Origin of the sequence: Streptomyces sp. NPDC052023 (genome assembly GCF_044548465.1) — a bacterium.
Taxonomy (GTDB): domain Bacteria; phylum Actinomycetota; class Actinomycetes; order Streptomycetales; family Streptomycetaceae; genus Streptomyces.
On sequence record NZ_JBIUBW010000009.1, the window covers coordinates 238,547 to 285,052 of the forward strand.

At 72.3% G+C, this 46,506-nt stretch carries 43 protein-coding genes, 2 rRNA genes and 1 pseudogene (1 of these 46 running past the window's edge); 11 read left to right on the forward strand and 35 right to left on the reverse strand.

The features are described from left to right. Nucleotides 1-453: pseudogene (gene ctaD / locus ACIHCM_RS20505) on the forward strand (cytochrome c oxidase subunit I); its annotated part reaches 1,236 nt to the left of the window's first position; the annotation flags it as partial. On the opposite strand, the gene ACIHCM_RS20510 reads toward ctaD, so the two are convergent. From ACIHCM_RS20510 to ACIHCM_RS20525, 4 genes are all read right to left on the reverse strand, one after another. Continuing rightward, on the reverse strand, nt 335-1,384 hold the full coding sequence (locus tag ACIHCM_RS20510) for a helix-turn-helix transcriptional regulator (protein ID WP_399897773.1): 1,050 nt from the start codon (nt 1,382-1,384) through the stop codon (nt 335-337). The pseudogene ctaD and the gene ACIHCM_RS20510 overlap by 119 nt on opposite strands. Nucleotides 1,385-1,395: 11 nt before the next feature. Next, complete coding sequence (locus tag ACIHCM_RS20515; RefSeq protein ID WP_399897776.1) at nt 1,396-3,570, reverse strand: acyltransferase family protein; 2,175 nt, start codon at nt 3,568-3,570, stop codon at nt 1,396-1,398. A gap of 243 nt (nt 3,571-3,813) precedes the next feature. Next, on the reverse strand, nt 3,814-4,416 hold the full coding sequence (locus tag ACIHCM_RS20520; RefSeq protein WP_399897779.1) for a transglycosylase family protein: 603 nt from the start codon (nt 4,414-4,416) through the stop codon (nt 3,814-3,816). Between the two features lie 117 nt (nt 4,417-4,533). Beyond that, on the reverse strand, nt 4,534-5,187 hold the full coding sequence (locus ACIHCM_RS20525; protein ID WP_399897782.1) for a transglycosylase family protein: 654 nt from the start codon (nt 5,185-5,187) through the stop codon (nt 4,534-4,536). A gap of 547 nt (nt 5,188-5,734) precedes the next feature. Here ACIHCM_RS20525 and ACIHCM_RS20530 point away from each other — a divergent pair. Then, entirely contained in the window at nt 5,735-6,517 is a 783-nt protein-coding gene (locus ACIHCM_RS20530) for a hypothetical protein (RefSeq protein ID WP_399897784.1), read from the forward strand. 132 nt (nt 6,518-6,649) lie between these two features. Then, a complete protein-coding gene (locus ACIHCM_RS20535) occupies nt 6,650-7,027 on the forward strand; it encodes a hypothetical protein (RefSeq protein ID WP_399897787.1) in 378 nt (125 codons plus the stop codon). A gap of 37 nt (nt 7,028-7,064) precedes the next feature. Here the strand turns inward: ACIHCM_RS20535 and der are convergent, their stop codons facing one another. The 16 genes from der to ACIHCM_RS20615 all read right to left on the reverse strand — a co-directional run bounded on the left by der (nt 7,065) and on the right by ACIHCM_RS20615 (nt 24,473). Then, a complete protein-coding gene (gene der / locus ACIHCM_RS20540) occupies nt 7,065-8,549 on the reverse strand; it encodes a ribosome biogenesis GTPase Der (protein WP_399897790.1) in 1,485 nt (494 codons plus the stop codon). 123 nt (nt 8,550-8,672) lie between these two features. Further along, nucleotides 8,673-9,383, reverse strand: a complete 711-nt coding sequence (locus tag ACIHCM_RS20545; RefSeq protein ID WP_399897793.1) for a lysophospholipid acyltransferase family protein — start codon at nt 9,381-9,383, stop codon at nt 8,673-8,675. Then, nucleotides 9,341-10,021, reverse strand: a complete 681-nt coding sequence (cmk, locus tag ACIHCM_RS20550) for a (d)CMP kinase (RefSeq protein ID WP_399897796.1) — start codon at nt 10,019-10,021, stop codon at nt 9,341-9,343. Before cmk ends, ACIHCM_RS20545 begins: the two co-directional genes overlap by 43 nt. A 113-nt stretch (nt 10,022-10,134) precedes the next feature. Next, the gene (locus ACIHCM_RS20555) at nt 10,135-11,220 is read right to left on the reverse strand and encodes a prephenate dehydrogenase (protein ID WP_399897799.1); all 1,086 of its coding nucleotides are present in this window, start codon (nt 11,218-11,220) and stop codon (nt 10,135-10,137) included. Further along, nucleotides 11,217-11,579, reverse strand: coding sequence for a chorismate mutase (aroH, locus tag ACIHCM_RS20560; RefSeq protein ID WP_399897801.1), 363 nt, complete (start codon nt 11,577-11,579; stop codon nt 11,217-11,219). Before aroH ends, ACIHCM_RS20555 begins: the two co-directional genes overlap by 4 nt. Nucleotides 11,580-11,687: 108 nt before the next feature. Continuing rightward, complete coding sequence (locus ACIHCM_RS20565) at nt 11,688-12,710, reverse strand: ADP-ribosylglycohydrolase family protein (protein ID WP_399897803.1); 1,023 nt, start codon at nt 12,708-12,710, stop codon at nt 11,688-11,690. Then, nucleotides 12,707-13,426 carry an NUDIX hydrolase gene (locus tag ACIHCM_RS20570; RefSeq protein WP_399897805.1) on the reverse strand — a complete coding sequence of 240 codons (720 nt, stop codon included), beginning with the start codon at nt 13,424-13,426 and terminating at the stop codon, nt 12,707-12,709. Before ACIHCM_RS20570 ends, ACIHCM_RS20565 begins: the two co-directional genes overlap by 4 nt. Before the next feature lie 78 nt (nt 13,427-13,504). Beyond that, on the reverse strand, nt 13,505-14,572 hold the full coding sequence (locus ACIHCM_RS20575; RefSeq protein ID WP_393114376.1) for a pseudouridine synthase: 1,068 nt from the start codon (nt 14,570-14,572) through the stop codon (nt 13,505-13,507). After that, nucleotides 14,572-15,228: an SMC-Scp complex subunit ScpB gene (gene scpB / locus ACIHCM_RS20580; RefSeq protein ID WP_399897807.1), complete on the reverse strand. Its 657-nt coding sequence runs from the start codon at nt 15,226-15,228 to the stop codon at nt 14,572-14,574. The genes ACIHCM_RS20575 and scpB overlap by 1 nt, the downstream gene beginning before the upstream one ends. Beyond that, complete coding sequence (locus tag ACIHCM_RS20585) at nt 15,225-16,493, reverse strand: segregation/condensation protein A (protein WP_399897809.1); 1,269 nt, start codon at nt 16,491-16,493, stop codon at nt 15,225-15,227. Before ACIHCM_RS20585 ends, scpB begins: the two co-directional genes overlap by 4 nt. Nucleotides 16,494-16,511: 18 nt before the next feature. Then, complete coding sequence (locus ACIHCM_RS20590; RefSeq protein WP_399897811.1) at nt 16,512-17,081, reverse strand: hypothetical protein; 570 nt, start codon at nt 17,079-17,081, stop codon at nt 16,512-16,514. Continuing rightward, a complete protein-coding gene (locus ACIHCM_RS20595) occupies nt 17,066-18,244 on the reverse strand; it encodes a ParA family protein (protein WP_399897813.1) in 1,179 nt (392 codons plus the stop codon). Before ACIHCM_RS20595 ends, ACIHCM_RS20590 begins: the two co-directional genes overlap by 16 nt. 360 nt (nt 18,245-18,604) lie before the next feature. Then, entirely contained in the window at nt 18,605-19,729 is a 1,125-nt protein-coding gene (ald, locus tag ACIHCM_RS20600; RefSeq protein WP_399897815.1) for an alanine dehydrogenase, read from the reverse strand. Between the two features lie 131 nt (nt 19,730-19,860). Further along, complete coding sequence (locus ACIHCM_RS20605; protein WP_399897817.1) at nt 19,861-21,930, reverse strand: tetratricopeptide repeat protein; 2,070 nt, start codon at nt 21,928-21,930, stop codon at nt 19,861-19,863. A gap of 172 nt (nt 21,931-22,102) precedes the next feature. After that, complete coding sequence (locus ACIHCM_RS20610) at nt 22,103-22,729, reverse strand: NUDIX domain-containing protein (protein WP_399897819.1); 627 nt, start codon at nt 22,727-22,729, stop codon at nt 22,103-22,105. A 94-nt stretch (nt 22,730-22,823) separates the two neighbouring features. Continuing rightward, a complete protein-coding gene (locus ACIHCM_RS20615; protein WP_399897821.1) occupies nt 22,824-24,473 on the reverse strand; it encodes a CTP synthase in 1,650 nt (549 codons plus the stop codon). A gap of 506 nt (nt 24,474-24,979) precedes the next feature. On the opposite strand from ACIHCM_RS20615, the gene ACIHCM_RS20620 reads away from it, so the two are divergent. Next, entirely contained in the window at nt 24,980-26,782 is a 1,803-nt protein-coding gene (locus tag ACIHCM_RS20620; protein WP_399897873.1) for a glycoside hydrolase family 15 protein, read from the forward strand. A gap of 236 nt (nt 26,783-27,018) precedes the next feature. On the opposite strand, the gene ACIHCM_RS20625 is transcribed toward ACIHCM_RS20620, so the two are convergent. Continuing rightward, on the reverse strand, nt 27,019-27,330 hold the full coding sequence (locus ACIHCM_RS20625; protein WP_399897875.1) for a tautomerase family protein: 312 nt from the start codon (nt 27,328-27,330) through the stop codon (nt 27,019-27,021). On the opposite strand from ACIHCM_RS20625, the gene ACIHCM_RS20630 reads away from it, so the two are divergent. The 5 genes from ACIHCM_RS20630 to ACIHCM_RS20650 all read left to right on the forward strand — a co-directional run bounded on the left by ACIHCM_RS20630 (nt 27,318) and on the right by ACIHCM_RS20650 (nt 32,231). Beyond that, nucleotides 27,318-27,653, forward strand: coding sequence for a winged helix-turn-helix transcriptional regulator (locus tag ACIHCM_RS20630; protein WP_399897824.1), 336 nt, complete (start codon nt 27,318-27,320; stop codon nt 27,651-27,653). The two genes, ACIHCM_RS20625 and ACIHCM_RS20630, sit on opposite strands and share 13 nt — an antisense overlap. Continuing rightward, complete coding sequence (locus ACIHCM_RS20635) at nt 27,650-28,195, forward strand: alpha/beta hydrolase (RefSeq protein WP_399897826.1); 546 nt, start codon at nt 27,650-27,652, stop codon at nt 28,193-28,195. Before ACIHCM_RS20630 ends, ACIHCM_RS20635 begins: the two co-directional genes overlap by 4 nt. A 70-nt stretch (nt 28,196-28,265) precedes the next feature. Next, nucleotides 28,266-28,985: a hypothetical protein gene (locus ACIHCM_RS20640; protein ID WP_399897828.1), complete on the forward strand. Its 720-nt coding sequence runs from the start codon at nt 28,266-28,268 to the stop codon at nt 28,983-28,985. An 85-nt stretch (nt 28,986-29,070) separates the two neighbouring features. Continuing rightward, a complete protein-coding gene (locus ACIHCM_RS20645) occupies nt 29,071-30,447 on the forward strand; it encodes an FAD-binding oxidoreductase (RefSeq protein WP_399897830.1) in 1,377 nt (458 codons plus the stop codon). A 125-nt stretch (nt 30,448-30,572) separates the two neighbouring features. Beyond that, nucleotides 30,573-32,231 carry a PucR family transcriptional regulator gene (locus ACIHCM_RS20650; protein WP_399897832.1) on the forward strand — a complete coding sequence of 553 codons (1,659 nt, stop codon included), beginning with the start codon at nt 30,573-30,575 and terminating at the stop codon, nt 32,229-32,231. Nucleotides 32,232-32,255: 24 nt separating this feature from the next. On the opposite strand, the gene ACIHCM_RS20655 is transcribed toward ACIHCM_RS20650, so the two are convergent. From ACIHCM_RS20655 to ACIHCM_RS20680, 6 genes are all read right to left on the reverse strand, one after another. Further along, complete coding sequence (locus tag ACIHCM_RS20655) at nt 32,256-33,392, reverse strand: glycosyltransferase family 4 protein (protein ID WP_399897834.1); 1,137 nt, start codon at nt 33,390-33,392, stop codon at nt 32,256-32,258. A 203-nt stretch (nt 33,393-33,595) separates the two neighbouring features. Next, nucleotides 33,596-34,360: a hypothetical protein gene (locus tag ACIHCM_RS20660; RefSeq protein ID WP_399897836.1), complete on the reverse strand. Its 765-nt coding sequence runs from the start codon at nt 34,358-34,360 to the stop codon at nt 33,596-33,598. 19 nt (nt 34,361-34,379) lie between these two features. Continuing rightward, complete coding sequence (recN, locus tag ACIHCM_RS20665; protein WP_399897838.1) at nt 34,380-36,122, reverse strand: DNA repair protein RecN; 1,743 nt, start codon at nt 36,120-36,122, stop codon at nt 34,380-34,382. A gap of 141 nt (nt 36,123-36,263) precedes the next feature. Further along, nucleotides 36,264-37,169: an NAD kinase gene (locus ACIHCM_RS20670; RefSeq protein WP_399897840.1), complete on the reverse strand. Its 906-nt coding sequence runs from the start codon at nt 37,167-37,169 to the stop codon at nt 36,264-36,266. After that, the gene (locus tag ACIHCM_RS20675; RefSeq protein WP_399897842.1) at nt 37,166-37,981 is read right to left on the reverse strand and encodes a TlyA family RNA methyltransferase; all 816 of its coding nucleotides are present in this window, start codon (nt 37,979-37,981) and stop codon (nt 37,166-37,168) included. The genes ACIHCM_RS20670 and ACIHCM_RS20675 overlap by 4 nt, the downstream gene beginning before the upstream one ends. Nucleotides 37,982-37,988: 7 nt before the next feature. Then, nucleotides 37,989-38,327 carry a hypothetical protein gene (locus ACIHCM_RS20680; RefSeq protein WP_399897844.1) on the reverse strand — a complete coding sequence of 113 codons (339 nt, stop codon included), beginning with the start codon at nt 38,325-38,327 and terminating at the stop codon, nt 37,989-37,991. Between the two features lie 42 nt (nt 38,328-38,369). On the opposite strand from ACIHCM_RS20680, the gene ACIHCM_RS20685 reads away from it, so the two are divergent. Further along, entirely contained in the window at nt 38,370-38,717 is a 348-nt protein-coding gene (locus tag ACIHCM_RS20685) for an SCP2 sterol-binding domain-containing protein (protein WP_399897847.1), read from the forward strand. Here the strand turns inward: ACIHCM_RS20685 and ACIHCM_RS20690 are convergent. From ACIHCM_RS20690 to ACIHCM_RS20705, 4 genes are all read right to left on the reverse strand, one after another. Continuing rightward, nucleotides 38,701-39,564: an ABC transporter ATP-binding protein gene (locus tag ACIHCM_RS20690; protein ID WP_399897849.1), complete on the reverse strand. Its 864-nt coding sequence runs from the start codon at nt 39,562-39,564 to the stop codon at nt 38,701-38,703. The genes ACIHCM_RS20685 and ACIHCM_RS20690 overlap by 17 nt on opposite strands. Continuing rightward, nucleotides 39,561-40,607 carry a FecCD family ABC transporter permease gene (locus ACIHCM_RS20695; RefSeq protein WP_399897851.1) on the reverse strand — a complete coding sequence of 349 codons (1,047 nt, stop codon included), beginning with the start codon at nt 40,605-40,607 and terminating at the stop codon, nt 39,561-39,563. Before ACIHCM_RS20695 ends, ACIHCM_RS20690 begins: the two co-directional genes overlap by 4 nt. Next, nucleotides 40,604-41,647: a FecCD family ABC transporter permease gene (locus ACIHCM_RS20700; RefSeq protein WP_399897853.1), complete on the reverse strand. Its 1,044-nt coding sequence runs from the start codon at nt 41,645-41,647 to the stop codon at nt 40,604-40,606. The genes ACIHCM_RS20695 and ACIHCM_RS20700 overlap by 4 nt, the downstream gene beginning before the upstream one ends. 83 nt (nt 41,648-41,730) lie before the next feature. Further along, the gene (locus tag ACIHCM_RS20705) at nt 41,731-42,759 is read right to left on the reverse strand and encodes an HAD hydrolase-like protein (protein WP_399897855.1); all 1,029 of its coding nucleotides are present in this window, start codon (nt 42,757-42,759) and stop codon (nt 41,731-41,733) included. Nucleotides 42,760-42,842: 83 nt separating this feature from the next. Here ACIHCM_RS20705 and ACIHCM_RS20710 point away from each other — a divergent pair, with 83 nt between their 5' ends. After that, on the forward strand, nt 42,843-44,129 hold the full coding sequence (locus ACIHCM_RS20710; RefSeq protein WP_399897857.1) for a DUF1015 family protein: 1,287 nt from the start codon (nt 42,843-42,845) through the stop codon (nt 44,127-44,129). A gap of 61 nt (nt 44,130-44,190) precedes the next feature. On the opposite strand, the gene ACIHCM_RS20715 is transcribed toward ACIHCM_RS20710, so the two are convergent. The 4 genes from ACIHCM_RS20715 to ACIHCM_RS20730 all read right to left on the reverse strand — a co-directional run. Beyond that, complete coding sequence (locus ACIHCM_RS20715) at nt 44,191-44,895, reverse strand: hypothetical protein (RefSeq protein WP_399897859.1); 705 nt, start codon at nt 44,893-44,895, stop codon at nt 44,191-44,193. Beyond that, nucleotides 44,817-45,947 carry a hypothetical protein gene (locus tag ACIHCM_RS20720; protein ID WP_399897861.1) on the reverse strand — a complete coding sequence of 377 codons (1,131 nt, stop codon included), beginning with the start codon at nt 45,945-45,947 and terminating at the stop codon, nt 44,817-44,819. Before ACIHCM_RS20720 ends, ACIHCM_RS20715 begins: the two co-directional genes overlap by 79 nt. Before the next feature lie 265 nt (nt 45,948-46,212). Next, nucleotides 46,213-46,329 (reverse strand): 5S ribosomal RNA (rrf, locus tag ACIHCM_RS20725). Nucleotides 46,330-46,433: 104 nt separating this feature from the next. After that, a 23S ribosomal RNA gene (locus ACIHCM_RS20730) occupies nt 46,434-46,506 on the reverse strand; the annotation flags it as partial.

Genomic DNA, 46,506 nt, shown 5'->3' on the forward strand with positions numbered 1-46,506 from the left:
CCCAAGTTCACCGGGAAGATGCTCGACGAGCGGCTCGGCAAGATCCAGTTCTGGACCCTGTTCGCCGGCTTCCACACCACCTTCCTGGTGCAGCACTGGCTGGGCGCCGAGGGCATGCCCCGCCGCTACTCCGACTACCTGGCCGCGGACGGCTTCACCGCCCTGAACACCGTCTCGACCATCGGGTCGTTCCTGCTCGGCCTGTCGACGCTGCCGTTCTTGTACAACGTCTGGAAGACCGCCAGGTACGGCAGGAAGGTCGGGGTCGACGACCCCTGGGGCTACGGCCGCTCCCTGGAGTGGGCGACCTCCTGCCCACCGCCCCGGCACAACTTCACGGCGCTGCCGAGGATCCGCTCCGACTCCCCGGCGTTCGACCTGCACCATCCGGAGTACGCGGAGCGCCATGTCCTTCAGGAGCCCGGCGTTCCAGAGCCCGGCTCAGGCGGTCCCGGGCGGCCGTGAGGGCGCCGGTCAGCTCCGCCGGCCGGAGCACCTCGAACTCGAGGCCCGTCAGCATCACGTGAACGACCATCACGTCAAGGCTCGCCGCCCCGGTGCGCAGGATGCACGCGTCCTCGCCGTCGGGCTCCAGTGTCCCGTCGGACGGCGAGATGCGCTCGGCGGCCTCCGCGAGGGGCACCAGCAGCCGGACGACGGCCTGGCTGGCGTACGCGTGCGTCGAGACGCCCTGCGAGACGTACGCGGCCAGATCCTCGGCGGGCGGCGTACGCGGCGAGAAGCGGGGGCCGTGCGGGGGCTTCGGCGTGACACGGTCGGCACGGAACGTCCGCCAGCCCTCCCGGTCGAGGTCCCAGGCGACCAGATACCAGCGGCGCTCGGTGCACACCAGGCGATGGGGTTCGACGGTCCGCCGGGTGACGGTGCCGTCGTGCGAGCGGTACGCGAAGCGCAGCCGTTCGGCGTCCCGGCACAGCCCCGCCAGTTCGGTCAGCACCGCTGGGTCGACGGCGGCCCGGGTGGCGCCGCCGAACATCGGCACGGTGAAGGCGTTGAGCGCGCCCACCCTGCGGCGCAGCCGGTTCGGCAGTACCTGCTCCAGCTTGGCGAGGGCCCGTACGGACGTCTCGCCGATGCCCTCGATGCCCTGCCCGGCGGCCGTGCGCAGGCCGACGGCGACCGCCACCGCCTCGTCGTCGTCCAGCAGCAGCGGCGGCAGCTCGGCGCCCGCGCCCAGCCGGTAGCCGCCACCCGTGCCCGGACTGGCGTCGACCGGGTAGCCGAGCTCGCGCAGCCGGTCGACGTCCCGGCGCACCGTGCGCGGGGTGACACCGAGGCGGTCGGCGAGCTCGGCTCCGGACCAGTCACGGTGGGCCTGGAGGAGGGAGAGCAGGCGCAGCAGACGGGCGGAGGTTTCCAGCATGGGGGCGAGTATCACGCACCCGGGCGCCGGCTCAGGTCCTCTCCGTAGAGCTCCAGCAGGTAGTCCTCCACCACGGGGGTGAGCGCCTCGACATAGCCGTCCGCCAGGTGCCCGAAGTCGCGGTAGACCATGGTGTTGCCGACCACGGTCGGGCAGGTGCCGGACGGGGCGCAGACCCAGTCGTAGGGGTCGAGGATCGTCACGTCCTCGGCTGCGGCCGCCTCCCGGATGGCCTGGGTGACCTCGGGCTTGCGGTCGGCCTGCGAACGGTGCCGGGCGCAGTCGCTCAGGCTGTCCGGGTGCGCCACCGCGCAGTCCACCGCGTTGTTCTTCGGCCAGGGGTTGTCCAGCACGGTGAGCACCCGGGTGCCGCCCTCCTGGAGCATCCGGTACGTCTCGGCCTGGCCCTTGCCCCAGACCTCGGCCATGTCGCCCTCGCCGTACAGCTTCGCCGAGTTGGAGCTCGACGTGATGACGAGTTCGGGCTTCATCTTGCGGATCTTCTCGATGGTGACCGTCCGCCAGTCGTCACAGGTCGAGTACGGGCCGCCGTTCCACTCGATGGTGATCTGGGAGATCTTGCAGGCGTTCTTGGTGAACGAGTACAGCTTCCAGTGGTGCTTGCGGGCGATCGCGTCGAGCGCCGGGAACCACTGCGCGACGTGCGAGTCGCCGAACAGGACCACGGTGCGTTCGGCGTCCTTGTCGCCGTACAGGCAGGGCTGCGTCTGCACCGTGCCGGTCATGGTCAGCGCGCAGTCGTCGGTGTAGACGGCGGACCGCTTGTAGGCCGTGTCCCGCATGCTCGGCGTGAGGTTGGACGGGAGCTTCTCCACCGGCTGCCGCAGCAGTTCGGTCAGTGCGGCGCGGGGGTCGGACGCGGTGGCGAGGGTCTCCTTGGTGTCCGGCCGGGCCGCCCCCTCGCTCAGGGCCGGCGGGAACTGCGCGGCGAGCACCGCGGCCGCGGCCGCCACGGCCGACAGGCCGAGACCCATCGACAGGCCCCTGCGGGCCCGGGCCTTGAACGCGCGGTGGAAGCGCATCGGGTTCTCCACCAGGTGGAGGGTGGCCCAGGCGAGGACGATGCCGCCGAGCGCCGCGATCAGCCTCAGCGGTCCGTCCTTCTCGCCGAATCCGGCCGCGGCCGGGACGATGATGATGAGCGGCCAGTGCCACAGGTACCAGGCGTAGGAGATCCCGCCGATCCAGACGGCGGGGCGCAGGGAGAGGACCGCTCCGGCGCCCCAGCGCCCGGCCGCGGCACCTCCGGCGAGGACGGCGGCGGCACCGGCGACGGGGATCACGGCGTTGTAGCCGGGGAAGGGGGTGCTCTCGTCGAAGGAGACGGCCGCGTAGGCGATGGCGGCCAGACCGGCCCAGCTGACGACGGCCGCGACGGGGCGGGGGATGTCGTCCAGGCGGTGTGCCGCGAGGGCCAGCAGGGCGCCCACCGCGAGCTCCCAGATCCGCGCCTGCGAACCGAAGTAGGCCCAGGAGGGGGAGGTTTCGGTGAGGTGCAGGCTCAGCACGAAGGAGGCGACGGCCAGCGTGAGCAACGGGATGGCGAGCAGCACCCGGCGCCGGAACAGCTTGAGCCCGACGATCAGGACGATGGGCCAGATCAGATAGAACTGCTCCTCCACCGCCAGCGACCAGAAGTGCTGGAACGGCGAGGGCGGCACGTCCGTGTTGAAGTAGTCCGTCCCGGCCTCGGCCAGCCGGAAGTTGACGACGTACCAGGCGGAGGCTATGGCGTCCTTGGCGTAGTCCGCGAAGCGCAGCGGCCCCAGGAAGAGCCAGGAGCCCGCCAGCGTCGCCACGACGACGAGGGTGGACGCCGGCAGCAGGCGCAGCGCCCGGCGGGCGTAGAAGCGGCCCAGCGAGATCCGGCCGTCACGGCGCCATTCGCGCAGCATCAGCGAGGTGATCAGGAACCCGGATATCACGAAGAAGACGTCCACGCCGACGAATCCGCCGGCGACCGAGGACACTCCTGAGTGGCCGAGCACCACGAGTGTGACCGCCACCGCGCGCAGGCCCTGGATGTCGAGCCTGAGTCCCGCGCCGCCCGCCGCCGGAGCTGACGGCTTGCCGCGGTCCCCGGGAGCACCGTTCCGTGGTTCCGGAACGGACGGGACATCGTCGGAACTGGGCCGCGGGGGATGTACGAGGCGGCGGACGGGCACCGTTGTGATCTCCTTGCTCGTGGGGCGTCACCCGGCCGGCGCTGGTGGTCGCCCCGGAGCCGGACGATCGAACTTACCCTCGACCGGGTCCGCGAGTCATGACGTTGCCATCACATCAGCGTAACGAGCAGGTGAACCGGGTTTGAATCGAAACCGACGGCGTGAACACCTTAGGCCGTCCGGGCCAGGTGAAGCACCTCCGCGGTGCGCCGCACGGCGGCCACGGCTTCGAACCGGTCCACCTCACCGCACGGGAAGCGGCGGGCCGAACACCGCGGGGGCGTGCTGGGTACGGGCCGCGCTGCCGGGGATGACCAGTGTGATGCCGGTCCCGATCCGCCCGGGACTGGGCCCGATCGTCTGCCTGTTGGCCTCGTAGAGGGCTTTCCAGCCGCCCCCGATCCGGTACTCGCGGGCGATCGAGGCCAGCGTGTCCCCACGCTTGACGGTGTACCAGCGCCCCTTGAGACCGTACCGCTGCGCGCAGACCGGCCAGGCCCCCCACCCCTGCTCGGCGACCACTTCCCGCGCGACGGCGATCTGCTCCGCCCGGGTGGCCAGGTCCGCGCGCGGGGCGTACTTCAGGCCGCCGTACGCCTTCCAGGTGGGCTGCGAGAACTGCAGGCCGCCGTAGTAGCCGTTGCCGGTGTTGAGGCTCCAGCGGCCGCCGCTCTCGCACTTGGCCACACAACCCCAGGGCCACTGGTCGTCCGCGCACGCGAGGGCCGAGCGCACGCTGGACGGGCCGGTCGCGGGGGACTCCGGGGGTGCCGCCTGGGCGGCGACGGGGGCGAGGACGGTGAGCAGGGTCGCGGCAAGGCCGAGTGTGAGTGATTTTCTGTTCATCAGATCACGCTAGGCAGCGTGTCCCCCGCGCCGGCCGAGCCGCGCCCGGTGGGTGCCTGCGCCCCACCCGGTCGGCGGACCGGGCGGGGTACCGCGCCGCGTCCAGGAGGGCGCGGCTCAGAGTGCCAGGCGCTGCCCGGGCACGATCACGTCGGGATCACCGCCGATGACGGCTTTGTTGGCGGCGAAGAGGTGCTGCCAGGTGGTGCCGTTGCGGGCCGCGATGCCGCTCAGCGTGTCGCCCTGGCGGACGGTGTAGTCGCCGCGGGACGCGTCCCGGTCGGTGTGCCCCGACTCGCGCGCCTGCGCGGGCTGCGACGACCGCTGCTGCGTCGGGGCCGCCTGCCGCGCCGGCGCCGAGTTCCCCGCGGACGCCCCGGGTGCGGCCGGCGCGCCGCCGTACGCCCCGGCGCGCGTCGAGCAGACGGGCCAGGCGCCCCAGCCCTGGGCCCGCTGCACCTGGGTGGCGACGGCGATCTGCTGCTCCCTGGACGCCTGGTCGGCGGTCGGGGCGTAGGCGGTGCCGCCGTACGCGCGCCAGGTGCCGGCGGAGAACTGGAGTCCGCCGTAGTAGCCGTTGCCGGTGTTGATGTGCCAGTTGCCGCCGCTCTCGCACTGGGCGATGCGGTCCCACACTCCGCCGTCCGCCGCGGTGGCGGTACCGCCGGCCGCCAGCAGGCCGAGCGGGGCGAGCAGGGCCGCCCCGGTGAGGACCGCCGTCGTACGCGCCTTACGGACGTTGTCGCGGGTGGTATCGGCACATTCGGACATGTGATTCCCTCTCCACTTACCCGGGGTCCCCCAGGCCTGGCGCGGTCTCCACGCGAGGGCGTGGTCGTCGCGCCGGCCCCGTCCGCCGGAGGTGGTGCGGTGGACCGGCCTGCTGCGGCCGGCCCGGGCCGGTGGACGAAACCCGAGCGGTGCTCGTTGCACACGGCGCAGGAATGTACGGAGCATCACGAGCCCGGATCAACCAACTGCCCTTCCCTCCAGGCCAGTTCCTGGTTACCCGAGGTAGCAGGTGTTTTCGGCCACCCATTTCATTCGCCGATTTCGGGATTTGTCGACCACTCACTCCTTTATGCTGTGACTCACCTCACCGACTCAAATCCCTTACGGTGACGACCACTTGACGCAGAGTGTTCGATTTCATGCCAGTCGTGACCGTGTGCGGTGGATGGTTCGATTCCGTTCGCCGGGCAGCGTGACTACCGCCACAGCTCGGCCGTTGTCTTCTTCATGAGCCGGGGACGCACCCCGGCCCACAGGCCGGGAGCCACCCGGCCTCGCCACGCATCGCATCCCGAGGGAGCCACCCGTGCCGCGCATGCTCGACGTCAGCGACGAGGTACGCGCCGAGATCGGCGACGAAGAAGCCGACCGGCTGCTCGCCGGAGACAACGCCCCGGGCAGTTATGACTGCACGTCCTGCCGCACCCCGGGCGACTCCGAGCGCGAGCGGACCAGCACCGTCCTGTTCATCGGCGACGAGACCGCCGTGCTCGCCTTCGCGCACGCCGGCTGTCTGCCCTCGCAGGTCGTCCAGGTCACCGAGGAACAGCTCCAGGGCGCCGTCAGGTCCATCAGCGGCAACTCCGTCGACCTGGAGCCCGCGAAGGTGGCGCCCGAGCAGGCCGTGCTCGGTGTGACCAGCGGACTCGTCCTGATCGCCGGGGAGTTGCACCCGGCCCTGGTCGTCGAGCCCACCGGCCCGATCGTGCGTCCCGGTTCCACCGGCGCCGGGGACGACTTCCTGCCGCTGCTGATCGAGCAGGGCTTCATGCCGGTGACCGAGCTGAACTCCGTCCCGCCGGTGCTGCACGGCTGGTCCGTGCTGCTCGCCATGGGCCAGCTGCACGCGGTGCTCCAGCCGGGGATGAACGGCGGGCAGCCGGTCGCCTGGTGGCAGGCGCACCAGCCGTTGCAAGTGACGGACGGCTGGCGGGCCGCCGCGAACAAGCACCAGCAGGTGCTCATGTTCGCCGCACCGGTCGGGTCCATCGGCCGGCAGCCCCGGGAGGACCTGCTGCGGGACGCCCTGGACAAGGCCGCGGCGGGCGGCAAGCTGGTCGCGAGCGTGCTGCCGCTCGCGGGGACGTGACGCACGCCCTCGTCCGGGTGGGCAGGAGCGCCGGCGGGTACGGGTCGTCCCTGGCCGGCCGCGCCGTGCCTCGCACCCCTTGAGGCGCTCCCGCGACCGCATCCCTTCCCGCTCGGGGTCGTTTGGACATACGTGCACGCATACGACGTTCCCCGCCGCCAGTCCTTGCAGCCGATTCCGTCCGCTCGGTCCGGTCAGGATCATTCCGGCGGGCCATCGGCCACGCCGATCTACGACGCGCTCTACGCCGAGTACGTCAAGTCCTTCCGTGCGCTGCCGGGCGACCGGCGCGGCGAGGAGAACCTGGGCTTCACGGCGTTCGGCAACCTGGGGCACGGCTCGGGTTCGCACACCGGCTCGTACAGCGCCTACAGCGCGGGCGCCCAGAGCACCCGGCACGGTGGCGGGCAGCAGCCGACCTGGCAGCGGGTCGGGACCATCGGGCAGCAGCACTCCACCGGGATGCACCACATCCCCGCACTGCCACCCGGCCCACGCCGGGGAATCTGAGAGGGCGGCCCCACCGGGGCCGCCCTCTTTGCTGTCGCTACTTCTTCTTGGCGCCGCGCTTCTCGCGCACCCGCACCGAGATGTGGATCGGCGTCCCCTCGAAGCCGAACTCCTCACGCAGCCGGCGCTCGATGAAGCGCCGGTAGCCCGCCTCGATGAAGCCGGAGGCGAAGAGCACGAACCGCGGCGGCTTCGTGCCCGCCTGGGTGCCGAACAGGATGCGTGGCTGCTTGCCGCCCCGGACCGGGTGCGGATGGGCGGAGACCAGCTCGCCCAGGAACGCGTTCAGCCGGCCCGTCGGGACGCGCGTCTCCCAGCCCGCGAGCGCCGTCTCGATCGCCGGGACCAGCTTCTCCATGTGCCGCCCGGTGCGCGCCGAGACATTGACGCGAGGCGCCCAGGAGACCTGGCCCATCTCGGTCTCGATCTCCCGCTCCAGGTAGTAGCGGCGCTCCTCGTCGAGGGTGTCCCACTTGTTGTACGCGAGGACGAGCGCGCGGCCCGCCTCCACGGCCATGGTGACGATCCGCTGGTCCTGCACCGAGATGGAGTCGGCACCGTCGATGAGGACGACGGCCACCTCGGCCTTCTCGACGGCGGCCGCGGTGCGCAGCGAGGCGTAGTAGTCGGCGCCCTGCTGGAGGTGGACGCGCTTGCGGATGCCCGCCGTGTCGACGAACTTCCAGGTCTTGCCGCCGAGTTCGATCAGCTCATCGACCGGATCGCGGGTGGTGCCGGCGAGTTCGTTGACGACGACGCGCTCCTCGCCCGCCACCTTGTTCAGCAGCGAGGACTTGCCGACGTTCGGGCGGCCGATCAGGGCGACGCGGCGCGGTCCGCCGACGCCGGCCCCGCCGAAGCCCTCGCGCGGTGCCTCGGGCAGCGCCTCCAGGACCGCGTCCAGCATGTCGCCGGTGCCCCGGCCGTGCAGTGCCGACACGGGGTGCGGCTCGCCGAGGCCCAGGGACCACAGGTAGGAGGCGTCGGCCTCGCCGCTCGGGCCGTCCACCTTGTTGGCGCACAGCACGACGGGCTTGCCGGCCTTGCGCAGCAGGCGTACGACCGCCTCGTCGGTGTCGGTGGCGCCCACCTTGGCGTCGACCACGAAGACGACCGCGTCGGCCGCCTCGATGGCGAACTCGGCCTGCGCGGCCACGGAGGCGTCGATACCGAAGACGTCCTGCTCCCAGCCTCCGGTGTCGACGACCTTGAAGCGGCGGCCCGCCCACTCGGCCTCGTAGGTGACCCGGTCGCGGGTGACGCCCGGCTTGTCCTCGACGACGGCCTCGCGGCGGCCGATGATGCGGTTCACCAGAGTCGACTTGCCCACATTCGGGCGGCCGACGACGGCGAGGACGGGCAGCGGTCCGTGACCGGCCTCCTCGATCGCGCCCTCGACCTCCTCCAGGTCGAAGCCCTCTTCGGCGGCGAGCTCCATGAACTCCGCGTACTCGACGTCGCCGAGCGCCCCGTGATCGTGCTCGAACGCGTCCGAGCCGTCGGGCTGGGTCTGGTCGTTCATGAAGTCCGTACCTCGTCGTTCATCGTGGTGATCGGTGGATTGCCCCGGTTCGGGGTGATCCACTACTCAGTGTCGCCCAGCGCCCGTCCGGGCGCCTGGCGTTTTCCGGTCCGGCCGCGGGCCTCAGGCCCGGCCGCCGGGGCCGGACAGCCTGCCGGTGAGCCGTCTGGCCTGCGCCAGGTGCTCGGTGAGGTGCTTCTGGATGCGCTCGGTCGCCTCGTCCAGCGCCGTGCGGGTACGCCGTCCGCTGCCGTCGCCCGCCTCGAACGGTTCGCCGAAGACGATGTCGATCCGCTGCCGCAGCGGGGGCAGCGCCTTGACCAGCCGTCCGCGCCGCTCGGAACTCCCCAGTACGGCGACCGGGACGACCGGGGCGCCGCTGCGGACGGCGAAGTAGGCGAGCCCGGCGCGCAGCGAGGCGAAGTCGCCCTCGCCCCGGGTGCCCTCCGGGAATATCCCCAGCACGCCGCCGGCCGACAGCACGTCCAGCGCCCGGGTGACCGCCGTGCGGTCGGTGCTCTGCCGGTCCACCTTGACCTGGCCGATGCCGGTCAGGAAGGGGTCGAGCGGGCCGACGAACACCTCCTTCTTGATCAGGAAGTGCACCGGCCGGGGTGCGACGCCCATCACCATCGGGCCGTCGACGTTGTGGGAGTGGTTGACGGCGAGGATCGCCGGGCCGCTCGCCGGAACCTTCCAGGCGCCGAGCACCCGGGGCCGCCACAGCGCGTGCATCAGCGGGAGGCCGATGCGCCGGCCGACCTCCGCGCCCCGCAGGGACGGTGCCTGGGTCACTTCGCCGCCCGCTTCTCCTCGACGAGGGTGACGACGCACTCGATGACCTGCGGCAGCGTGAGGTCGGTGGTGTCCACCTCGACCGCGTCGCCCGCCTTCGCGAGCGGCGAGGCCTTCCGGCTGGAGTCGGCGGCGTCCCGCTTGATCAGGGCCTCGCGGGTGGCGTGGACGTCCGCGTCCTTCAGCTCGCCGCTGCGCCGGGCGGCGCGGGCCTCCGGGGAGGCGGTGAGGAAGATCTTCAGGTCGGCGTCCGGCAGCACCGTCGTGCCGATGTCACGGCCTTCGACGACGATGCCCTGCTCGGCGTCGGTGGCGATGGAGCGCTGCAGCTCGGTGATCCGGGCGCGCACCTCGGGTACGGCGCTGACCGCGCTGACCTTGGAGGTGACCTCCTGGGTGCGGATCGGCCCGGCGACGTCCACGCCGTCGACCGTGATCGTCGGGTTGGCCGGGTCGGTGCCGGAGACGATGTCCGGCTTGCCCGCCACGGCGGCGATCTCCGACGGGTCGGCGACATCGATCCCGTTGGTCACCATCCACCAGGTGATCGCCCGGTACTGGGCACCGGTGTCCAGGTAGCTCAGGCCGAGCTGCGCGGCCACCGCCTTCGACGTGCTGGACTTGCCCGTGCCGGAGGGGCCGTCGATGGCGACAATCACTGCCGGGACGCTTTCCACTGTGGGGACCTTCCTGGGCCGGGGTGGCGATCTGGGGCGGGGCGGTGCCCCGCACAAGGTTACTGGGTGCGGGTCACTCGTCCGGCCCACCCGCCCGGCGGCGGGCACGCGTCCTACTGACGGATCGCCCAGCCCCGCTCCCGCAGCGCCGCCGACAGCACGGGCACCGCCTTCGGTTCGACCATCAGCTGCACGAGACCGGCCTGCTGTCCCGTCGCGTGCTCGATCCGCACGTCCTCGATGTTGACCCCGGCCTGCCCGGCGTCCGCGAAGATTCGGGCCAGCTGGCCCGGCTGGTCGTCGATGAGCACCGCGACGACCTCGTACACGCGCGGCGCGGAGCCGTGCTTGCCGGGCACCCGGACCTGCCCGGCGTTGCCCCGCCGCAGCACGTCCTCGATGCCGCCGGTCCCCTCACGGCGCTTGGCCTCGTCGGAGGACTGCAGGGCGCGCAGCGCCCGGACGGTCTCGTCGAGGTCGGCGGAGAGGTCGCCGAGCAGGTCGGCGACCGGCCCGGGGTTGGCGGAGAGGATGTCGATCCACATCCGCGGGTCGGAGGCGGCGATCCGGGTCACGTCCCGGATGCCTTGCCCGCACAGCCGTACGGCCGCCTCCTCGGCGTGCTCCAGGCGGGCGGCGACCATGCTGGAGACCAGGTGGGGCATGTGGGAGACCAGCGCCACGGCCCGGTCGTGGGCGTCGGCGTCCATGACGACCGGCACGGCACGGCAGTGCGAGACCAGCTCCAGGGCGAGGTTCAGCACCTCGGTGTCGGTGTCCCTCGTGGGGGTGAGCACCCAGGGGCGGCCCTCGAAGAGGTCGCCGGTCGCCGCCAGCGGGCCGGACTTCTCCCGGCCCGACATGGGGTGCGTGCCCAGGTACCGGGTCAGGTCGAGCCCGAGCGCCTCCAGCTCGCGGCGCGGGCCGCCCTTGACGCTTGCCACATCGAGGTAGCCGCGCGCCAGGCCGCGCCGCATGGCGTCGGCGAGGACCGCGGCGACGTGCGCGGGCGGGGCGGCGACGATCGCCAGGTCGACGGGCCCGTCGGGCGCCTCGTCCGTACCGGCTCCGAGCGCGGTCGCCGTGCGGGCCTGCTCGGGGTCGTGGTCGGCGAGGTGGACGGCGACGCCGCGCTGGGCGAGGGCCAGGGCGGCGGAGGTCCCGATGAGTCCGGTGCCGATGACGAGTGCGGTTCTCACTGGGCGATGTCCTTGCGCAGTGCGGCGGCGGCGCCCAGGTAGACGTGGTTGATCTCGGCCCGCGGCCGGTCGGACTCGATGTGCGCGAGCACCCGGACGACGCGGGGCATGGCGCCCTCGATGTCCAGTTCCTGGGCGCAGATCAGCGGCACGTCCAGGATGCCCAGCTTCCGGGCGGCCGCGGCCGGGAAGTCGCTGTGCAGATCGGGCGTGGCCGTGAACCAGATGCTGATCAGGTCGTCGGTGGTCAGCCCGTTCCGCTCCAGGACGGCGGTGAGCAGGGCCCCGACCTGCTCGTCCATGTGGCCGGCTTCGTCCCGCTCGAGTTGGACGGCGCCCCGGACCGCTCGTACCGCCACGGCTGCTCCTTGCTGGTGTGCGACATCGGCTCTACGTCCGTCAAGCCTAGTCAGCCGGGTGCGGACGGGTGCGGGGCGCTCGCCCGCTGAGACGGGCGGGCCGGCGTCTCAGAGATCCCAGAGGGCGCCGAGCGTCACGAGTTCACTCCGGTACTCGATCCGGTCCGCCCACTCGGCGGGCCAGGCCTCGGCGCCGAGGTACGCGCCCGCGAAGGCCCCGGCCAGGCACGCGATGGAGTCGGAGTCGCCGGAGGTGCACGCGGCCCGGCGCAGGGCGGTCAGGGGCTCGTCCACGAACTGCAGGAAACACAGCAGCCCGGTGGCAAGCGCCTCCTCGGCGATCCAGCCCTCCCCCGTGGCGAGGCAGGGGTCGTTCTCCGGGGAGAAGGTCCGTACGGCGTCCCGCAGCCGGTCGAGCACCCCCAGGCACTCGTCCCAGCCGCGCGCGATGAACTGCTCCGGCGTGGCGTCCTCGGCCCGCGTCCACAGATCACCGAGCCACTGCTCGTGGTAGCGGTCGCGGTTCTCGTAGGCGTACGACCGCAGCAGCCCGACCAGTCCGGTCGGCTCCGCGCCCTGCGCGAGCAGCCGTACGGCGTGCGCGGTGAGGTCGGAGGCGGCCAGTGCCGTGGGGTGCCCGTGCGTGAGAGCGGCCTGCAACTGGGCGGCGCCCGCGCGCTGTTCGTCGCTCAGCCCGGGGACGAGGCCGATCGGCGCGACGCGCATGTTGGCGCCGCATCCCTTGGAGTGGATCTGGCTGGCGTCCTGCCAGGGCCGCTCAGGCTGCTCCAGCAGGACACAGGCCCGGATGCAGGTGTTGCCGGGCGCCCGGTTGTTCTCCGGGGAGCGGTTCCAGTCGATGAACTCCTGCCGCACGGGCCCGGCCAGTTCGCCGGGTCCGAGCACCCCCCGGTCCATCGCGGTGCGCAGCCCGCGCCCCAGCGCCAGCGTCATCTGCGTGTCGTCCGTGACGATGGCGGGCGCCGGCAGTTCCATCTCCCGCCAGGGCCCGAACTTGGCGAGTATCGACGGCACGTTGCTGAACTCGGTCGGGAAGCCGAGCGCGTCCCCGAGGGCGAGGCCGATCAGGGAGCCGGTGGCGGCGCGCTTGCGGACGGTGGTGGAGGTCATGCGGGGCGTCCTTCCCGGGACGGGCGGAGGAGGGGCGGGTGCAGGGCGGCGGCGTCGCCCGCGCGGTAGAGGGCGGCGGGTTTGCCGCGGCCTCCGGTCAGGCGCGCGGCGCCGGGGACCGGTGTGACGAAGCCGGGGGTGGCGAGCACCTTGCGCCGGAAGTTGGGCCGGTCGAGCGGGGTGCCCCACACGGTCTCGTAGACCTGCTGGAGCTCGCCGAGGGTGAACTCGGGCGGGCAGAAGGCGGTGGCGAGACCGGTGTACTCGAATCTGGCCCCGACCCTCTCGTGCGCGTCGGCCAGGATCCGGTCGTGGTCGAACGCCAGCGGCCGGGCCGTGTCGTACGGCACCCAGCGGGCCTGCGTGGCGTCGCCGCCGCCGTACGGTTCGGGCGGGTCGGGCAGCAGCGCGGTGAAGGCCACCGAGACGACCCGCATCCGGGGATCGCGGTCCGGCTCGCTGTAGGTGCGCAGCTGCTCCAGGTGCAGCCCGGAGACGTCGGACAGGCCGGTCTCCTCGGCGAGTTCACGCCGGGCCGCCACCTCCGCGGACTCGTCCGGCAGCACGAAGCCACCGGGCAGGGCCCAGCGGCCGGCGTACGGCTCCTGTCCGCGCTCGACGAGCAGGACGTGCAGCGCGCCGGCGCGGATGGTGAGGACGGCCAGGTCGACGGTGACCGCGAAGGGTTCGTACGCGTACTTGTCGTAGCCCTGCATGCGGCACCACCCCCTTAATAGTCGCACTGACTATAAAGGGGGTGGTCGTCACTCGCAAGAGGCCGGCCGTCCTGCCGCCTAGAGGTCCACTTCCTTCATCAGCATTCCGACCTCGGTGTTGGACAGCCGCCGCAGCCAGCCCGACTTCTGGTCGCCGAGCGTGATCGGGCCGAAGGCGACGCGCACCAGCTTGTCGACCGGGAATCCGGCCTCGGCGAGCATGCGGCGCACGATGTGCTTGCGGCCCTCGTGCAGGGTGACCTCGACGAGGTAGTTCTTGCCGGTCTGCTCGACGACCCGGAAGTGGTCCGCGCGCGCGTACCCGTCCTCCAGCTGGATGCCGTCCTTCAGCCGCTTGCCCAGGTCACGCGGGATCGGGCCGACGATGTGCGCGAGGTAGGTCTTCTTGACGCCGTACTTGGGGTGGGTCAGCCGGTGGGCCAGCTCGCCGTGGTTGGTGAGCAGGATGACGCCCTCGGTCTCGGTGTCGAGCCGCCCCACGTGGAAGAGCCGCGTCTCGCGGTTGGTGACGTAGTCGCCGAGGCACTGGCGCCCCTCGGGGTCCTCCATCGTGGAGACGACACCGGCGGGCTTGTTCAGCGAGAAGAACTGGTACGACTGGGTCGCGACCGTCAGGCCGTCGACCTTGACCTCGTCCTTCTCCGGGTCGACGCGCTTGCCCTGCTCCAGCACGATCTCGCCGTTGACCTCGACCCGGGCCTGCTCGATCAGCTCCTCGCAGGCGCGCCGGGAGCCGTAGCCCGCGCGCGCGAGAACCTTCTGGAGCCGCTCGCCCTCCTGCTCGGCACCCGGGAAGGTCTTGGGCAGCTTGACGTCCTTCCGGCCCGCGTACCGCTCCCGGTTGCGCTCCTCGGCCCGCGTCTCGAACTCACGGGAACGGGCGGGCTCGGTACGTCCGCCCTGCTGGGGCTTGCGGGGGCCGCCCTTGGCGCCGCCGCGGGCCGCGCCGCCGCGCCCCGCCTTCGGGCCGTCCTTGGTCGCCCCGGGGCCCACGTCGTAGCGGCGCTCCTCGGGGCGGGGCTTGCGGGGGCGGCCCTGCCCCTGCTGGTCCCGGTTGTCACCGGCACCGCGGTAGTTGCCGCGTCCGCCGGTCCCGCCACTCTTGCCACTGCCGCTGCTTCGCATCAAAATTCCGTCGTCTTGTCGTCTGCGTCCTCGGAATCCGGAGCGTCCGGATCGAACGACGGCACGCCTTCCTGCGTCTCGGCCTCGATCGCCTCCGCCTCCGGGAGGAAGGGCGCGAGCTCCGGGAGCTCGTCCAGGCCGCGCAGGCCCATTCGCTCCAGGAAGTAGTTCGTCGTCGTGTACAGGATCGCACCTGTTTCGGGTTCCGTGCCCTCCTCCTGGACCAGACCGCGCTGGAGCAGGGTGCGCATGACGCCGTCACAGTTCACTCCACGCACTGCCGAGACCCGGCTGCGGCTGACCGGCTGGCGGTACGCCACCACCGCGAGCGTCTCCAGCGCCGCCTGCGTGAGCCGGGCCGTCTGGCCCTCCAGGGCGAGCCGCTCGACGGCCGGGGCGTACTCGGGGCGGGTGTAGAAGCGCCAGCCCCCGGCGACGAGCCGCAGCTCGAAGCCGCGCCCCTGTGCCGTGTACTCGTCGGCCAGCTCCCGCAGCGCCTTGGCGATCTGCCGCTTGGGCCGCTCCAGTATCTTCGCGAGGTGCTCCACCGTCGCGGGCTCGTCCACGACCATGAGGACGGCCTCCAGGGCGGGCCTGAGCTCCAGGCCGGCGACGGCACGCAGCCCGGCCGGCAGCTCGGTGGTGTCCTCGCTCACGCCTTCTCCTCCTGCTCCTTGGGCTCCCCGGCCCGCACGGGCTCCGGCGGCCGGTCGAACTCGTCGGTCACCATCGGCCCGGCGTCCTGCTCGCCGCCGGTCCAGCGCACCAGCAGCTCACCGAGGGCGGTCTCCTGCTCCAGCGCCACCGCCTTCTCGCGGTACAGCTCCAGCAACGCCAGGAACCGCGCCACCACGGTGAGGGTGTCGTCGGTGTCCTCGACGAGCGCGCGGAAGCTGACCTCGCCGAGTTCCCGCAAGCGCGCGACGACGATGCCGGCCTGCTCCTGCACACTCACCAGCGGGGCGTGGATGTGGTCGACGTACACCTGCGGCTTGGGCTTCGGCTGCATCGCCTTGACCGCGAGCTTCGCGAACCCCTCCGGGCCGATGCTGATGACGACCTCGGGGAGCAGCTCGGCGTGCTGCGGTTCCAGGCCGACGGTACGGGGGTGGCGGTGGGCCTCCTCCTCGAGGCGGTTGCTGAAGATGTCGGCGACGTGCTTGTAGGCGCGGTACTGGAGCAAGCGCGCGAAGAGCAGGTCGCGGGCCTCCAGCAGCGCCAGGTCGGCCTCGTCCTCCACCTCGGCCGAGGGCAGCAGCCGTGCCGCCTTCAGGTCGAGCAGGGTGGCGGCTACGACCAGGAACTCGGTCGTCTCGTCCAGGTCCCACTCCGGCCCCATGGCCCGGATGTGCGCCATGAACTCGTCGGTCACCCTGGACAGGGCGACCTCGGTGACGTCGAGCTTGTGCTTGGAGATCAGCTGGAGCAGCAGGTCGAAGGGGCCCTCGAAGTTGGCGAGCCGCACCTTGAAACCACCGGACTCCCCTTCCCCGCTACCGTCAGCTTCACCGGCCTCGGCGGCTTCAGGGGGCACGACGGACGCATCGACCTCGGCAGCTTCGAGGGCCACGACGGACGCACCGGCCTCGACCGGCCCTGCAAGCTCGACAGCAGACGCCGCAGCCTCGGGGGACCCGGCAGGCTCGACGGACGCGGCAGTTGCGAGGTTCGTAGCGGGACCGGTGAGCCCGGCAGGCTCGGCGGACGCGACAGACGGGGCGGGCTCGGCGGGCCCGGCGGGAGCCGGGTGGTCCGGCTCGGGTTCCGGGGCGGCGGTCTCGACGACGTCGACGGCCTCGCCGGCCTTCGCGGCCCCGGCGGCCTCGCGGTCCGGCTCGGGCGCAGCCCCTGGGCCCCTCCCCAGCGCACGCCTGCGGGCGGCCGGGCCGGAGGACGGGACTGGGGAGCCTTGCGAGGTCATAGCCCCCGCAGGCTACCGCTACCGCCCACGAAGCCGTCGTACGAGGATGCTGGCGTCCCCGCGGGTCTCCAGGTCGGCCAGCACCACGGCGACGGCCTCGCGCACGATGCGCCCCCGGTCCACGGCCAGCCCGTGTTCGCCCCGCAGGACGAGGCGGGCGTGCTCCAGGTCCATCAGCTCCTCGGCGGACACGTACACCGTGATCTTCTCGTCGTGCCGCTCACGCCCGCTGGGCCGCCGCGCGGCGGCCCGCCCGCGCTTGTTGCGGGGCGCCGCCGCGGCAGAACCTTCCTGCGCCGCAGCCTGCCCCTGCCGCCGCGAGGGGCGCTCCGCGCCCCGGCTGCGCGACTCGGCGTCGGTCGGCTCCGCGTCGGCCGCGACATGCTCGGCGCCGTCCCCGTCACCGCCCTGCGCGGGCACCGCCTGCGGCGCGTCCTCCGTGACGGCCGTCGCGTCGGCCTCCCCCGCCGGAGGTGGCACCCGGGCCTCGCCGTTGGCGCCCCGCCGGGGAGTGGATGACTGGAGCGCCATTCCCCCTGTCGTACGGAACAGTTCGTCGGCCCCCGGCAGACTCACTCGGCGTGACACCGGGCGAGCACCTCCCTGGCGAGCTGGCGATAGGCGGCGGCACCCACGGAGTTGGAGGCGTACGTGGTGATCGGCTCACCGGCGACGGTGGTCTCCGGGAAGCGGACCGTGCGCCCGATGACCGTGTGATAGACGTGGTCGTCGAAGGCCTCGACGACCCGCGCGAGCACCTCACGGCTGTGCACCGTGCGCGAGTCGTACATCGTGGCGAGGATCCCGTCGAGCTCCAGCTCCGGGTTGAGCCGCTCCTGGACCTTCTCGATGGTCTCGGTCAGCAGCGCCACACCACGCAGGGCGAAGAACTCGCACTCCAGCGGCACGATCACCTTGTGAGCCGCCGTCAGGGCGTTCACGGTGAGCAAGCCGAGCGAGGGCTGACAGTCGATCACGATGTAGTCGTAGTCCGGCAGCAGCGGCTTCAGCGCGCGCTGCAGCGAGGACTCACGGGCCACTTCGGAGACCAGCTGGACCTCGGCCGCCGACAGGTCGATGTTGCTGGGCAGCAGGTCCATGTTGGGGACCGCCGTCTTCAGCAGGACCTCGTCGGCCGCCAGGCCCCGCTCCATGAGCAGGTTGTAGACGGTGAGGTCGAGCTCCATCGGATTGACACCGAGACCGACCGACAACGCGCCCTGCGGGTCGAAGTCCACGAGCAGCACCCGGCGTCCGTACTCCGCGAGCGCCGCACCCAGATTGATGGTGGACGTCGTCTTGCCGACGCCGCCCTTCTGGTTGCACATCGCGATGATCTTCGCGGGTCCGTGGTCCGTCAGCGGCCCCGGGATCGGGAAGTACGGCAGCGGGCGTCCGGTCGGGCCGACGCGCTCGCGGCGCTGACGGGCCGCGTCGGGCGCGAGCGTGGCCGCGTACTCCGGATCGGGCTCGTACTCGGCGTCCGGGTCGTAGAAGTGCCCCTCGGGCAGTTCCTCGTAGTCGGCGAAGTGGTTGTGGGGCGCGCCACTTCCGTCGCCGGCCATGGCGTTCACGTGATGGCCATCCATGCTCTGGTGTGCTGGCTGAGTCACCCCTGACTTGTGGTGACCCTGGTGGGCTGCGAAGGTGCGCACCGCGACGGAGCCGACAGCCTCGAACCCCGCGGGAGCCTGGCCCCGCGCAGGGCTTCCTGGTTGACCACCCCCGGGAGAAAATGTCGACTCATTCACAAGTCGTCTTACCTCCTTGGTGACCAGGGAACTTCTAGACAGGTCAGCGTGGCACCATGCCGACGGTTGGCGACTCTATGGCGTGTCGGGCGTCCGCAGCAACACAATCCGCCGGACCCGGCAGGATGTGTCGGCAATGAAACATCCCTCTGTCAAGGGCGTACGGCCGTCGCACGGCAGGTTTCACCGGTGTGCGAATCGGTTCAAGGGTTACGTTCGAGGCGAGTTGACCGAGAGTCGCAAAGTGACCATACACACATCCGGCCGGACCTTGTCGGGCAAGGTCCGGCCGGATGTTCGCGGTTGACGACCTGTGTTGACGTATCGCCTTTTCGCTTTTGATGACTTGGGACCCGGCGGTCAGCCGAGGAGCGCCTCCAGCTCCACGTGGTCCAGCCCGTGCGCCTCGGCCACCTCGCGGTAAACGACCTTGCCGTCATGCGTGTTGAGGCCCTTGGCGAGCGCGGGGTCACGGCGCAGCGCCTCCACCCAGCCACGGTTGGCCAGCTCCACGATGTACGGGAGCGTGGCGTTGGTGAGGGCGTTGGTGGAGGTGTTCGGGACAGCGCCGGGCATGTTGGCGACGCAGTAGAAGACCGACTGGTGGACCGGGAAGGTCGGCTCGGCGTGCGTGGTCGGACGGGAGTCCTCGAAGCAGCCGCCCTGGTCGATCGCGATGTCGACAAGGACACTTCCCGGCTTCATGCGGGAGACGAGCTCGTTGGTGACGAGCTTCGGCGCCTTGGCGCCGGGGATGAGCACAGCGCCGATGACGAGGTCGGCGTCGAGGACGGCCTTCTCCAGCTCGAAGGAGTTGGACATGATGGCCTTGACCTTGGTGCCGAAGATCCGGTCGGCCTCGCGCAGCTTGTTGATGTCGCGGTCCAGCAGCGTCACCTCGAAGCCCATGCCGACGGCGATCTGGGTGGCGTTCCAGCCGGAGACACCGCCGCCGATCACGACGGCCTTGGCGGGGGTCACGCCGGGAACGCCGCCCGGCAGCACACCGCGGCCGCCGGCCGCGCGCATCAGGTGGTAGGCGCCGACCTGCGGGGCGAGACGGCCCGCGACCTCGGACATCGGGGCGAGCAGCGGCAGCGCGCGGCTCGGCAGCTCGACGGTCTCGTAGGCAATGGCGGTGGTGCCGGACTCCAGCAGGGCGTCCGTGCACTCCTTGGACGCGGCCAGGTGCAGGTAGGTGAAGAGCGTCTGGTCCTTGCGCAGGCGGTGGTACTCCTCGGCGATGGGCTCCTTGACCTTCAGCAGCAGGTCGGCCGAGGCCCACACCTCGTCGGCCGTCTCCAGGATCTGCGCGCCCGCGGCCACGTACTCGGCGTCCGTGATCGAGGAGCCGAGGCCGGCGTTGCGCTCGATGACCACCTGGTGGCCGTTACGCACCAGCTCGTGCACGCCGGCGGGGGTGATGGCCACCCGGAACTCGTTGTTCTTGACCTCGCGGGGGATGCCGACCTTCACGTCGATCACGGTCCTTGGCTCAGAGGGGGTGTATTACACGACTGACCCGGATGTAGGGGGCACACCGGGAGACACCGCAGGAGAACGTGCGGCAGAGCCAGTCTAATGAAGGTGTTCCCGCTGTCTAGCCTTCCATTGCATCAATCTTCTGCGGATGTACTACGGATTTCGCAGGCACTAGCTGCATATTCCGTGGCTGGATCTGGCGTTTCGGCCTCCTGGATCTCATCCCCCAGCATGCGCTCGGCGGCGCTGCGGTGCAGCAGGGCGGCCGTGGGATCACCCAGACGCTCCAGGGTGTCGGCCAGCCGCAGATGCAGGGCGGCCTGCAGACGGGCGTCCGCCGCGCGGCGCGCCCATTCGACCGCCTCCTGGCAGGTACGCAGCGACTCCTCGGGCCGCCCCGCGTACTCCTGGACGCGCGCCAGCTCGCTCAACGCGCGGGCGTGGGCGGCCACATCGCCCAGCCTGCGGTACCCGGCGATGGCGGCCCTCCAGTTGCGCTGCGCCTCCCCGTAGCGCCCCGCGTAGGTGTGCGCCGTCGCGATCCGGCCGTACAACCGGGCGGCCTCCTCGCTCTCCCCGCGGGCCAGGCGCTCGGCCAGTGCCCGGCCGAACCAGTCGGCCGCCCGGTCGTGATCACCCAGCTCCTGGTGCGCGCCCCCTACGGATTCCATCGCGCGACCGGTCGCGTACGGGTCGTTCGCCCGGCGTCCGGCGTCCAGCGCGGCCCGGTAACGGACCAGGGCGTCGGCCGTCCGGCCGGTCCTGGCGTCCAGATCGCCCAGGTTCAGCAGCGCCGCCGCCTGCTCCCGTGGCAGGTCCCGGCGCTCGGCCACGTCGAGCACCAGCCGGTGGATGCCGTACAGGTCGCAGGCGGCGGCCTGCGTCCCGAAGTGGGCGACCATCGCGCGCACGAGCTGGGACATCAGCCGCCGGGCCAGGGTGTCCAGCTCCCCGTCGGCGACCGCGAGCCGGGCGGAGGCCAGCAGTGCCGGGCGGCGCAGGCGCAGCCAGTCCGCGGCCGCCCGGGGACTGGGGAAGCGCAGGGCGCGCGGGGTGCCGGCCAGCTTCTCGCGGGCCTGGGGGCTGTCGGTCTCGGTGATGGCCCGGCAGGACTGCAGCAGCCGTACCGTCCGCTCCAGCATCCGGGCGCGGGCCAGCTGGAGCTCGGCGGGGCGGTCCTCGGTCTCGGTGACGGCCTGGAGCAGCGGGTGCAGGCACCCGGGCACCTCGTACTCCGGCAGCAGCGAGTCGGCGCTGGTCCTGCGCAGCAGGCCGAGGGCGGCGAAGTCGTCCAGGGTGTGCCGGGCGCCGTTGACCGAGCAGCCGGCGAGCGCGGACGCGGTGTGCTGGTCGATACGGCCGGCGGGGGCGAGCGACAGCAGGCGCAGGATACGGGCGGCGCTGCCCGGCAGCGAGGAGTGGACCAGCCGGAAGACCCGGCTGAGGGGCGTCCCGTCGTCGCCCTCGGCGTGCAGCTGCTTGGTGAGGTCGGCGACGGCCGCCTGGGGGCGGGCGGCGAGCCAGCCGCCGGCCAGCATCAGCGCGGCGGGCTGGGCCTGGCACGCCTCGACGAGTCCCTCCGCCGCCCGCGGGTCGACGGTGATCCGGACGGAGCCGGTGAGCCGGGACAGCAGTTCGACGGCGGACTTGGTGTCGAGGCCGCCGAGGGTGCAGGGGCGGACGTCGGTGATGCCGGTCAGCGGGCCCCGGGCGACCGCGACGACCAGGCAGTCGGGGGTGTCCGGCAGCAGGGCGTCGACCTGCTCGGCGTCGGCCGCGTCGTCCAGCAGGAGCAGGGCCCGGCGGCCGGCCAGTGCCTCGCGGAGCGCCGCCGCGAGGTCGTCGTCGGCGGCTCCGGGCGGGGCCGGCCGGTCCAGGGCGGTGAGCAGGTCCCCCGCGGTGCGGGCCGTCGGCACGGGGGTGCCGTCGGGTTCGCTGAGCCGGGCGCGCAGCACCCCGTCGGGGTACCGGCCGGCGACCTGCCGTACCAGTTCCTCGGCGAGGGCGGTGCGGCCGGAGCCGGGACGGCCCGCGATCAGCAGCACGCGCGCGCGTGGCGCCTTGCGGCCGGAGAGGGTGTCGAGTCCGGCACGCTCGATGTCGGCGCGCAGTTCCTTCAACTCCCGTGTGCGGCCCAGGAACTGGCTCTGCGCGGACGCGCCCGACACCTGCACGCCGTCTGGCTCCACCGCCTGATCCGTCACGGGCCACACTCCCGTCCAACCGCACGCGCAAAAGCCCGCCGGGACTCCGGTTCGGGCGTTCCCGAGCCTAGTTCACGCTCTGCGACGAACTCGGCGGAGCACGGCGGAGACGTCCCCCGATCGGATCAGGCGATCGTCACACCGGACGACGCCCGGTGCGGCAGGTGGCGGATCAGGCCTGGAAGGGACGTGCCGGCCACGGCGCCTCCGCCGGGCGCAGCGCGTCGAGCCCGTCGCCCTGCTGGGCGGCGACCAGCGAAAGAACGCCCACGACCAGGCAGTTGTTGTGCAGCTCGCCGGCCAGGACGCCCCGTACCAGCTCCTCGACCGGGACCCGCGCCAGTTCCAGGTCGATCTCCTCGTGCTCCGCCGCGAAGCGCTCGCCCTCCGCCTCGGACAGCTCGCGGGCGAGGAAGATGCGCACCGCCTCGTCGCAGCCTCCGGGCGTCGTGTAGACGTCGGTCAGCACCCGCCAGTCCTCGGCCTTGACGTGCGCCTCCTCGTACAGCTCGCGCTGGGCCGCGTGCAGCGGGTTCTCACCGGGCACGTCGAGCAGGCCTGCCGGGATCTCCCACAGCTTCTGGCGCACCGGGTGCCGGTACTGGCGCAGCACCAGGACCCGGCCGGCGTCGTCGAGGGCGAGGACCGCCACGGACCCGGGGTGGACCTGGTAGTCACGGCGGACGACCGTGCCGTCGGACATGACCACGTCGTCCGTGCGGACCGAGGTCTTGTTGCCCACGAAGGGGGTCTCCGTGGCCCGGATCTCCCACTCCTCGTGGCTGTCCTTGATCGTCATGCCCTGTCCTTCCCGACGTACCACCGGCGTGCGACAACAAGCCGGGGTGCGCACCTTGGCGGGCTCGCACCCCGGCAACGGTACAACTGGTGCGTTACTTCGCGTTCTTCCGCTCGACCGCGGCCTTGACCAGCCCGGCGAACAGCGGGTGCGGACGCGTCGGCCGGGAGCGCAGCTCCGGGTGCGCCTGCGTGGCGACGAGGTACGGGTGCACGTCGCGCGGGTACTCCACGTACTCGACGAGCTTGCCGTCCGGGGAGGTGCCCGAGAAGAGGATCCCGGCCTTCTTCTCCAGCTCCGAGCGGTAGGCGTTGTTCACCTCGTAGCGGTGGCGGTGCCGCTCCTCGACGTACTCCTTGCCGTCGTACACCTCACGCACGATGGAGCCCTCGGCCAGCTTCGCCGGGTACATGCCCAGGCGCATCGTTCCGCCCATGTCGCCCTCGCCCGCGACGATGTCGAGCTGCTCGGCCATGGTGGAGATGACCGGGTGGGCGGTGGCCGGGTCGAACTCGGTGGAGTTGGCGTCGGCGATGCCGGCCAGGTTGCGCGCCGCCTCGACCACGATGCACTGCAGGCCGAGGCAGAGACCGAGCAGCGGGATCCGGTTCTCCCGGGCGTACTGGATGGCGCCGACCTTGCCGGAGACACCGCGGTCGCCGAAGCCGCCGGGGATGCAGATGGCGTCCACGTCGGACAGCTGCGCCTCGGCGCCGGAGGAGGTGCGGCAGTCGTCGGAGGTGACCCACTTGATCTTCACGCGGGTCTTGTTGGCGAAGCCGCCCGCGCGCAGCGCCTCGGTGACCGAGAGGTAGGCGTCGGGCAGGTCGATGTACTTGCCGACCAGCGCGAGGGTGATCTCGTGGTCCGGGTTGTGGACGCGGTCGAGCAGGTCGTCCCAGGTCGTCCAGTCGACGTCGCGGAACGGCAGGTCCAGGCGGCGGACGGCGTAGGCGTCCAGGCCCTCGGAGTGCACCACCTTGGGGATGTCGTAGATCGACGGCGCGTCGGGGCAGGCCACGACGGCGGCCTCGTCGACGTCGCACATCAGCGAGATCTTGCGCTTGATGGCGGTCGGCACCTCACGGTCGCAGCGCAGCACGATGGCGTCCGGCTGGATACCGATGTTGCGCAGGGCGGCGACCGAGTGCTGGGTGGGCTTGGTCTTCAGCTCGCCCGAGGGGCCGATGTACGGCAGCAGCGAGATGTGCACCACGAAGACGTTGTCGCGGCCGACCTCGTGCCGGACCTGGCGGACGGTCTCGAGGAACGGCAGCGACTCGATGTCGCCGACCGTGCCGCCGACCTCGGTGATGACGACGTCCACGTCGTCGGTGGCCATGCGGCGGATGCGGTGCTTGATCTCGTTGGTGATGTGCGGGATGACCTGCACGGTGTCGCCCAGGTACTCCCCGCGCCGCTCCTTGGCGATCACCGTCGAGTAGACCTGGCCGGTGGTGACGTTGGCGGAGCCGTCCAGATCGCGGTCAAGGAAGCGCTCGTAGTGGCCGATGTCCAGGTCGGTCTCGGCGCCGTCGTTGGTGACGAACACCTCACCGTGCTGGAAGGGGTTCATCGTGCCCGGGTCGACGTTGATGTACGGGTCGAGCTTCTGCATCACGACGCGCAGACCCCGGGCCTTGAGCAGCATTCCCAGGCTGGACGCGGTCAGGCCCTTGCCGAGAGAGGAGGCGACACCCCCGGTGACGAAGATGTGCTTGGTCGTCGAAGATTTGGGCGTCATGGCCAAGAGGAGGCTCCCGTGGTCTCGGTCTGGGGATGCGGTGCGGCTGCCGTGCCGGGCTTTGCCGGGGGTGCCGTCGCTGCGGTTCGGGGGTTTCGAGCCCACCGGTCCACGGGCTACCAGGGTATCAGCGCCACGACCCGATGGCGCCCGGCCACGCTCCGCGCACGGCCCGCCACGTACGCGTACTGCTCACCTGTTTCTCACCCGGCGGTCACTCGTTCGGCGCATGTGGGTTGCCCGGAGCGGCACGCAGATCATCTACGTGCGTCGTATCCTGCTCGGACACTCGCTGCCGAGCCCGCCGGCGAAACACGGCACCACCCCCGCCCGTAAGCACCGGAACAACAAGAGCTCGTCAGATCGTTGAGCGACGACGGTCGTTTTGCCTCCGGGCGGAGCGGCAGTTTTACTGCACAGCTCAACGACGTATTACAACGACCCCTTGACCGCACATAGCGAAAGCCCCCTCATGGGGCTACGTGGCCGTTCGACTGGAGTTGCACGTGGCCGGGCGCATCGAAGACTACGCACTCATCGGAGACATGCAGACCGCCGCCCTGGTCTGCCGGGACGGCACAGTCGACTGGCTGTGCCTGCCCCGCTTCGACTCGCATGCCATCTTCGCCGGTCTGCTGGGCACCGAGGAACACGGCTTCTGGCGGATCGGCCCCGCGCACGCCGCCGACGCCGAGCCCCCGGCCGCCGCCCGGCGCACCTACCGCGGTGACTCGCTGATCCTGGAATCCGAGTGGGACACCCCCCGTGGAACGGTCCGTGTGACCGACTTCATGCCGCCGCGTGACGGGGCCCCGCAGCTGATCCGGATCGTGGAGGGCGTCTCGGGGCGGGTGCCGATGCGCTCGGCGCTGCGGATGCGGTTCTCGTACGGCCGGATCGTCCCCTGGGTGCACAAGCACGAAGGCCGCACGGTCGCCGTCGCGGGCCCCGACTCCGTGTGGTTCGACACCTCCGCCGAGACCTACGGCAAGGCGCTGACCACGTACGCGGACTTCACGGTCGCGCCCGGCGACCGGATCGCGTTCACCATCTCGTGGCAGGCCTCGCACCGTGAGCCGCCGCCGCTGCCGGAGCCCGAGCAGTCGCTGGAGGCGACGGAGGACTTCTGGCGCGAGTGGGTCGAGCACTGTACGTACCACGGTCCCTACCGCGAGGCGGTGGTCCGCTCGCTGATCACGCTGAAGGCCCTGACGTACGCGCCCACGGGTGGCATCGTCGCCGCGCCCACGACCTCGCTTCCCGAGGAGATCGGCGGCGTACGCAACTGGGACTACCGCTACACCTGGCTCCGCGACGCCGCGATCACGCTCTCCTCGCTGCTGCGCACCGGCTACCGCGAGGAGGCCCGCGCCTGGCGCGAGTGGCTGCTGCGCGCGGTGGCCGGCGACCCGGAGAACCTCCAGATCATGTACGGCATCGCCGGTGAGCGTGAGCTGGGCGAGGCGGAGCTCGACTGGCTGCCCGGCTACGAGAGCTCTGCCCCGGTCCGGGTCGGCAACGGTGCCGCCCACCAGCTCCAGCTCGACGTGTACGGCGAGGTCACCGAGGCCCTGCACCTGGCCCACATGACCGGCCTGGCCCGCAGCGACTACGCCTCGCTGCTCCAGCTGAAGCTGATCCGCTACCTGGAGGACCACTGGCACGAGCCGGACGAGGGCATCTGGGAGGTGCGCGGCCCGCGCCGCCACTTCGTGCACTCCAAGGTCATGGCCTGGGTCGCCGTCGACCGCACGATCAAGCTGCTGGAGTCCGGCGACGCGGACGGCCCGCTGGAGCGCTGGCGCGAGCTGCGCGACGACATCCACCGGGACGTGTGCGAGAAGGGCTACGACAAGGAGCGCAACACCTTCACGCAGTCCTACGGCTCGCAGGAGCTGGACGCCTCGCTGCTGCTCATCCCGCAGATGGGCTTCCTGCCGCCGGACGACAAGCGGGTCATCGGCACCATCGAGGCCATCCAGCGCGAGCTGTCCACGCCGGACGGCTTCATCCTGCGCTACCCCACCTCCGGCGAGGACGCGGGCGTCGACGGTCTCACCGGCGACGAGGGCGCCTTCCTCGCGTGCTCGTTCTGGATGGCGGACGACCTGGCGATGATCGGCCGCGTCGACGAGGCCCGCAAGCTGTTCGAGAGGCTCCTGTCGCTGCGCAACGACCTCGGTCTGCTCGCCGAGGAGTGGGACCCCCGCCTGCAGCGCCAGGTGGGCAACTTCCCGCAGGCCTTCAGCCACGTCCCGCTGATCGACACCGCGCTGCGGCTGACGGCTTCGGGGGCCTACGGCGGCTGAGGTGCCGCTCCCCCGGCACCCCACCGCGCGCTCTGCCCCGGCCCGGCCCGTGACCACCTCGGCGAGCCGGGGCCGCGTACACGCACGCCGAAGGCCCCCGTCGGAAAGCCCGACGGCCGGCGCGCCGGTCACCTACGACGTGTCCTGGCGTCTCACCGGCCGTGCCCGGGGCGCCGGTGTCAGTGCAGTGCGGCCCCGCTGTGTGCACGGCGACGGAGGTGCGGGGTCTTCGGGGGTCACCAGCGAGGGGACTGTTGGGCGAGCTGGAGGTCTCCCCTGCCGAAGGAGAAGTTCTCGTTCGGCACCGGAATCAGCGCGACGAAGATGTCGTCGGGCGGGACACCGAGCGCCTCGACGACCAGTTCGCTGATGGCGGCGGTCACGGCCCGCTTGTCCTCCAGGGGCCGGTGCGCTCCGAGGAGCAGCGTTCCGCTCGGGCGAGAAACGGCCAGCCGGCACGTGGGCGTGGAAAACAGGCATCGGAAATCCCAGTCCGTCCGGAGCGCGGCGCACGACGGACCACCTAAGTCTCTGAATGAAACCCAGATGGGTCAGGCTCCGGCAACTCGTCGACGTCGGCCTTCTGGAGCGCCGGACCTACCAGGAGGCCGGGCAGCGCGGCCGCCAGGAGTACCACCTGACCCCCCGCGCACAGGACCTGCAGTGGGTCCTCGCCGCGCTCCTTCAGTACGGCGACACCCACCTCGGCGACGGTTCGGGCGCGCCGGTGGTGCTGCGGCACGCCGGATGCGGCGGCCACGTCCAGGTCGCGTTGCACTGTTCGTGCGGGCACAAGGTCGCCGGCGGCGAAGTGGAACCGACCCCGGGGCCGGGCGCCGTACGGGTCTCCGCCCAGGAAGGTGCCTCATGACAGGTGACTGGCGGCGGGCCGTCTCCTGCCTGGAGAGCCGGCCGGAGGTCGACGCCGGCCGGATCGGCCTGTGGGGCACCAGCTACGCCGGGGGCCACGCAATGGTTCTGGGTGCCACCGATCGCCGACTGCGGGCCGTCGTGTCCCAGGTGCCGACCATCAGCGGTCACGAACAGGGACTGCGCCGCGTCGATCCCGACGCCCGGGCCGGCATCGAGAAGTCCTTCGACGAGGACGAGCGCGCACGGTTCCGCGGCGAGGCCCCGCGCACCGTGGCCGTGGTCAGCGACGATCCACCGTCACGGTCCGTTCGACACGCGCCGCCCGGATGTACAACCCCGGCACGTGGATCACCCGCGTCTGCCCCACACCGTCTCGAGGACACGGTCACCGTGACCGACCCGGCACTCGCCGCGTACGAACGTGCGCTCGAACCGAAGCGGCTCCAGCTGCTCCCGGGCGGCCACTTCGACCCGTACACCGCCCATTTCGGCCAGTCGAGCGCCGCCGCTCTGGCCTGGTTCCGCGAACACCTCGCCTGACAGGCGGACCCTGACAGACGGACCCGCCCGCAGCGGGGCACACATCACCGAAGGACGGCAGGTAAGCACCGTGAACGAGCTGCTCAGCGAAGCGATCGAGGCCCACGGCGGCCGCGAGCGCTGGCAGGAACTGACCCAGGCGCAAGCCACCCTCGTCAGCGGTGGTGACCTGTTCGCCATCAAGGGCCTGCCGCAGGATGACACGCCCCGCCGGATGACCGTCGCTCTGCACGAGGAGCATGCCTCCGTGCAGCCCTTCGGCGCCCCCGACCAGAAGACCGACTTCACGCCCGGACGAGTGAGCATCGAAAAGCTCGACGGGCGCGTGGTGGCCGAACGCCAAGACCCCCGCACGTCGTTCTCCGGACACACCCTGGAGACACCGTGGGACCCACTGGATCGCGCCTACTTCAACGGCTACGCCCTCTGGACCTACCTCACCACGCCCTTCCTGCTCGCCATGCCGGGATTCACGGTCACCGGCATCGAACCGTGGCGGGAAGGAGACGAGGTCTGGCCGGGGCTGCGCGCCACCTTCCCGGCCCAGATCGCCGGCCACAGCACCCACCAGGACTTCTACTTCGGTCCCGACCGGCTCCTGCGGCGCCACGACTACCACGTCGACGTGGCCGGGGGGTTCGCCGCCGCGCAGTACGTCCACGCGCACACCGAGGCGGACGGCATCGTGCTGCCCACCGCACGCCGGGCCTACCGCCGCGGCGCCGACGGCCGCGCGCTCACGGAGCAGGTGATGGTCTCCATCGACCTCAGCGAGATCCACTTCAGCTGAACCGGTCCGCGGTCGCAGGAGATGAGGCGAGGGCGCGCCCTGCCTAGGCTGAGAAGGACCGGCCTCGGTGGAAGGAAGGGCGCACATGTCCTCCAAGGCGCACACGGCCCTCGTCGAGCTCCGTGAGGATCTCGACGGCGACGTGTTCGCCCCGTGGGACCCGGGATACGACGAGGCCCGGGCCGTCTTCAACGCCAGGATCGACCGGCGGCCAGCCGTGATCGCCCAGTGCGCGCACGAGGCGGACGTCGTCCGGGCGGTGCGCTTCGGCCGGGAGCTGGATCTCAACATCGCGGTGCGCGGCGGCGGGCACAGTGTCGCCGGCATGGGGACGAACGACACCGGTCTGGTCGTCGACCTGCGCCGGATGCACGGCGTGACCGTCGACCCCGTGGCCGAGGCGGTCCGTGTCGAGGGCGGCGCCACGACGGGCCATCTGGACCGGGCGGCCCAGCCGTACGGCCTGGCGACCACCGGCGCCCGGGCCTCCACGACCGGCGTCGCCGGCTGCGTGCTGGGGGGTGGCAGCGGCTGGCTGGAGCGCTCCTGCGGCGTCGCCGCCGACAACCTGCTCGGCGTGGAGCTGATCACCGCGAGGGGCGATCGCATCCATGCCAGCACCGACGAGAACCCGGAGCTGTTCTGGGCCCTGCACGGCGGCGGCGGCAACTTCGGCATCGCCACCGCCCTCACCCTGAAGCTGTACGAGGTGCCGGAGTTCGCGCTCGCCCTCGTGCACTACCTCCCGGAGCACGCCCGGGAGGCGGTCCGCACCTACCGGGAGGTCATCGGCACCGGCCCGCTGGAGGCGGCCGGCGCAGTCATCCGGCAATCCGGGCCGCCCGCGTCCCTCGTGCCGTCCTCACCGGACCTCGGGCCGCTGTGCTCCGTGCTGCTGACGTACGCGGGGTCCTGGGAGGACCTGCGCAAGCTGGCCGAGCCGCTGCTGGCGCTGCCGCACGAGGCGGAGGTCGTCACCGCGCTCCCGTACGCCGACGCGCAGTGCCTCCTCGACCAGCCACCCGGCCTGCGCCACCACGGGTCGGCGGAGTACCTGTCCGCGGCTCCGGACGACTTCGTGGACGCCTTCTGCGCCCTCGCGGACTCCCTGCCCGTGCCGATGGGCACCCGGCAGACGCTGTTCCCGCTGGGCGGAGCGGTCGCCGACGCCCCGGACGACCACGTGGTGCCGTACCGGGACGCGACCTGGGCCGTGCACCCCTTCGCAGGCTGGGCCGACCCGGCGGACGACGAGCGGTGCGTGGAATGGGTACGGGACGTCCGCACCGCCGTGCGGCCGTGGAGCACCGGCGCGGTCCACCTGAACTTCGTCGGCGACGAGGGACGGGACCGGGTACGGGCCGGTCTCGGCCCGCAGAACATGTGGCGGCTGGGTGCGGTGAAGCGGCGCTACGACCCGGACAACGTCTTCCGCTTCAACCACAACATCAAGCCGGTGTAGCCCGGCAGGCGGAGCCCGGGCGGAGGCGGCGGACGGCGAGCGGCGCGGCGCCGGGCGGACCGGTGATCGTTTCCGTGACCGCCCGGAGATGTCACCGGAAGGTGCGCGCGGGTAGCGTCCGCTGCATGGACAGCCGATTCGACAGCACGGGCGCCGGGATCACCGTTCAGCGGGCACTGGAACTGCCCGGCCTGCGCAGCGGGCTCCCCGAGGTGCTCGCGGGCGCGGACCGGCTGCAGCGGACCGTGCGCTGGGTGCACGCGGGCGAGGTGCCGAACATCGCCTCGCTGCTGAAGGGCGGCGAACTGCTGCTGACCACGGGGTACGGCCTCGGCACCCGCCCGGCGGAGCAGCGCGTGTTCGTCCGCACCCTGGCCGAGCGCGGTATCGCGGCCCTGGTCGTGGAGCTCGGCCCGCGCTTCACTCGGCTGCCCTCGGCCCTCGTCGAGACGGCCCGCACCGCCGGGCTGCCCTTGGTGCAGCTGCACCGCGAGGTCCCGTTCGTGACGGTCACGGAGGAGATCCACACCGAGATCGTCAACGGCCACTACGCGCTGCTGCAGCGCGCCGAGGAGGTGCACCGCCGCTGCACCGAGGCCCTGCTGGGCGGCGGCGGCATCCCGCAGGTCCTCGGCATCCTGGCCGACTTCAGCGGCAACCCGGTCTTCCTGGAGACCACGGACGGTCAGCTGCTGTACGCCGCGGGCGCCGGGCCCGAGGGGGCGGAACCGCTCCAGGTGTGGGAGGGGCTGCGCGGCCAGCACAAGGACGCCCCGCCGGCCGGCTCGGTGCTGGTGGACGTGCCGGGGGGCGGTCCGGCGACGGGCCCGGGGACCGGTTCGGTGCGGGCGCGGCTGGTGCTGCTGCCGGTGCGCTCTCCGCTGTCGCCGGTGCACCGGATCGCCGCCGAGCGGACCGCGGGCATCCTGGCCGTGGTGCTGATGCAGGCCCGTCAGGAGGAGGAGCTGGCCGCGCGCGGCCGCGGTGACTTCCTGACCGACCTCGCCGAGGGCCGGATCGCCGCCGAGGAAGCCCCGGCCCAGGCGCGTGTGCTGGGTTTCAAGCCGGGCGGCAGTCCGCTGCTGCCGGTGGTGATGCGGCTGGGCGACGCGCTGTCGCCGGGCGGTGGCTGGGCGGTGCTGGCGCGCGCGGTCTCGGAGGAGCTGGCCTCGGTGGGCGTGCCGGTCCTGCTGGGCGTGCGGCCGGTGGAGGGCCGCGTCCTGGTGCTGCTCGGCCTGCGCTCCGAGTCGGAGCGCTCGGCGGTCGCCGACCGGGTCGCGGCGGCGCTGCGGGCCGGTGTGGAGCGGACCGGGATGCAGCGTCCGGGGGCGCAGCCGCCGGTCGTGGTGGTCGGGGTGGCCGGCGGCTGGGCGGCGGCTTCGGCGGGGCTGCGGCACGCGGCGGAGACGGCGACGGCCGCGCAGGGGCTCACGGACCGGCCCTGGTACGACGCCCGCCGCCTGGACATCGACCTGCTGCTGTGGCGGCTGCGCGACCATCCCGACCTGGCGGACTTCGTGGAACGCGCGATCGGGCCGGTGCGGGACCACGACAGCCGCGCGAAGCCGCCCCTGCTGCCCACCCTGGAGACCTTCCTCGCGCACGCGGGACGCAAGGCGGAGACGGCCCGCGAACTGCACCTCAACCGCCAGACGCTGTACAACCGCCTCGCCCGCATCGGTGAGTTGCTGGGCACCGACCTCGACGACCCGCAGACGGTGCTGGCGTTGAGCCTCGCCCTGCGGGCCCGTCGGCACGCCGGGCAGAGCAGCGGTGCCGGATAGAGCCGTCCGTGCACGGCTCGTGGGTCAGATCAGTGGCCGGGGCTGCGTCAACTCGTCGTACACGCTGAGCACCTGGGCGACCGTCTCGTCCTCGGTCGGCCAGGTCGCCGCCTGCCGCAGCCCCTTCTCCTGGAGCTGTTCCCTCCGTCCGGGGTCGTCCAGGAGCCTGACGACCGCTTCGGCGAACGCCGCCGCGTCCCCGGCCGGGACGAGTTCGGCCGCGTCGCCGACGAGTTCGGGAATGCCGCCGACGGACGTGGCGACCAGCGGCACGCGCGCGTGCAGGGCCTCCTGCGCCAGCACGGACCGCGACTCCCAGTGGCTCGGCAGCACGGCCAGGTCGGCGGCGGCGAGCAGTTCGCCCACGTCGTCGCGCCGGCCGAGCAGGCGCACCGGCAGCTCCTCGTCCTCGATCCGGCGCTGCAGCACCGGGCGCAGCGGCCCCTCCCCCGCGATGGCGACGAGCGGCACGGGATCGAGCCGGCGCCAGGCGCGGGCGGCGTCGAGCAGGACGTCGTAGCCGCGCTGCGGGTCCAGGGAGCCGACGGCCATCAGCAACGGGCGTGCGACGGCACCGAGTTCGGCCCGGACCTTGGGGCTCACGGGATCGGCTTCGTCGGGCTCGACGGGCGTGCGGCGTCCGGGCAGGGCGACGGCGGCGAGCCGGGCGTCGCGCGCGCCGGCCTTCCGCGCCCGGTCGACGAGGTCCGAGGTGGTGCCGAGCACCACGGTGGCCGCCCGCACCACCCGGCGTTCCAGCATGCGCAGGAAGTGGGCGCGCGCCCCCTCGGAGTGGGCGTGGCTGTGCCAGGTGACGATCAGCGGAGTGCGCCGTCCGGCCAGGGCGAGCGCGGCCCGGAAGGACGCGTGCAGCCCGTGCGCGTGCACGAGGTCGGCGCCCGTGCAGACGGCTCGCAGCGCCGCCACCGACCCTGGATCGCTGCTGCGCGGTACGTGGACGTGCTCGGCGCCGGCCCCGCTGAAGTCGTAGGCGCGATCCGCATCGACGGGGGCGCACACCGTGACCCGCACGCCCCGTGCGACGAGCCCCGCGGCCAGCGAGCGCACGTGCGCGCTGCTGCCGGCGTTGCCTCCGCCCAGCACCTGCACGGTGCGCAGCGTCGACTGGCCGTGCGGAGAGTGGCTGCTCACGGGGGTCACGTGGCCCGGGCTCCTGATTCGGCGTGGGACGGTCACGGCGGTCACGACGGTAACGGGGAAACGTACGGAAGGACGCTGCGGAGGGGTGTACCGCGCGACGTCCTCCGCGTACATGCTCAAGGATGCCAGGACACACCGCCGTTCCGGCAACGCCGGAGATCACACGCTCCCACACCCGGGGGCAACGCGCCGCTCGGCATCACTCACCCGAGTGACCTCACCACCCCACTCACCCGGTCCCCCCACACCGCCGCGGCGACGGCACCGGCCGCGTGCACGGCCAGAGCGGCCCGCCCGTTCCCCACGGCGACGGCCGCACCGAGGGCGGCGCCCAGCGCGTGCGCCCCGGTGTCCCCGATCATCACCCGCTCCCCGAGGTCGCCGGGCAGCACGGCGCCGGCCGCCCCGAGCGCGACGGCGGCCAGTTCGGCCGCGTCCGGCTCCTCGCGCAGCAGCCCGGGCGCCGCGAGCGCGACGACCGCACCGGCGGCCCGCCCGGGCCTCACGTCCACCAGGTTCACGAAGTGCGCCGCCCCGGCGATCACGATCCCGGCCAGCAATCTGTCGGCAGGCCGCTCCTTGAGCGCCGCACCCGCGAGCAGCCCCGCCGCCGAGATCCCGAACAGCTTGACGGCCCCGCTGGTGACCTCGCCCTCCCGCAGCGCGGCCAGATGCGCCCGGAAACCGCGCCGGTGGTCCCCGGCCACGTCGTCGTACGCCCCGCAGCAGCCGACGGCGGCCAGGGCCACCCCGGCGAGCGGGCTGACCCGCCAGGCGCCGACGGCCGTGGCGAGGGCCGTGGCGGGACCGGCGTACAACTCCACGGTCCGCCCGGCGTAGTTCTTCCGCTCCCAGCGCTCACGGCCGCCGGGCGCGGCGGCCCGCAGGGCCGTGAGCGCGGCTCGGGTGACGAAGGCGGCGCGTGCGAGGGACGTGGTACGCGGAGTGCGGCGACGACGGGAGACCATCACGCCACCGTACGCGCGGCTACCCGTCCGCCCGCGCCGTCTCCAGCAGTTCCTCCGCATGTGCCCGGGCCGTCTCGGAGTCCTCCTGACCGGCCAGCATCCGGGACAGCTCCCGGATCCGCTCCTCGCCCTCCAGCACCTTCACGCCGGACCGGGTCACCGAACCGTCGCTGGTCTTCTCGACCAGCAGCTGCCGGTCGGCGAAGGCGGCCACCTGCGGCAGATGCGTCACCACGACGACCTGCGCGGTCTTCGCCAGCCGGGCCAGCCGCCGCCCGATCTCCACCGCGGCCTTGCCGCCCACACCGGCATCCACCTCGTCGAAGAGGTACGTGGGCACCGGATCCGTCCCGGCGAAGACGACCTCGACGGCCAGCATCACGCGCGACAGCTCACCGCCGGAGGCACCCTTGGCGATCGGCCGCGGCGGCGCACCCGGGTGGGGCGCCAGCAGCAGCTCGACCTCGTCGGCGCCCGACGGCCCGTACGCCACCGGACGGCCGCCGACCTCGACGCCCTCCGGGTCCTCGGTCTGCCGGATCGCGAACGACACGCGCGCGTGCGGCATGGCGAGCGAGGCGAGCTCCGCGGTCACGGCGGCCGCGAACCGTTCGGCAGCCTCCGTCCGCGCGTCGGTCAACGCCTGTGCAAGAGCGCCCAGTTCGGCCCGCAGCGCGTCGCGCTCCGCGGTCAGCTCGCCGATCCGCTCGTCGTCGCCGTCGAGCTCGGTGAGCCGTGCGGCGCCCTGCTCGGCCCAGGCGAGCACGGCTCCCACGTCCTCGCCGTACTTCCTGGTCAGCGCGGTCAGCGCGGCCCGCCGCTCCTCGACCGCCGCCAGCCGCAGCGGATCGGCGTCCAGATCGTCGGCGTAGCCCGCCAGTTCGCCCGCCACGTCACCCAGCAGGATGCCGATCTCCCCGATCCGGTCGGCGAGCGCGGCCAGCGCCGGGTCGTGGGACCGTACGGCCTCCAGCGCCCGATGGGCCCCGGCGACCAGCGTCGAGGCGTCGACGCCCTCGGGATCCTCGGGGTTGCCGGCGAGGGCGCCGTGCGCGGCCGTGGCGGCGGACGCGAGCGCCTCCGCGTGCCCGAGCCGCTCGGCCTCCTCGGCCAGCTCCACGTCCTCGCCCGCTCGCGGTTCCACGGCGGCGATCTCGTCGAGCCCGTACCGCAGCATGTCGGCTTCCTGGGCCCGCTCACGCGCACGCGTGGTGATCTCGTCGAGCTCGGCGGAGACGGCCCGCAGCCGCCGGTAGGCCTCGGAGTACTTGGTCAGCGGCCCGGCGACCGCGCCCCCGGCGTACCGGTCGAGCGCCTGCCGCTGCCGGGTCAGCTTCAGCAGCCCCTGCTGGTCGGTCTGTCCGTGCACGGCCACCAGCTCGTCGGCCAGCTCGGCCAGCACCCCCACGGGCACGGAGCGCCCGCCGACATGCGCCCGGGACCGCCCCTCGGCGGAAACGGTACGGCTGATCAGCAGGGCCCCGTCGTCGAGCTCCGCCCCGGCCTCCTCGGCCCGTACGGCGACCGCGGCGTCCGCGGGCACGGTGATCCGCCCCTCCACGACCGCCTTGTCGGCGCCGATCCGCACGAGCGCCGGATCCGCCCTGCCACCCAGCAACAGCCCCAGGCTGGTGACCACCATGGTCTTGCCCGCACCCGTCTCACCGGTGACGGCGGTGAACCCCGGCGACAACTCGACGACGGCATCGTCGATGACTCCGAGCGACCGTATCCGCATCTCCTCCAACACGGACACGACCATACGAGGTCCGCCCCCGAAAGCGCGACGCCGGTCCCCCTTGTCACTCACGCGAGTGCATGCCGCTCAGGGCGCGGGGAACTGCGCGATCGACCACGACGGCGCAGCAAGCCGCCCACGCACCCGGACCCGTAAGGCGAACCGCTAGTGGGGAGCCCCCCGCCACCCGGACACAGGCAACGCGAACTTGGCCACCAGCCGATCGGTGAACGAAGCATGATGCAGCCGGGCCAGCCGCACCGGCACGGCCCCGCGCCGCACCTCGACCCGCGCACCCGGCGGCAGCTCCACGGTCCGCCGCCCGTCGCACCACAGCACCCCCGGCGGAATGTGCGGCAGCACCTCCACCGCCAGCACGGAGTCCGGCGAGGTCACCAACGGTTTGGCGAACAGCGCGTGGGCGCTGATCGGCACCATCAGCAGCGCCTCCACCTCGGGCCACACCACAGGCCCACCGGCGGAGAACGCGTACGCGGTCGACCCGGTGGGCGTCGACAGCACGATCCCGTCGCACCCGAACCCGGTGACCGGCCGCCCGTCGATCTCCAGGACGACCTCCAGCAGCTTCTCGGCGCCGGCCTTCTGCACCGCCGCCTCGTTCAGCGCCCAGTCGGTGTGCACGATGTCGCCGTTGCGGTGCACGACGACGTCGACGGTCATCCGCTCCTCGACCTCGTACGCCCGCGTCACCACCCGGTCGACGACCTTGTCGAGGTCGTCGCGCTCGGCCTCGGCGAGGAAGCCGACCCGCCCGAGGTTGACGCCGAGCATCGGCACCCCGGACGCCCGCGCGAACTCCGCGCCCCGCAGCAGCGTGCCGTCACCGCCGAGCACGATCAGCAGCTCGCACCCGTCCAGGCACTGCGCAGTCGCCTCCTTGACCAGCTGCACCTCGTCCGGGAGCGGCAGGTCGGCGGCCTCCGCCTCCAGCACCCGCACGCCGATCCCGGACCGCAGCAGTCCCCTGACCACCAGCTCGGCGCTGCGCACGGCCGCGGGCCGTCCGGTGTGGGCGAGCAGGAAAACAGTACGAGCTCGGTTCGCTGTCAACGCGGCCCCTCCGCAACTGCACGGTCGACGTCGGCCGGGTCCAGTCGGGGAGCCCCGGCCCGCAGCCACAGAAAGTACTCGACATTTCCCGAGGGCCCGGGCAGCGGACTGGCCGTCACGCCCTTCGCCCCGAGGCCCAGCTCCCAGGCCCGGCCGGCCACCCCGCGCACGGCCTCGGCCCGCAGCTGCTCACTCCGTACCACTCCCCCGCTGCCCAGCCGTTCCTTGCCCACCTCGAACTGCGGCTTGACCATCATCACCAGGTCGGCATCCGGTCGTACACAGCGCACCAGGGCGGGCAGGACCAGCCCTAGCGGAATGAAGGACAGATCCCCCACGACAAGATCCACAGGCTCCCCATCGATCGCTTCAAGCGTCAACTCCCGTACGTTCGTACGGTCCTTGACGGTGACGCGTTCATCACTCTGCAGGGTCCAGGCGAGTTGCCCGTAGCCGACGTCGACGGCGACGACATGCGCGGCGCCCGCCCGCAGCAGCACGTCGGTGAAGCCGCCGGTGGAGGCACCGGCGTCCAGCGCCCGCCGGCCCTCGACGACCAGCCCCTGCGGCACGAAGACCTCCAGGGCGCCGGCGAGCTTGTGCCCGCCCCGCGACACGTACTCCGGATCGCCCTCGTCCGCCGTGACGACGATCGCCGCAGCGGTCTCCACCTGGGTGGCCGGCTTGGTGGCGACCGTCTTGCCGACGCTGACCCGCCCGGCGGCGATCAGCTGGCTGGCGTGCTCACGCGAGCGCGCGAGCTTCCGGCGGACCAGCTCCGCGTCGAGACGGCGGCGTGCGACTCCTGCCACGTTCGGTTCAGCTCCCCTGTCGGTACGTCGAGGGGGGCGCCGGAGGTCCCGGGCGGGCGTCGAGCGCGGTGAGCGCGTCGCGCAGCCCCCGGTGTACATCCTCGTACACCTCGACATGTCCGTCGGTGGCCAGGTGGTCGGCGTCGGCCAGCCGCTCCAGGAGCCCGTCCACCTCGGCGTTGCCGGTGGCGATGCGGGGCACACCGAGCGGGGCCGGCGCGGCGGGGTCATGGTCGGGCCGCGCCGCCTCCTGCGAGAGCTGGGCGGCGACTGCCTGGGGGACCTCCGCGGAGACCTGCGGAGACGCGTCCGCAGGGGCCTGCGTCTGGGGGACCGCGTCGTTCATGCCCCGACGCTACCGCGAAGCGCTGCGGTACCGTCGACCGCGATGGCAACGATCGAGGAATGCCGCGCCGCGCTCGAACAGCTTTCGGACAACATGCAGGACGCCGAGGGCGACGTCCGGGCAGCCGCCGCCCTGGACCGCTCGGTGAGCTGCCACATCACCGACCTGGACGTCACCTTCGCCGGCCGTCTCCAGGACGGCCGGATCAAGGTGCGCGAGACACTCCAGGGACCGCCGCGCGAGAAGGCGGAGCTCCGGCTCGCCCTGGCCGGCGGCGACCTCGTGGCCCTCGTGGACGGCGAGCTGCACTTCGCGAAGGCGTGGGCTTCGGGCCGGGTGAAGCTGGAGGCGGGGCTGAGGGACCTGTTCCGCCTCAGGAAGCTTCTGTAGCGGCGGCCTTCCTGACGTCGGCCCGTGCCTTGCGCGCCGCCGGCACCACCAGCGGCGTGCCCGTCTCCGGATCGTCGATGACCTGGCAGCGCAGCCCGAAGACCTCCTCCACCAGGCCGGCGGTGACGATGTCGCCCGGCGCCCCCTCGGCGATCACCCTGCCGCCGCGCAGCGCGATGAGGTGCGTGGCGTACCGGGCGGCGTGGTTGAGGTCGTGCAGGACCGCGACGAGCGTGCGCCCCTGCTCCTCGTGCAGCTGCGCACACAGGTCCAGCACATCGATCTGGTGCTGAATGTCCAGATATGTCGTCGGCTCGTCCAGCAGCAGCAACGGCGTCTGCTGGGCCAGCGCCATCGCGATCCACACCCGCTGCCGCTGACCGCCGGACAACTCGTCGACATAGCGCTCGGCGAGCTCGGCGACCCCGGTCTGCGCCATCGACTCCCGCACGACCCGTTCGTCCTCCGCCGACCACTGCCGCAGGATGCCCTGGTGCGGATACCGGCCGCGGCCCACCAGGTCGCCGACCGTGATCCCGTCCGGCGCGATGGACGACTGGGGCAGCAGACCGAGGGTGCGGGCGACCTTCTTGGCCGGCATCGACTGGATGACCTGGCCGTCCAGCAGCACCCGGCCCTCGTTCGGCCTGAGCATCCGCGACAGCGCGCGCAGCAGCGTCGACTTGCCGCAGGCGTTCGGCCCGACGATCACGGTGAACGAGTTGTCGGGGATCTCCACCGACAACCGCTCGGCGATGACGCGCTGGTCGTAGGCGAGGGTGACGTTCTCGGCGGACAGGCGGTTCACGGTGCTCCTTCGGATGTTCTGGTGCGCGGGGCCGCTCATATCCGCCCCGCCCTGCGTTCGGCGACCAGCAGCCACAGCAGGTAGGCCCCGCCGAGCACGCCGGTGACCACCCCCACGGGCAGCTGGTCCGCGCCGAAGACGCGCTGCGAGACCCAGTCGGCGGTGACCAGCAGGGCAGCGCCCATGCACAGCGACGGCAGCAGGTTCGGGCCGGGCGAGCGGGTCAGCCGCCGGGCGAGCTGGGGCGCGGTGAGCGCCACGAAGCTGACGGGACCGGCGGCGGCGGTGGCGGTGGCGGTCAGCAGCACCGCGGCCACCAGCAGCAGCATCCGTACCCGCTCGACCCGCACCCCGAGGGAGTACGACACGTCGTCGCCCATCTCCAGCATCCGCAGCCCGCGGGCGTTGGCGAGGACGAGCGGCACGAGGACGGCGCACAGGGCGAGCAGCGGCCAGACCTGCGCCCAGTCGCGGCCGCTGAGCGAGCCGGTCATCCACACCACGGCCCGCGCCGCGTCGACGATGTCGGCCTTGGTCAGCAGATAGCCGTTGACCGCGGTGGCGATCGCGGAGACACCGATGCCGACCAGCACCAGCCGGTAGCCGTGCACACCCTGCTTCCACGCCAGCGCGTAGATGGCGAACCCGGTCCCCAGGCCGCCCACGAGCGCCCCGAGGGTGACCGCGCCCGTGCTGCCGGAGAACAGCACGATCACGACGAGCGCCCCGGCCGTGGCACCCTGGCCGAGGCCGAGGACGTCCGGACTGCCCAGCGGATTGCGGGAGATGGACTGGAACAGCGCGCCCCCGAGCCCGAGCGAGGCGCCGACCAGCAGCCCCACCAGGACCCGCGGCAGCCGCAGCTCGGTGACGATGAACTCCTGCCCGGGGTCCCCGTCCCCGACCAGCGTCTTCAGCACGTCGCCCGCGGGGATCGGGAAGTCGCCGGTGCCGATCAGCACCACGCCGGCGGTCAGCGCGGCGAGCAGCAGCAGGACGACGACGGTGAGGGCCCGGACGTCCAGGCGCACGGAGAGCCCGCCGGGCGTCCGTACCGCACGGTTGGCACGGTTGGTGGTCACAGCTGGGCCGTCCTCCGCCGTCGTACGAGAAAGATGAAGACCGGGCCACCGAGGATCGCGGTCACGATGCCGACCTGGAGCTCGGCGGGCCGCGCGACGATCCGGCCGAGCACGTCGGCGCCGAGCAGCAGCACGGGCGACAGGACGGCCGCGTACGGCAGGATCCAGCGCAGGTCGGGCCCGGTGAAGGACCGTACGACGTGCGGCACCATCAGCCCGACGAACACGATCGGCCCGCAGGCGGCGGTCGCCGCCCCACACAGCACGGTGGCGGCGAGCATGGACAGCGCCCGGGTGCGGTTGAGGTGGGCGCCGAGCGCCTTGGCGGTGTCGTCGCCCATGGCCATCGCGTTCAGGGGGCGGGCGAGCAGGAGCGCGAGGAGCGAGCCGGTCACCAGGAACGGCAGCACCTGCGTGATGGTGTGGTCGGTGGCCGCGCTGAGCGAGCCGACCGTCCAGAAACGCATCCGCTCCAGCGCCGCGTCGTCCAGGATCATCAAGGCCTGGAGATAGCCGTAGAGCGCGGCGCTGATCGCCGTACCGGCGAGGGCGAGCCGCACCGGTGTGGCACCCCCGCTGCCGCCCAGGAACCACACCAGCGCGCCGACCGCGGCCGCCCCGAAGAACGCGAACCACACATAGCCGCTGAGGCTGGTGACACCGAAGAAGGTGATGGCGGTCACGACCGCCGCGGACGCGCCCGCGTTGATGCCGAGCAGGCCCGGGTCGGCCAGCGGATTGCGGGTGAGCGCCTGGAGTACGGCTCCCGACAGGCCGAGCGCGGCACCGGCGAGCAGCCCGAGCAGCGTCCGGGACAACCGCTCGCCGACCACGACGTCGCCGTACGTCCCGGAGTCCTGGAACAGCCCGTGCCAGACCTCTCCGAGAGACAGCTCCTTCGCGCCGACGGCGATGCTCGCCACGGCGACGAGCACCATGACCAGCACGGCCAGCAGCAGGCCAACGGCACGTATCGCCCGACGGGTCGGGGGCGCGGAGGCGACTTCCGCACGCGGTTCAGGGGGACTCTCGACCAACACGCAGTTAGGTTAGCCTACCCTCGTATCGGATCAAGATCCCGATCCGCATCCGGGGCCTGCCCGTCGCACGCCCAGCCCGCCGGCTACCAATCCAGCCGTGCCAGCGCCTTCCCCCCGTCCAGCTCACAACTCCCCTCACCGGCCGCCGTCCACGCGGCAGCACACAGCGCCCGCAGCCCGTCCGGGGCCGCCCCGTCGCCCTCCAGCTCCAGCCGCTGGTCCCCGGCCGTCGCCGTCCAGCCACCGCACCGGAAGCCCGCACCGGCCCCGACGACCTCCGGCTGCCCGGTGAGCATCCCTCGCAGATCAGCGTCGACATACGTCGGACGGTGCCGCGGCGGCGCGGCGAGCAACTGCGGCCCGTCGGTGACACCGGTGAGCACCAGCAGCGAATCGACCCCGCCGTTGAACGCGCCCTCGATGTCCGTGTCCAGCCGGTCCCCCACCACCAGCGGCCGCCGCGCGCCCGTCCGCAGAATCGTCTCCCGGTGCATCGGCGGCAGCGGCTTGCCCGCCACCCGCGGCTCGGCACCGGTCGCGATCCGCACCACCTCCACCGCCGCCCCGTTCCCCGGCGCGATGCCGCGCGCGCTGGGAATCGTCAGGTCCGTGTTCGACGCGAACCACGGCACCCCGCGCGCGATCGCGTAACACGCCTCGGCGAAACGCCCCCACGGCAACTCCGGCCCGCCGTACCCCTGTACGACCGCCGCCGGATCGTCGTCCGCGGACTCCACCGGCTCAAGTCCCCGCTCCCGCAACGCCACACGCAGCCCCTCGCCCCCCACCACGAGCACCCGCGCGCCCGCGGGCACCTGCTCGGCGATCAGCCGCGCGACCGCCTGCGCCGAGGTGATGACGTCACCGGCCTGAGCCGGTATCCCGAGCTCCGTCAGATGCGCGGCCACGGCGTCCGGCGTCCGCAGCGCGTTGTTCGTCACGTACGCCAGATGCATGCCGCCGTCGCGGGCGGCTCCCAGCGAGTCGACCGCGTGCGCGATCGCCTCCCCGCCCGCGTACACCACCCCGTCCAGGTCGAGCAGCGCCGTGTCGTACGCCTCGCTCAGCGCCTGCCCGCTGGCCCCGGGCCTGGTCCTGACCTGCTGGCTCATTTCCGCACCGCTCCTCGGTCCGCCGCCTTTTCCCCGATCATGCCCCATGCCACTGACACACGCGGCGCACGTACGATGCCGAGATGAACACAGCAGGTCACCCGGAAGCAACGACGCGCCGAGGCCTCGAACTCACCCCGTTCCGAGGCCTTCGCTACGACCCCGACCGGGTCGGCAGCCTGGCGGCCGTGACGTCCCCGCCGTACGACGTGGTCGTACGCCCCGACGGCGTGCACCACCTGCAGTCGGCAGACCCGCACAACATCGTCCGGCTGATCCTCCCCGAGGCCGCCACCCCCACCGCGCGCAACGCCCAGGCCGCCGACACCCTGCACCGCTGGGTCACCGAGGGCGTGCTGGCCGCAGACCCCGAGCCCGGCCTCTACGTCTACGAACAGCACGACGGCAACGGCATGCTGCAGCGCGGCATCATCGGCGCCCTGCGCGTCTCGGATCCGTCGGAGGGCGTGGTCCTGCCGCACGAGGACGTGATGCCGCACATCGTCGCCGACCGCGCCGACCTGATGCGCGCGACCTCCGCGAACCTCGAACCCCTGCTGCTGACCTACCGCGGCGACGGCCAGGAATCCGCCGAGGTCGTGGAACGGACCGCCGGGAAGCCCCCGCTCCTCGCCACCACCACCGAGGACGGCTACAGCCACCGCCTCTGGTCCGTCACCGACCCCGACGACCTGGCCCGCGTCCAGGCCGACCTCGCCCACCAGGTGGCCCTCATCGCCGACGGTCACCACCGCTGGGCCACCTACCGCCGCCTGCGCGCCGAGCACCCCTCCCCCAGCCCCTGGGACTACGGCCTGGTCCTGCTGGTCGACACCGCCCGCTACCCCCTGCGCGTCCGCGCCATCCACCGTCTCCTGCACGGCCTGCCGGTGCCCCAGGCCCTGTCCGCCCTCGACGGGCACTTCCGCGTACGCCACGTGGACGCACCGCTCGCCGAAGCCCTCACGGCCCTCGCCGAAGCCGCGTCCTCGGGCAACGCCTTCCTGCTCGCCGGCGACGGCACCTTCCACCTGGTCGACCGCCCCGACCAGGACCTGCTGACCCGCACGATCCCCGCCGACCGCCCCGAGGCCTGGCGCACCCTCGACGCCACGGTCCTGCACGCCACCCTGCTCGACCACATCTGGCACGTCCCCGAGGACTCCCCCGCCCACATCGCCTACATCCACGACGCGGCCGCCACGGTCCGCAAGGCGGAACGGCAGGGCAGCACGGCGGTCCTGCTGCACCCGGTCCACGAGGACGTCGTACGCGACCTGGCCCGCCAAGGCGTCACCATGCCCCGCAAGTCGACGTCCTTCGGCCCCAAACCGGCGTCGGGTCTGGTGCTCCGCGCGCTGGACCTCTGACGCACATACGAAGTGGGCGGGACCTCTGCCGCGAGGTCCCGCCCACTGTCACATCAGCCCGTCAGTCCCGGTCGCCTTCGTCACCGGCGGAGCCCGAGTCGTCCCTGGCCTCGGCCTCGTCGGCCCGGGTCTCGTCAAGGGCGTCGACGAACTCCACGCCGTCCAGCTCCGCCAGCCGGTCCGAGGCGTCCGTGCTGCCGTCCCGGTCCGCCTCGACGGCCTTGGCGAACCACTCCCGGGCCTCGCGCTCCCGCCCGGCCGCGAGCAACGCGTCGGCGTACGCGTACCGCAGCCGCGCCGTCCACGGCTGCACGGAGCTGGAGGCCAGCTCCGGGCTCTGCAGCGTCACGATGGCCGCGTCGAGCTGCTCCATGTCCCGCCGGGCGCCGGCCGCGACCAGCCGCATCTCCACCTGCCCGGCCTTGTCGAGCTTCTGCACCTCCGGCGCACCGGCCATGTCCAGCGCCTTCTCCGGCCGCCCGAGCCCACGCTCGCAGTCGGCCATCACGGGCCAGAGCTCCACGCTGCCGGTCATCCGCCGCGCCGCACGGAACTCGGCCAGCGCCTCCGCGTACTTCTGATTCGCGTACGCCGCGAACCCGGCCGCCTCGCGTACGGCGGCGACGCGCGACGCAAGCCGCAGGGCGACCCGGGAGTAGCCGTACGCACCCTCGGGGTCCTCGTCGATCAGCCGCGCGACCATGACGAGGTTCTTGGCCACGTCCTCCGCGAGCGTCTTCGGCAGACTCTGCAGCTCCTGCCGCACGTCCTTGTCGATCTCGTCGCCGGTGACGTCCTCCGGGATCGGCAGCCGCTTGATCGGCTCACGGTCGCGCTCCCGCTCCTCACGGAACCGCCCGCCACCACCGCGCCGGTCGTCACGCCCACGGAAGCCACCGTCCCGGCCGCCACGGTCGTCCCGGCGAGGGCCTCGCGCACCGCGGTCGTCCCGCCCGCGGAACCCACCCCGCTCACCCCGGTCGTCCCGCCGGCCGAAGCCACCCCGCTCCCCACGGTCGTCCCGCCGGAAGCCACGGTCGCGATCATCCCGGCGATCGTCACGGCGGTCATCTCGGCGACCGTAGCCGCCCCGGTCGCTGTCCCGCCGGTCGTCACGCCTGTCATCACGACGGTCGTCCCGCCGGAAGCCACCCCGGTCGTCACGACGGTCGTCACGGCGGAAGCCACCCCGGTCGTCTCCACGCCGGTCATCACGCCTGTCGTCACGACGCTCATCGCGACGGAACCCACCACGGTCATCACCACGGCGGTCATCACGACGGAACCCACCACGATCGTCACCGCGACGGTCATCACGCCTGTCGTCACGACGGTCATCACGACGGAACCCACCACGGTCATCGCTACGACGATCATCGCGACGGTCGTCCCGCCGGAAGCCACCCCGGTCGTCACCACGACGATCATCACGCCTGTCGTCACGACGCTCATCGCGACGGAGCCCACCACGGTCATCACGACGGAACCCACCACGGTCATCACCACGGCGGTCATCACGACGGAACCCACCACGATCGTCACCGCGACGGTCATCACGGCGATCGTCACGACGGAACCCACCACGGTCATCGCTACGACGATCATCTCGACGGTCGTCCCGCCGGAAGCCACCCCGATCGTCACCACGACGATCATCACGCCTGTCGTCACGCCTGTCGTCACGACGGTCGTCACGACGGTCATCGCGGCGGAAGGCAGGACGGTCACTTCGATCGTCCCGGCGCGGCCCACGATCACGGTCGTCGCGCTGGAAGGAGGGCCGCGACCCACGTTCGCCGTCTCGACGGCCGTAGCCACCACGGTCGTTGTCCCGCCGGAAGCCACCGCGGTCACCCCGGTCACTGCGGCCCCCACGGAAGCCGCCGCGGTCGCCGCGTTCCCCACCGTCCCGTCGCCGCTGGTCGCGCTCCGGTCGGTCGTCGGGAGAGTTGGTGGACATGGGTGACTCCTGTCTTCGGTACCGCAGTCATTCTCGCGCAGCCGGCAACCCGACGCGCTTCGGAAATACAAAAGGACCCCTGGTCCCAGCTGAACGCTGGGACCAGGGGTCCTTCCAAAGATTGTTCGGCGGCGTCCTACTCTCCCACAGGGTCCCCCCTGCAGTACCATCGGCGCTGTGAGGCTTAGCTTCCGGGTTCGAAATGTAACCGGGCGTTTCCCTCACGCTATGACCACCGAAACCCTAATGGTTTCGAGCGAACAAGCACACTCTTCTGTTATGCGTTCTGCTCAAAGCCGACAACGGTCGTTGTCTCAGAACTAACACAGTGGACGCGAGCAACTGAGGACAAGCCCTCGGCCTATTAGTACCGGTCAACTCCACACGTTACCGTGCTTCCATATCCGGCCTATCAAC

Coding starts and splice junctions, on each gene's coding strand:
- ACIHCM_RS20610 (WP_399897819.1), bottom strand. CDS start 22,729: ATGACGATCAAGGACAGCCACGAGGAGTGGGAGATCCGGGCCACGGAG.
- ACIHCM_RS20635 (WP_399897826.1), top strand. CDS start 27,650: ATGACAGGTGACTGGCGGCGGGCCGTCTCCTGCCTGGAGAGCCGGCCG.
- ACIHCM_RS20705 (WP_399897855.1), bottom strand. CDS start 42,759: ATGAGCCAGCAGGTCAGGACCAGGCCCGGGGCCAGCGGGCAGGCGCTG.
- ACIHCM_RS20510 (WP_399897773.1), bottom strand. CDS start 1,384: ATGCTGGAAACCTCCGCCCGTCTGCTGCGCCTGCTCTCCCTCCTCCAG.
- ACIHCM_RS20660 (WP_399897836.1), bottom strand. CDS start 34,360: ATGGTCTCCCGTCGTCGCCGCACTCCGCGTACCACGTCCCTCGCACGC.
- ACIHCM_RS20570 (WP_399897805.1), bottom strand. CDS start 13,426: ATGCAGGGCTACGACAAGTACGCGTACGAACCCTTCGCGGTCACCGTC.
- der (WP_399897790.1), bottom strand. CDS start 8,549: ATGAACGACCAGACCCAGCCCGACGGCTCGGACGCGTTCGAGCACGAT.
- ACIHCM_RS20565 (WP_399897803.1), bottom strand. CDS start 12,710: ATGACCTCCACCACCGTCCGCAAGCGCGCCGCCACCGGCTCCCTGATC.
- recN (WP_399897838.1), bottom strand. CDS start 36,122: ATGGTCGTGTCCGTGTTGGAGGAGATGCGGATACGGTCGCTCGGAGTC.
- ACIHCM_RS20520 (WP_399897779.1), bottom strand. CDS start 4,416: ATGAACAGAAAATCACTCACACTCGGCCTTGCCGCGACCCTGCTCACC.
- ACIHCM_RS20685 (WP_399897847.1), top strand. CDS start 38,370: ATGGCAACGATCGAGGAATGCCGCGCCGCGCTCGAACAGCTTTCGGAC.
- ACIHCM_RS20690 (WP_399897849.1), bottom strand. CDS start 39,564: ATGAGCGGCCCCGCGCACCAGAACATCCGAAGGAGCACCGTGAACCGC.
- ACIHCM_RS20575 (WP_393114376.1), bottom strand. CDS start 14,572: ATGCGAAGCAGCGGCAGTGGCAAGAGTGGCGGGACCGGCGGACGCGGC.
- ACIHCM_RS20650 (WP_399897832.1), top strand. CDS start 30,573: ATGGACAGCCGATTCGACAGCACGGGCGCCGGGATCACCGTTCAGCGG.
- ACIHCM_RS20615 (WP_399897821.1), bottom strand. CDS start 24,473: ATGACGCCCAAATCTTCGACGACCAAGCACATCTTCGTCACCGGGGGT.
- ACIHCM_RS20585 (WP_399897809.1), bottom strand. CDS start 16,493: ATGACCTCGCAAGGCTCCCCAGTCCCGTCCTCCGGCCCGGCCGCCCGC.
- ACIHCM_RS20630 (WP_399897824.1), top strand. CDS start 27,318: ATGAAACCCAGATGGGTCAGGCTCCGGCAACTCGTCGACGTCGGCCTT.
- ACIHCM_RS20645 (WP_399897830.1), top strand. CDS start 29,071: ATGTCCTCCAAGGCGCACACGGCCCTCGTCGAGCTCCGTGAGGATCTC.
- ACIHCM_RS20680 (WP_399897844.1), bottom strand. CDS start 38,327: ATGAACGACGCGGTCCCCCAGACGCAGGCCCCTGCGGACGCGTCTCCG.
- ACIHCM_RS20710 (WP_399897857.1), top strand. CDS start 42,843: ATGAACACAGCAGGTCACCCGGAAGCAACGACGCGCCGAGGCCTCGAA.
- ACIHCM_RS20525 (WP_399897782.1), bottom strand. CDS start 5,187: ATGTCCGAATGTGCCGATACCACCCGCGACAACGTCCGTAAGGCGCGT.